55 protein-coding genes (1 of these 55 only partly in view) are annotated in these 55,467 nt (G+C 73.8%); 38 read left to right on the top strand and 17 right to left on the bottom strand.

What is annotated here, in order from left to right; genetic code table 11:
• Together ABD254_RS08225 and phnD are read right to left on the bottom strand one after the other, a co-directional pair.
• A protein-coding gene (locus tag ABD254_RS08225) for a phosphonate ABC transporter ATP-binding protein (protein WP_344247429.1) crosses the window boundary here: on the bottom strand, nucleotides 1-370 show its 5' end (the start). Its footprint begins 440 nt before the window's first position; the window shows 370 of its 810 coding nt (coding positions 1-370); it begins with the start codon at nucleotides 368-370; its stop codon lies off the left edge, out of view.
• A 5-nt stretch (nucleotides 371-375) separates the two neighbouring features.
• Nucleotides 376-1,287 carry a phosphate/phosphite/phosphonate ABC transporter substrate-binding protein gene (phnD, locus tag ABD254_RS08220; RefSeq protein ID WP_344247427.1) on the bottom strand — a complete coding sequence of 304 codons (912 nt, stop codon included), beginning with the start codon at nucleotides 1,285-1,287 and terminating at the stop codon, nucleotides 376-378.
• 268 nt (nucleotides 1,288-1,555) lie between these two features.
• Between phnD and ABD254_RS08215 the strand changes: the two genes are divergently transcribed.
• Nucleotides 1,556-2,179, top strand: a complete 624-nt coding sequence (locus ABD254_RS08215; RefSeq protein ID WP_344247425.1) for a nucleoside/nucleotide kinase family protein — start codon at nucleotides 1,556-1,558, stop codon at nucleotides 2,177-2,179.
• A gap of 49 nt (nucleotides 2,180-2,228) precedes the next feature.
• On the opposite strand, the gene ABD254_RS08210 is transcribed toward ABD254_RS08215, so the two are convergent.
• Genes ABD254_RS08210 through ABD254_RS08200 form a run of 3 tightly spaced genes read right to left on the bottom strand, consistent with a single transcriptional unit; the run spans nucleotide 2,229 to nucleotide 4,582 of the window.
• Nucleotides 2,229-3,410: an epoxide hydrolase family protein gene (locus ABD254_RS08210; protein WP_344247423.1), complete on the bottom strand. Its 1,182-nt coding sequence runs from the start codon at nucleotides 3,408-3,410 to the stop codon at nucleotides 2,229-2,231.
• A 6-nt stretch (nucleotides 3,411-3,416) separates the two neighbouring features.
• Nucleotides 3,417-4,160, bottom strand: coding sequence for a VOC family protein (locus ABD254_RS08205; protein ID WP_344247421.1), 744 nt, complete (start codon nucleotides 4,158-4,160; stop codon nucleotides 3,417-3,419).
• A complete protein-coding gene (locus ABD254_RS08200; RefSeq protein ID WP_344247419.1) occupies nucleotides 4,157-4,582 on the bottom strand; it encodes a VOC family protein in 426 nt (141 codons plus the stop codon). Before ABD254_RS08200 ends, ABD254_RS08205 begins: the two co-directional genes overlap by 4 nt.
• 150 nt (nucleotides 4,583-4,732) lie before the next feature.
• On the opposite strand from ABD254_RS08200, the gene ABD254_RS08195 reads away from it, so the two are divergent.
• The 8 genes from ABD254_RS08195 to ABD254_RS08160 all read left to right on the top strand — a co-directional run bounded on the left by ABD254_RS08195 (nucleotide 4,733) and on the right by ABD254_RS08160 (nucleotide 12,220).
• Nucleotides 4,733-6,130 (top strand): class-II fumarase/aspartase family protein, encoded by a 1,398-nt coding sequence (locus ABD254_RS08195; RefSeq protein WP_344247417.1) that lies wholly within the window; start codon nucleotides 4,733-4,735, stop codon nucleotides 6,128-6,130.
• A 124-nt stretch (nucleotides 6,131-6,254) separates the two neighbouring features.
• Nucleotides 6,255-7,271, top strand: coding sequence for a LacI family DNA-binding transcriptional regulator (locus tag ABD254_RS08190; protein WP_344247415.1), 1,017 nt, complete (start codon nucleotides 6,255-6,257; stop codon nucleotides 7,269-7,271).
• A 46-nt stretch (nucleotides 7,272-7,317) separates the two neighbouring features.
• On the top strand, nucleotides 7,318-8,601 hold the full coding sequence (locus ABD254_RS08185) for an extracellular solute-binding protein (RefSeq protein WP_344247413.1): 1,284 nt from the start codon (nucleotides 7,318-7,320) through the stop codon (nucleotides 8,599-8,601).
• Nucleotides 8,602-8,603: 2 nt separating this feature from the next.
• Nucleotides 8,604-9,515, top strand: a complete 912-nt coding sequence (locus ABD254_RS08180; protein WP_344247411.1) for a carbohydrate ABC transporter permease — start codon at nucleotides 8,604-8,606, stop codon at nucleotides 9,513-9,515.
• Nucleotide 9,516: 1 nt separating this feature from the next.
• A complete protein-coding gene (locus tag ABD254_RS08175; protein WP_344247409.1) occupies nucleotides 9,517-10,350 on the top strand; it encodes a carbohydrate ABC transporter permease in 834 nt (277 codons plus the stop codon).
• A gap of 33 nt (nucleotides 10,351-10,383) precedes the next feature.
• Nucleotides 10,384-11,373 carry a glycoside hydrolase family 130 protein gene (locus ABD254_RS08170; protein WP_344247407.1) on the top strand — a complete coding sequence of 330 codons (990 nt, stop codon included), beginning with the start codon at nucleotides 10,384-10,386 and terminating at the stop codon, nucleotides 11,371-11,373.
• A gap of 92 nt (nucleotides 11,374-11,465) precedes the next feature.
• Complete coding sequence (locus tag ABD254_RS08165) at nucleotides 11,466-11,777, top strand: hypothetical protein (RefSeq protein WP_344247405.1); 312 nt, start codon at nucleotides 11,466-11,468, stop codon at nucleotides 11,775-11,777.
• Nucleotides 11,778-11,779: 2 nt separating this feature from the next.
• Nucleotides 11,780-12,220 (top strand): PPOX class F420-dependent oxidoreductase, encoded by a 441-nt coding sequence (locus ABD254_RS08160; protein WP_344248521.1) that lies wholly within the window; start codon nucleotides 11,780-11,782, stop codon nucleotides 12,218-12,220.
• 13 nt (nucleotides 12,221-12,233) lie between these two features.
• Here the strand turns inward: ABD254_RS08160 and ABD254_RS08155 are convergent, their stop codons facing one another.
• Nucleotides 12,234-13,541 (bottom strand): APC family permease, encoded by a 1,308-nt coding sequence (locus tag ABD254_RS08155; protein WP_344247403.1) that lies wholly within the window; start codon nucleotides 13,539-13,541, stop codon nucleotides 12,234-12,236.
• 62 nt (nucleotides 13,542-13,603) lie between these two features.
• Between ABD254_RS08155 and ABD254_RS08150 the strand changes: the two genes are divergently transcribed.
• The 4 genes from ABD254_RS08150 to ABD254_RS08135 all read left to right on the top strand — a co-directional run bounded on the left by ABD254_RS08150 (nucleotide 13,604) and on the right by ABD254_RS08135 (nucleotide 18,473).
• Nucleotides 13,604-14,281 carry a TetR/AcrR family transcriptional regulator gene (locus ABD254_RS08150; protein WP_344247401.1) on the top strand — a complete coding sequence of 226 codons (678 nt, stop codon included), beginning with the start codon at nucleotides 13,604-13,606 and terminating at the stop codon, nucleotides 14,279-14,281.
• Nucleotides 14,282-14,302: 21 nt separating this feature from the next.
• Nucleotides 14,303-15,289, top strand: coding sequence for an ABC transporter ATP-binding protein (locus ABD254_RS08145; protein WP_344247399.1), 987 nt, complete (start codon nucleotides 14,303-14,305; stop codon nucleotides 15,287-15,289).
• Nucleotides 15,286-16,974, top strand: coding sequence for an ABC transporter permease (locus tag ABD254_RS08140; protein ID WP_344247397.1), 1,689 nt, complete (start codon nucleotides 15,286-15,288; stop codon nucleotides 16,972-16,974). Before ABD254_RS08145 ends, ABD254_RS08140 begins: the two co-directional genes overlap by 4 nt.
• Before the next feature lie 92 nt (nucleotides 16,975-17,066).
• Nucleotides 17,067-18,473: an amino acid permease gene (locus ABD254_RS08135; protein ID WP_344247395.1), complete on the top strand. Its 1,407-nt coding sequence runs from the start codon at nucleotides 17,067-17,069 to the stop codon at nucleotides 18,471-18,473.
• 6 nt (nucleotides 18,474-18,479) lie between these two features.
• Here the strand turns inward: ABD254_RS08135 and ABD254_RS08130 are convergent, their stop codons facing one another.
• Nucleotides 18,480-19,778 carry an NAD(P)/FAD-dependent oxidoreductase gene (locus tag ABD254_RS08130; protein ID WP_344247393.1) on the bottom strand — a complete coding sequence of 433 codons (1,299 nt, stop codon included), beginning with the start codon at nucleotides 19,776-19,778 and terminating at the stop codon, nucleotides 18,480-18,482.
• 129 nt (nucleotides 19,779-19,907) lie between these two features.
• On the opposite strand from ABD254_RS08130, the gene ABD254_RS08125 reads away from it, so the two are divergent.
• On the top strand, nucleotides 19,908-20,570 hold the full coding sequence (locus ABD254_RS08125; RefSeq protein WP_344247391.1) for an MOSC domain-containing protein: 663 nt from the start codon (nucleotides 19,908-19,910) through the stop codon (nucleotides 20,568-20,570).
• On the opposite strand, the gene ABD254_RS08120 is transcribed toward ABD254_RS08125, so the two are convergent.
• Entirely contained in the window at nucleotides 20,524-21,696 is a 1,173-nt protein-coding gene (locus tag ABD254_RS08120) for a hypothetical protein (protein WP_344247389.1), read from the bottom strand. The two genes, ABD254_RS08125 and ABD254_RS08120, sit on opposite strands and share 47 nt — an antisense overlap.
• 209 nt (nucleotides 21,697-21,905) lie before the next feature.
• Between ABD254_RS08120 and ABD254_RS08115 the strand changes: the two genes are divergently transcribed.
• The 16 genes from ABD254_RS08115 to ABD254_RS08040 all read left to right on the top strand — a co-directional run bounded on the left by ABD254_RS08115 (nucleotide 21,906) and on the right by ABD254_RS08040 (nucleotide 38,448).
• Nucleotides 21,906-22,874 (top strand): ABC transporter substrate-binding protein, encoded by a 969-nt coding sequence (locus ABD254_RS08115; RefSeq protein WP_344247387.1) that lies wholly within the window; start codon nucleotides 21,906-21,908, stop codon nucleotides 22,872-22,874.
• Nucleotides 22,875-22,884: 10 nt separating this feature from the next.
• Nucleotides 22,885-23,691: an ABC transporter permease gene (locus ABD254_RS08110; RefSeq protein WP_344247385.1), complete on the top strand. Its 807-nt coding sequence runs from the start codon at nucleotides 22,885-22,887 to the stop codon at nucleotides 23,689-23,691.
• Complete coding sequence (locus ABD254_RS08105; protein WP_344247383.1) at nucleotides 23,688-24,494, top strand: ABC transporter permease; 807 nt, start codon at nucleotides 23,688-23,690, stop codon at nucleotides 24,492-24,494. Before ABD254_RS08110 ends, ABD254_RS08105 begins: the two co-directional genes overlap by 4 nt.
• Nucleotides 24,495-25,325 carry an ABC transporter ATP-binding protein gene (locus ABD254_RS08100; RefSeq protein WP_344247381.1) on the top strand — a complete coding sequence of 277 codons (831 nt, stop codon included), beginning with the start codon at nucleotides 24,495-24,497 and terminating at the stop codon, nucleotides 25,323-25,325. It abuts the gene before it with no gap.
• On the top strand, nucleotides 25,315-26,103 hold the full coding sequence (locus ABD254_RS08095) for an IclR family transcriptional regulator domain-containing protein (protein ID WP_344247379.1): 789 nt from the start codon (nucleotides 25,315-25,317) through the stop codon (nucleotides 26,101-26,103). The genes ABD254_RS08100 and ABD254_RS08095 overlap by 11 nt, the downstream gene beginning before the upstream one ends.
• Nucleotides 26,104-26,152: 49 nt before the next feature.
• Nucleotides 26,153-27,376 (top strand): thiolase family protein, encoded by a 1,224-nt coding sequence (locus ABD254_RS08090; RefSeq protein ID WP_344248520.1) that lies wholly within the window; start codon nucleotides 26,153-26,155, stop codon nucleotides 27,374-27,376.
• A complete protein-coding gene (locus ABD254_RS08085; protein ID WP_344247377.1) occupies nucleotides 27,373-28,062 on the top strand; it encodes a 3-oxoacid CoA-transferase subunit A in 690 nt (229 codons plus the stop codon). Before ABD254_RS08090 ends, ABD254_RS08085 begins: the two co-directional genes overlap by 4 nt.
• Nucleotides 28,059-28,736: a 3-oxoacid CoA-transferase subunit B gene (locus ABD254_RS08080; protein ID WP_344247375.1), complete on the top strand. Its 678-nt coding sequence runs from the start codon at nucleotides 28,059-28,061 to the stop codon at nucleotides 28,734-28,736. The genes ABD254_RS08085 and ABD254_RS08080 overlap by 4 nt, the downstream gene beginning before the upstream one ends.
• On the top strand, nucleotides 28,733-29,977 hold the full coding sequence (locus tag ABD254_RS08075) for a 4-hydroxybenzoate 3-monooxygenase (protein WP_344247373.1): 1,245 nt from the start codon (nucleotides 28,733-28,735) through the stop codon (nucleotides 29,975-29,977). Before ABD254_RS08080 ends, ABD254_RS08075 begins: the two co-directional genes overlap by 4 nt.
• Nucleotides 29,978-29,979: 2 nt before the next feature.
• A complete protein-coding gene (gene pcaH / locus ABD254_RS08070; RefSeq protein ID WP_425553732.1) occupies nucleotides 29,980-30,804 on the top strand; it encodes a protocatechuate 3,4-dioxygenase subunit beta in 825 nt (274 codons plus the stop codon).
• Entirely contained in the window at nucleotides 30,797-31,591 is a 795-nt protein-coding gene (pcaG, locus tag ABD254_RS08065) for a protocatechuate 3,4-dioxygenase subunit alpha (RefSeq protein WP_344247369.1), read from the top strand. The genes pcaH and pcaG overlap by 8 nt, the downstream gene beginning before the upstream one ends.
• The gene (locus ABD254_RS08060) at nucleotides 31,584-33,200 is read left to right on the top strand and encodes a lyase family protein (RefSeq protein WP_344247367.1); all 1,617 of its coding nucleotides are present in this window, start codon (nucleotides 31,584-31,586) and stop codon (nucleotides 33,198-33,200) included. Before pcaG ends, ABD254_RS08060 begins: the two co-directional genes overlap by 8 nt.
• Nucleotides 33,197-34,012 (top strand): alpha/beta fold hydrolase, encoded by an 816-nt coding sequence (locus ABD254_RS08055; protein WP_344247366.1) that lies wholly within the window; start codon nucleotides 33,197-33,199, stop codon nucleotides 34,010-34,012. The genes ABD254_RS08060 and ABD254_RS08055 overlap by 4 nt, the downstream gene beginning before the upstream one ends.
• Nucleotides 34,013-34,188: 176 nt before the next feature.
• The gene (pcaC, locus tag ABD254_RS08050) at nucleotides 34,189-34,542 is read left to right on the top strand and encodes a 4-carboxymuconolactone decarboxylase (RefSeq protein ID WP_344247364.1); all 354 of its coding nucleotides are present in this window, start codon (nucleotides 34,189-34,191) and stop codon (nucleotides 34,540-34,542) included.
• A gap of 376 nt (nucleotides 34,543-34,918) precedes the next feature.
• Nucleotides 34,919-36,982, top strand: a complete 2,064-nt coding sequence (locus tag ABD254_RS08045) for a DUF222 domain-containing protein (protein ID WP_344247362.1) — start codon at nucleotides 34,919-34,921, stop codon at nucleotides 36,980-36,982.
• Nucleotides 36,983-37,161: 179 nt separating this feature from the next.
• On the top strand, nucleotides 37,162-38,448 hold the full coding sequence (locus tag ABD254_RS08040; RefSeq protein WP_344247360.1) for a metallophosphoesterase family protein: 1,287 nt from the start codon (nucleotides 37,162-37,164) through the stop codon (nucleotides 38,446-38,448).
• Nucleotides 38,449-38,466: 18 nt separating this feature from the next.
• On the opposite strand, the gene ABD254_RS08035 is transcribed toward ABD254_RS08040, so the two are convergent.
• Nucleotides 38,467-39,000 (bottom strand): PH domain-containing protein, encoded by a 534-nt coding sequence (locus tag ABD254_RS08035; RefSeq protein WP_344247358.1) that lies wholly within the window; start codon nucleotides 38,998-39,000, stop codon nucleotides 38,467-38,469.
• A 54-nt stretch (nucleotides 39,001-39,054) separates the two neighbouring features.
• A complete protein-coding gene (locus ABD254_RS08030) occupies nucleotides 39,055-39,693 on the bottom strand; it encodes a histidine phosphatase family protein (protein ID WP_344247356.1) in 639 nt (212 codons plus the stop codon).
• A gap of 209 nt (nucleotides 39,694-39,902) precedes the next feature.
• Between ABD254_RS08030 and ABD254_RS08025 the strand changes: the two genes are divergently transcribed.
• Both ABD254_RS08025 and ABD254_RS08020 read left to right on the top strand, forming a co-directional pair.
• A complete protein-coding gene (locus ABD254_RS08025) occupies nucleotides 39,903-40,595 on the top strand; it encodes a DsbA family oxidoreductase (RefSeq protein ID WP_344247354.1) in 693 nt (230 codons plus the stop codon).
• Nucleotides 40,596-40,692: 97 nt separating this feature from the next.
• The gene (locus ABD254_RS08020) at nucleotides 40,693-40,896 is read left to right on the top strand and encodes a hypothetical protein (RefSeq protein ID WP_344247352.1); all 204 of its coding nucleotides are present in this window, start codon (nucleotides 40,693-40,695) and stop codon (nucleotides 40,894-40,896) included.
• Between the two features lies 1 nt (nucleotide 40,897).
• Here ABD254_RS08020 and ABD254_RS08015 read toward each other — a convergent pair whose 3' ends face one another.
• Together ABD254_RS08015 and ABD254_RS08010 are read right to left on the bottom strand one after the other, a co-directional pair.
• Nucleotides 40,898-41,824, bottom strand: a complete 927-nt coding sequence (locus ABD254_RS08015; RefSeq protein ID WP_344247350.1) for a DNA-3-methyladenine glycosylase family protein — start codon at nucleotides 41,822-41,824, stop codon at nucleotides 40,898-40,900.
• Nucleotide 41,825: 1 nt separating this feature from the next.
• A complete protein-coding gene (locus ABD254_RS08010) occupies nucleotides 41,826-42,398 on the bottom strand; it encodes a ribonuclease H family protein (protein ID WP_344247349.1) in 573 nt (190 codons plus the stop codon).
• Nucleotides 42,399-42,554: 156 nt separating this feature from the next.
• Between ABD254_RS08010 and ABD254_RS08005 the strand changes: the two genes are divergently transcribed.
• The 3 genes from ABD254_RS08005 to ABD254_RS07995 are packed head-to-tail and all read left to right on the top strand — an operon-like array spanning nucleotide 42,555 to nucleotide 45,957.
• On the top strand, nucleotides 42,555-43,664 hold the full coding sequence (locus ABD254_RS08005) for a VIT1/CCC1 transporter family protein (protein ID WP_344247347.1): 1,110 nt from the start codon (nucleotides 42,555-42,557) through the stop codon (nucleotides 43,662-43,664).
• A gap of 1 nt (nucleotide 43,665) precedes the next feature.
• Nucleotides 43,666-44,973 carry an MFS transporter gene (locus ABD254_RS08000; RefSeq protein WP_344247345.1) on the top strand — a complete coding sequence of 436 codons (1,308 nt, stop codon included), beginning with the start codon at nucleotides 43,666-43,668 and terminating at the stop codon, nucleotides 44,971-44,973.
• A 15-nt stretch (nucleotides 44,974-44,988) separates the two neighbouring features.
• Nucleotides 44,989-45,957 carry an NAD(P)-dependent alcohol dehydrogenase gene (locus ABD254_RS07995; protein ID WP_344247343.1) on the top strand — a complete coding sequence of 323 codons (969 nt, stop codon included), beginning with the start codon at nucleotides 44,989-44,991 and terminating at the stop codon, nucleotides 45,955-45,957.
• 3 nt (nucleotides 45,958-45,960) lie between these two features.
• Here ABD254_RS07995 and ABD254_RS07990 read toward each other — a convergent pair whose 3' ends face one another.
• Nucleotides 45,961-47,220, bottom strand: a complete 1,260-nt coding sequence (locus tag ABD254_RS07990; protein WP_344247341.1) for an MFS transporter — start codon at nucleotides 47,218-47,220, stop codon at nucleotides 45,961-45,963.
• 58 nt (nucleotides 47,221-47,278) lie between these two features.
• On the opposite strand from ABD254_RS07990, the gene ABD254_RS07985 reads away from it, so the two are divergent.
• Nucleotides 47,279-47,587, top strand: a complete 309-nt coding sequence (locus ABD254_RS07985; protein ID WP_344247339.1) for a GNAT family N-acetyltransferase — start codon at nucleotides 47,279-47,281, stop codon at nucleotides 47,585-47,587.
• A gap of 11 nt (nucleotides 47,588-47,598) precedes the next feature.
• On the opposite strand, the gene pgm is transcribed toward ABD254_RS07985, so the two are convergent.
• Together pgm and ABD254_RS07975 are read right to left on the bottom strand one after the other, a co-directional pair.
• Nucleotides 47,599-49,299: a phosphoglucomutase (alpha-D-glucose-1,6-bisphosphate-dependent) gene (pgm, locus tag ABD254_RS07980; protein ID WP_344247337.1), complete on the bottom strand. Its 1,701-nt coding sequence runs from the start codon at nucleotides 49,297-49,299 to the stop codon at nucleotides 47,599-47,601.
• A gap of 50 nt (nucleotides 49,300-49,349) precedes the next feature.
• Nucleotides 49,350-50,714: an acetamidase/formamidase family protein gene (locus ABD254_RS07975; protein WP_344247335.1), complete on the bottom strand. Its 1,365-nt coding sequence runs from the start codon at nucleotides 50,712-50,714 to the stop codon at nucleotides 49,350-49,352.
• A 169-nt stretch (nucleotides 50,715-50,883) separates the two neighbouring features.
• Between ABD254_RS07975 and ABD254_RS07970 the strand changes: the two genes are divergently transcribed.
• Nucleotides 50,884-51,219 (top strand): rhodanese-like domain-containing protein, encoded by a 336-nt coding sequence (locus ABD254_RS07970; protein WP_344247333.1) that lies wholly within the window; start codon nucleotides 50,884-50,886, stop codon nucleotides 51,217-51,219.
• Between the two features lie 228 nt (nucleotides 51,220-51,447).
• Nucleotides 51,448-53,340, top strand: a complete 1,893-nt coding sequence (locus ABD254_RS07965; protein ID WP_344247331.1) for a calcineurin-like phosphoesterase C-terminal domain-containing protein — start codon at nucleotides 51,448-51,450, stop codon at nucleotides 53,338-53,340.
• A 97-nt stretch (nucleotides 53,341-53,437) separates the two neighbouring features.
• Here the strand turns inward: ABD254_RS07965 and ABD254_RS07960 are convergent, their stop codons facing one another.
• On the bottom strand, nucleotides 53,438-53,638 hold the full coding sequence (locus ABD254_RS07960; protein WP_344247329.1) for a hypothetical protein: 201 nt from the start codon (nucleotides 53,636-53,638) through the stop codon (nucleotides 53,438-53,440).
• 83 nt (nucleotides 53,639-53,721) lie between these two features.
• Nucleotides 53,722-55,350 (bottom strand): glycoside hydrolase family 10-like protein, encoded by a 1,629-nt coding sequence (locus tag ABD254_RS07955; protein ID WP_344247327.1) that lies wholly within the window; start codon nucleotides 55,348-55,350, stop codon nucleotides 53,722-53,724.
• Between the last annotated feature and the right edge of the window lie 117 nt (nucleotides 55,351-55,467).

Raw genomic sequence — 55,467 nt, 5'->3', positions numbered from 1 at the left:
TCGGCCCGGCGTCGTGCAGCGCGCCGGTGAGCACGTTCGTCAGCACGCTGAGGCGACCGACGAGGTTGAACTGCTGGAAGATCTGCCCGACGGAGGCGCGGAGGCTGCGCACCTGTCCGTGGCGCAGGTTGGTCAGGTCGTAGCCGGCGACGCGCACCGAGCCGTCGTTCACCGGGGCGAAGCCCGTGAGGCTCTTCATGAGCGTCGACTTGCCGGACCCGGACGAGCCGAGCAGCGCGACGAGCTCGCCGGGGAACAGGTCGAGGTCGACGCCGTCGAGCACGAGCGGCCCGTCGCCGTAGGCGACCCGCAGGCCCCGCACGGTCGCGAGCGGCAGTCCCGTGCTGGTCGAGGTGGTGGTCGCGGTCATCGTGCTCACGACCCGCTCAGGTCCGAGATGTCGACGTCGGCGATGGCGGCGATGTCGACGAAGGGCTGGAAGATCTCGGCGTCGGGCTCGAGGATCGGCTCGGTGCCCTGCATCGCCTCCATCATCGCGCCCAGCTGCTCGGCGTTCTCCTCGGTGAACACGTTCGGGAGCGCCTCGAGCAGCAGCTCGCGCTTGTCGTCCGCGAGCTCCTGGTCGGACAGCACGGTCACGGCGACCGGCATGGAGGCGCTCTCGCCGATCGAGCGCGTCTCCCCCTTCTCGAACGGGAACATCGGGTCGCCGGACCCCGCCATCGTCGGGAAGATCGTCGACGTGCAGGCGACGTCGGCCTGGCCCTCCTTGAGCGCGGTGAAGCTCATGTCGTGGCCGCCGGAGAACAGCGCCTGGTAGTCGGCGTCCTTCTCCAGGCCGGCGTCGTGCAGCATCGCCACGGGCATGAAGTAGCCGGAGCTGGACGCCGGGTCGGCGAAGGCGACGACCGTCTCGGGCGTGACGTCCTCGAGCGACTGCAGCGGCGAGTCGTCGAGCACGAGGCAGGTGGAGACCGGGGAGTCGTCGCCGGGCCACGCGACGAGGGAGTCGACCTCGCCCGTGTTGACCGCGAGCGCGGACGGGAAGCCGCTCATGAAGCCGATGTCGACGTGGTGGTTGCGGAGGGCCTCGACGACGGCCGTGTAGTCGGGCACGTCGACGATCTCGACCTCGCGGCCGGTCTCCGCCTCGACGAGGGAGGCGAAGGCGTCGATCGGGTTCTCCGCGGTCGGGTCGTCTCCGAGCGGCGTGGTCGCGAACGTGATGGGGGCGTTCGCGTCGGCGGCGGCGGCTTCCGGCGTGCCGGAGCTCGAGCAACCGCCGAGGACGAGCAGGCCCAGAGCGGGGAGGGCGCGGGCGCGCATGGGCGTTCCTTTCGGGGTGGTCCGTGGACCGACGGATATCGCGACTGGCGATACCGGAATGACACCCCGTCAAGGTGACGGGGAATTACGAGACCGCCGGACCTGAAACCGAAGACTCGGTGAACAAACGGGTGCCCGCCCGAGTGCCCGCCCGAGTGCCCGCCCGAGTGCCCGCCCGAGTGTTGTGAGCATGAATTTGGCCCAGTTTCGCGAGCGAAACAGGGCCAAATTCATGCTCACAACACTCGGCGGGTGGCAGCATGTCCCGGTGCGCGTGGAGCCCGTGACCCCCGACGGCGTGGTCGGCCACGTCGTGGCGCGGGTGCTCGCCCGCGACGGGGCGACGCCGGTGCGCGTGCTGGTCGACGGGCATCCGTCGACCCGGCCCGACGAGCTCGCCGACGCGCTGGTCGAGCCGCTCCGGGCCGCGGGCCGACCGGTCGCCCGGGTCCGGGTGCGCGACTTCCTGCGGCCCGCGTCGCTGCGGCTGGAGCGCGGCCGCCGCGACCCGGACGCGCTGCTCGACGAGTGGATCGACGTGGGCGGCCTCAACCGGGAGGTTCTCACCGGCGTCGTCCGGCGGGGCCGATGGCTGCCGACCCTGCGCGATCCCCAGACCGATCGAGCGACCCGCGCCGCCTACGTCGACGCCGCGCCCGGGGTCGTCGTCGTGCTCGACGGCTCGCTCGCCCTCGGCCGCGGGCTCGACGTCGACCTCGGCGTGCACCTCGCCCTACGGGCGGCGACGGAGACGCGCAACACCCCGCTCGACGACGCGTGGACCCTCGCCGCGTACGGTCGCTACCGCCGCGAGGTCGCGCCCGAGCGGCGGGCGGACGTCGTCGTGCGCGTGGACCACCCCGACCGGCCCGCGCTGGTGCTGCGCGACTGAGCCGGGGCGGGAGCCTCGCACGCCTACGGGCCTGGCGTCGACGACGTCATCACCGACGACCGCCGGCGGCAAGCACGGCCGCGAGGCCCTCTTGCAGGTCCTCGACGAAGTACTCGGGAACCTCCAGCGCCGGGAAGTGGCCCCCGGCCTCGGGCGTCGTCCATCGGACGATCCGTCGGTACCGCTCCTGTGCCCAGGGGCGCGGGCACTTCTCGATGTCCCGGGGATACATGGTGATGGCCGACGGGACGTCGACCCGGAGCCCGGGGTCCATCGAGCTGTGGCTCTCGTAGTAGATGCGGGCCGCCGACGCGCCGGTCCGCGTCAGCCAGTAGAGCGTGACGTCGTCGAGGACGCGGTCCCTGGGGATCATCTCGAACGGGCCGTCCTCGGTGTCCGACCATTCGGCGAACTTGTCGAGGATCCAGGCGAGGAGCCCGACCGGCGAGTCGACGAGCGAGTACCCGATGGTCTGCGGGCGGGTCGCCTGCTGCTTCGCGTACGCCCCGCGGGGGCCCTCGTAGAACTCGCGGGTCTGCTCGGCCCAGGCGCGCTCGGCCACCGTCAGCCCGTCCGTGGGCAACCCGGGCGGGGCGTCCGCGAACGTGGTGTGGATGCCGAGGACGTGCTGCGGGAACCTGCCGGCGAGGACCGTGGTGATGTTGCCGCCCCAGTCGCCGCCGTGGGCGAGGAACCTGTCGTAGCCGAGCCTCCCCATCAGCTCCACCCAGGCGGCCGCGATCTTCTCGGTGCCCCACCCGGTGGTGGCCGGCCTGTCGCTGTAGCCGAAGCCCGGCAGCGACGGGGCCACGACGTGGAACGCCGGCGCGCCTGCGTCCTCCGGGTCCGTCAGCTCGTCGATGACGTGGGTGAACTCGGCGACGCTGCCCGGCCACCCGTGCGTCATGACCAGCGGGGTGGCGTCAGCGCGGGCGGATCGGCGGTGCAGGAAGTGGATCCCCAGGCCGTCGATGGCCGTGCGGAACTGGCCGATCCGGTCGAGGCGCGCCTCGAACGACCGCCAGTCGTACCCGGTGCGCCAGTAGTCCACGACGTCCACGAGGTCGGCGAGCGGAACCCCCTGCTCCCACCGGCGAGGCCCGGGCGCGGCACGGTCGACGGTCTCGGCCTCCGGCAGCCGTGCGGCGGCCAGCCGCGCGCGCAGGTCGTCGAGGTCGGCGTCGGTCGCGCGGGCCTCGAACGCGAGCACGTCGCTGGTCGGGTGGTCCATGAGCCTCTAGCCGCAGAGGCAGAACGGGTGCCCGGCCGGGTCGGCGAACACCCGGAAGGTCTTGCCCTCGCCCGGCAGCCGCGTGGCCCCGGCGGCGAGCGCGGCCGCCTCCGCCTCGTCGAGGCCCGGCGGGCCGACCGACAGGTCGAGGTGCAGCTGCTGGGGGTAGGCGGGGTCGGGCCAGCGGGGGGCGCTGTACCCCTCGACCTGCTGGAACAGGACGGACCTCTCGCCGCCCAGCATCGCCATCCCCTCGGCGTCGTACACCACCGGGTCGCCGAGCAGCCGCGACCAGAACGCCGCCGCCGCCGACGCGTCCGGCACGTCGAAGGTCACGCCCATGACGGTGAGCCCGTCGTTGTCGGGCGCGTGGCACAGGTCGAACGGGTGCCCGGCCGGGTCGGCCAGCGTGGTCCACTCCTCGTTCTCGCGCAGCACGGTGGCGCCGAGCCCGACGGCGCGGGCGACCTCCGCGGCGACGTCCGGCACGCGCAGGTCGAGGTGCAGCTGCTGCGGGCGGTCCTGCCCCGGCCACGCGGGCGGCACGAGGCCGGGGGCGGGCTGGAAGGCGAGCGACCACCCGTCGGGGGTGTTCAGGGTGATCCAGTCGTCGCCGTCCTGGGCCTGCTCCACCTCGGCCCCCGTCAGCGACCGCCAGAAGTCGGCCGAGGCCCGCGTGTCCGGGGCGTCGAAGACGACCGCGTCCAGGACGGCGATCGTGGACGACGGGGCTGTGGTGCTCTCGCTCATGCTGGGGCTCCTTCTCGGGAGGGTTCGTCGTCGGTCGGCCCGTCCTGGATGACGAGCAGCATGGTGCCCTCGGGGTCGCTCACGTAGGCCACCCGCTCGCCCCACGGCATGTCGGCGGGCGGGACGACGACCGCCCCGCCCGCGGCGGGGGTGGCCGCGACGACGGCGTCCAGGTCGGGGACGTACACGCAGACGTCGACGGCGTGCCCGGTCGCGGGCAGGGGGATCTCGCCGTACAGGGCGGGCGCGGTGCCGACGCCGAGCGCGACCTGCCCGGTGCCGACGCGCAGCGTCACGTACACCGGGTCGCCCTCGGGCGGGAACTGGTACGCCTGCTCCGCGCCGAACGCGCGCACCCAGAACTGCCGCGCCGTCGCCAGGTCGCGACAGTTGACGATGGGGAACACCTCTCCGCGTGCCATCCCGCCAGTGTGATCCACGCCACCGACAGCCGCCGGTCCGGCGGGTGTACGACGCCGCCCGAAGGGACGATCATGCTGCCCACCGCCGTCGTGAGCACAGTGTCGTGAGCACCGCCGTCGTGAGCACCCGTCGAGGACCCAGGGGGACGCATGATCGTCGCACCGTTCGGCCGGTTCACCGAGGGGCGCGTGCCGGACCCGGGCGTCGCGCGCCTGTTCACGCGCGAGAACCGCTGGCAGGCGCGGCTCGACGTCGAGGCGGCGCTCGCGCTCGCCGAGGCGGACGCGGGCCTCATCCCGAAGGAGTCGGCCCGCGCCATCGCCCTCACCGCGCGCATCGAGAAGCTCGACATCAAGCGCGTCCTGGCCGCCACGGCCGAGGCGAGCCACCCGCTCGTCCCGCTCATCGAGGAGTTCGCGCGGGCCGTCGGGTCCAAGCACGGCGGCTGGGTGCACTGGGGCGCCACGACGCAGAACATCACGCAGACCGCGGACGTGCTGGTGCTGCGCGACGCGCACCGGGCGATCCTGGGCCAGCTCGGGCGCGTGCTGCGCTCCGCCGCGGCGCTCGCGGAGTCGTCCGCCACGATGCCGATGGCCGGGCGCACGCACAGCCAGCACGCGGTACCCGTGACGTTCGGGTTCAAGGTCGCGGTGTGGATCGACCAGCTCGCGGCGCACACCGAGCGGCTGGAGCGGCTCGACGACCGGCTGTTCTGCGTGCTCATGGGCGGGGCGGCGGGGACGTTCGCGTCGTTCGGGGGCGCGGGCCGGGCGATCGAGGCGGGGGTCGCCCGGCGGCTCGGGCTGCACCCGATGCGGGTGCCGTCACGGGCGGTGAACGACGGCATCGTGGAGCTCGTCCTCGTGCTCGCCCAGCTCGCGGGCACGATCGGCAAGATCGGCAAGGACGTGTACGCGCTGATGCAGCCGGAGTTCGCGGAGGCGGCCGAGCCCGTGCCGGAGGGCACGGTCGGCAGCTCGACGATGCCGCACAAGCGCAACCCGCAGCTCGCGCTGGACATGCTGACGATGTCGGCGGAGCTGCGTGCGCTCGCGGCCCCGGCGCTCGAGTCGATGCTGCACGACCAGGAGGCCAACGGGGCGATGACGGCCCTGCTGGAGGACGTGGCGGCGTCGGCGGCGGTGCTCGCCGGGGACATGCTGGCGCGGCTCGAGGTGGTGGTGGGCGGACTCGAGCTCGACCCGGAGCGGATGCGCGCCAACATGCGGCTGTCGGAGGGCATGATCGGCTCGGAGTCCCTCATGCTCGCCCTCGGGGAGAAGATCGGCCGGCAGCGCGCGCACGACGTCGTGTACGACGTCGCGCAGGCGGCTGCCACCGGGGGGCGGCCGTTCGTCGAGCTGCTCCGCGAGGACCCGCTCGTCGGCGCGACGTTCTCGGGCGACGAGCTGCGCGTCCTCCTCGACCCCGCCGGCTACCTCGGCCTGAGCGCCGAGACCGCACGGGACCTCGCCGGCTGCGCGCGGTCCGTGGCCGACCGGCTCGACGCCCTGCCCGCCCGGGTGGAGCTCGCCACGAGGTAGCGCGCGCCGGTCGTCATGTCCCGGCCGTCCGGGCCCACGCTTGACGCTTGCGATCAAACCGGTTTAACTGTGGATCGTTAAACCGGTTTGATTCGAGTGCGGTGACGCGGTGAGGGGTGACGGGGTGGTCACGATCGAAGACGTCGCGCGTGCCGCGGGGGTCAGCAAGGGGACCGTCTCCCTCGTCTACAGCGGCAAGCGTCCGATCTCGCCGGCGACCCGGGCCCGCGTCCTCGACGCCGCGGCCGAGCTCGACTGGGTCCCCAGCTCCCGGGCGCGGGCGCTCGCGACGCGACGCAGCCAGACCATCGGCCTGGTCCTGGCGCGCGACCCGGAGATCATCGCCACCGACAGCTTCTTCGCTCGCTTCGTCGCGGGCGCCGAGTCCGTGCTCGCGACCCGCTCGATGGGCCTGCTGCTGCAGGTCGTCTCGACCCCCGAGCAGGAGCGCGACGCCTACCGCAGCCTCGCCCGCGGCCGCGCGGACGCGGTGATCCTCACCGACCTGCTCGTCGACGACCCCCGCCCCGCTCTGCTCGCCGACCTGCGCCTGCCCGCCGTCGTCGTCGGCGCGTCACCGGACCCCGCGCCGCACCCGCGCGTCCTCAGCGACGACCGCGCGGCCGTCCGCGACGTCGTCGACCACCTCGTGGGGCTCGGTCACGAGCGCATCGCGCACGTGAGCGGGCCCGCCGGCTACGTGCACGGGCACGACCGGCGGGCGGCGTTCGTCGACGCGATGGCCGCGCACGGCCTCGACCCCGCGCTGGTCGTCGAGGGCGACTTCAGCGCGCAGTCGGGCCGCGAGGCGACCGCCCGCCTGCTCGACGCCGACGACCGGCCCAGCGCGATCGTCTACGCGAACGACGTCATGGCGATCGCCGGCCTGAACCACGCGCAGTCCCGCGGGGTTCGTGTCCCCGACGACCTCGCGATCACCGGCTTCGACGACATCGAGCTCGCCGCGCACCTGACGCCGTCGCTCACCACCGTGCAGACGGACGTCGTGAGCTGGGGGCGCCGCGCCGCCGAGGTCCTGCTGCGCCACCTCGACGGTGCCGTGCCCGAGGACGCCTGGATCGCACCGTCGCGCCTCGTGGTGCGCGAGAGCACCGCCGGCGCGCCGGCCGCCCGCACCTGAGCGCGGACCGAACGTGACCACCGCACGACACTCGACGAGGAGGAACATGTCGCACCGCCGCCGCGCCGCCGCGGCCTCAGTCGCCGTCGCCGGAGCACTCGCGCTGGCCGGCTGCGCGAGCCCGCCGGCCGCGCCCGATCTCGACGCCACGGGGGACATCACCATCTGGTTGTCCAACAACGAGTTCGAGCTCGCCTGGGGCAACGGGATGGTCGAGCGCTGGAACGCCGAGCACCCCGACGAGCAGGTCACGGTCCAGGAGATCCCGGCCGGGTCGACGTCCGAGGAGGCGATCACGGCTGCGGTCACGGCCGGCACGGCCCCGTGCCTCGTCTACAACGTCTCCCCGGCCGCGGCTCCGCAGTGGCAGGAGCAGGGCGGCCTCGTCGACCTCACCCGGTTCGACGGGGGCGAGCAGTACGTCACGGACCGCACCGGCGAGGCCGCGGAGCAGTACCGGGCCGCCGACGGCGGGATGTACCAGCTCCCGTGGAAGTCCAACCCGGTGATGGTGATGTACAACCGGGCGATGTTCGAGCAGGCCGGGCTCGACCCGGACGACCCGGGCATGACGACCTTCGACGGGTTCCTCGAGGGCTCCCGCACGCTGGTGGAGTCCGGCGCCGCGCCCTCCGCGATCTGGCCGGCGCCCACGAGCGAGTTCTTCCAGTCGTGGTTCGACTTCTACCCGCTCTACCTCGCGACCAGCGGGGGCACGAGCCTGGTGGAGGACGGCGCCGCCACGTTCGACGACGAGAACGGCCGCGCCGTGTGGGAGATGTGGCGCGCCATGTACGCGGAAGGTCTCGCGCCGCGCGAGAGCGCCACGGACGACGCGATGCTCACGGGCGCGACCGCCATGCAGCTCGCGGGCCCCTGGGCGGTGGCCGCCTACGAGGGGACGGTCGACTACGGCTTCTTCCCCGTGCCGACGGCGCACGGCGTGCCGGCCTCCGAGACGTCGACGTTCGCCGACGCGAAGAACGTCTCGATGTTCACCAGCTGCCAGAACCCCGGCACCGCCTGGGAGTTCCTCAGGTTCACGACGAGCGTCGAGGCGGACGGCGCGCTGCTGGAGGCGAGCGGCCAGATGCCGATGCGCACCGACCTCGTGGGGCGGTACCCGGCCTTCTTCGCCGAGAACCCCGGCTACGTCGACTTCGCGGACGCGGCCGAGCGGGACGTCGACGTCCCCGTCATCCCCAACTCCGTCGAGGCCTGGCAGAAGGTGCGCGACGAGTACACCCGGGCGGTCGTGTACGGCGAGGGCGACGTCGACGAAGCCCTCGCCGACGCCGCCGACGCCGTCGACCGACTGATGGAGGAGTGAGCATGGCCTCGACCTCGCCGCGCACCGGACGCACCTGGTGGCAGCGCATCCTCGGCCGGCACCCCGCGGGGACGGCGTTCACCCTGCCCTACGTGGTGTTCCTGGTCGTCGTGTTCGCCTACCCGCTCGTGCTGGCGGTGTGGATGTCGTTCCACGACTACATCTTCACCGCCCCCGGCGTCACGGTGGACGCCCCGTTCGTGGGGCTGGCGAACTACGCGACGGCGCTCACCGACCCGCAGGTGCTCCGCTCGTTCCTCAACACCGCGATCTTCCTGGTGATCAACGTCCCGCTGACGGTGGTGCTGTCGATGGTGATCGCCACCGGCCTCAACGGCATCGTCCGGTGGGCGACGACGTTTCGGGTGGCGTTCTACCTGCCCTACGTCACCGCCAGCGTCTCGCTGATCGGCGTCTGGATGATGATGTTCTCCCAGGACGGCCTGGTGAACACGCTGCTGGGCCCCCTGGCCCCGGATCCCTCCTGGCTGGTGAACCCGCACCTGGCCATGCCGTCGATCGCGCTGTACGTGACCTGGAAGCAGCTCGGCTTCTACATCCTGCTGTACCTGGCGGCGCTCCAGGCGGTGCCCCGCGAGCTCTACGAGTCGGCCTCGCTGGACGGCGCCGGCGCGGTGCGACGGTTCCGCAGCATCACCGTGCCGGGCGTGCGCAACGCGACGACGCTCGTGCTCATCCTCGCGATCATCACCGGCGCGAACCTGTTCACCGAGCCCTACCTGCTCACGAACGGCGGCGGCCCGTACGGGACGTCCGCCACTCCCGTGCTGCTCATCTACCAGCGCGGCCTGCAGCAGACCAACCCGGACGTCGCCTCGGCGATCGGGGTGCTCCTCGTGATCGGCGTGGGCCTGCTCTCGATGATGGCCAACCGGGCCGGGAAGGAGGACTGAGATGTCCCGCGGACTGCGACGAACGAGCCTGTACGCCCTGCTGGGGGTGGCGGGGCTGGCGTTCGTCTTCCCCTTCTACTACATGGTCCTCGGGGCGTTCCAGGAGGCGCCCACCAACGACCCGTCCCAGCTGGTGCCGGACGGCGGCTGGACCCTGCAGAACTTCGCCCTGATCAACGAGCGCGTCGACCTCGCCGGGTCGCTGCTGAACTCCGGGATCTTCACCGTGGGCGTCCTGCTGGGGACGGTGACCTTCGGGCTGCTCGCCGGGTACGCGTCGGCACGCCTCAGGTTCCGCGGCCGCGGCGCCGTGTTCGCGATGATGCTGCTCGTCCAGATGGTGCCGTTCCAGCTGCTCATGGTCCCGCTGTACGTGCAGCTGACCCGCAACTACGGGCTGGGGGACACCCACCTGGGTGTGATCCTGCCCTTCCTCATCAACACGACCGCGGTGTTCATCTTCCGCCAGTTCTTCCGGCAGCTGCCGGAGGCGATCTTCGAGGCGGCCCGGATCGACGGCGCGTCGGAGCTGCGCATCCTGTGGTCCGTCGCGCTGCCGATGGTGCGGCCGGCCTTCATCACCGTCGTCCTCGTGACCTTCATCGGGCCGTGGAACGAGTTCCTCTGGCCGTTCCTCATCACCAAGGACGCGACGATGCAGCCGCTGGCCGTCGCGCTGGCGAACTACATCAGCAACGTGGCCCAGTCGACGGCCAACCCCAACGGGGCGATCCTCGCGGGCGCGTGCGTGCTCGCCTTCCCCGTGATCGTCCTCTTCTGCCTGTTCCAGCGGTACTTCACGTCCACCGACGTCGGCGCCGGCGTCAAGGGCTGACCCCCTCACCACACACCACGAAGGAGCAATCCCGTGTCGACCGTCTCCATCTTCGACGATGCACGATTCCCGCTCGGCCCGTTCGTCCCCTACGAGGGGAACCCGATCATGCGGCCGCGCGGCAACTCGTGGGAGTCGAGCAACCTGTACAACCCGGCTGCGCTGGTCGTCGACGACGAGGTGGTGCTCCTGTACCGCGCCCACGCGGAGGACATCGTGTCCCACGTCGGTCTGGCGCGCAGCACCGACGGTTTCCACTTCGAGCGCGAGCCGGAGCCGATCCTGTCCCCGGAGCACGACTACGAGCGCTTCGGCTGCGAGGACCCTCGCATCGCGTTCATCGACGGGACCTACTACCTGACGTACACCGGGTGGGACCGCACGTCGGCCCAGCTGTGCCTCGCCACGTCCACCGACCTGCACACGTGGACCAAGCACGGCCCCCTGTTCGAGGACTTCGACACGTTCGCGACCGTGGACCCGCGCGGCCACGCGTGGAGCAAGGCGGGCGTCATCGTGCCGTTCCGCATCCAGGGCAAGTGGTGGATGTACTTCGGCGAGGGCGCGATCTACTGGGCCACGAGCGACGACCTCATCAGCTGGACCCCCGGCACCTCGCAGGACGAGCCGATGTACGAGCCCACCCCCGGCTCGTTCGACCGTGACCTGGTGGAGATCGGCACGTCGCCGGTGCTCACCGACAACGGGCTCCTGCTCATGCTGACGAACGGCGCGGTCCGCCACGTGTACGACGACCACGTCGACGTCGACTACCGCTGCGGGCAGGTCGTCATCGACCCGGCGGAGCCCACCAAGGTGCTCGCACGGACCCAGGAGCCCTGGCTGGCGCCGCAGACGTACGAGGACACCCACGGCCTGGTCTCCAACGTGACGTTCGTCGAGGGACTGGTGAAGTTCCGCGGCAGGTGGCTGGCGTACTACGGCCAGAGCGACACGACGCTGGCGGTGGCCGTCCACGACCCGGCCAGCCCGTGGGGCGCCCCCTCGGCCCTGGCTGACTGACCGGCTCGCCCCGCCCCGCCAGCCCGCCCCGCCCGCCCGTCCTGCAGCCGGCGTGACGGGCAGGGCGGGGCGGCCGGTGCCACAGTGGTGCCATGACCCGGAGCGCGGCACGTCGCACGGCCACGGTGGTCGCCGTCGTCGTCCTGCTCGCCGTCTCCGCGTGCGCGGCCGGGCCCAACCCCGGCGTGGACACCTCCACCATCGGCGGCGCCGGGCCGTACGGGTTCTGGTGGGGGCTGTGGCAGGGGATGATCCTGCCGGTCACGTTCGTCGTGTCGCTGTTCACCGACTCCGTGTCGGTCTACGAGGTCCACAACACCGGCAACTGGTACGACTTCGGGTTCGTCCTGGGCATCTCGATGGTCTTCGGCGGCCCGTTCGGCGCGAGCCGCGCCCGTCGGTGACGATGACGGCGGCGGCGGGGGGCACCTTCGACGACGACGAGGTCGCGTTCCTGCGCTCGCAGCCGCTCGCGCGCCTCGCGACGCTGGGCGCCGGCGACCAGCCCGACGTGGTGCCCGTCGCCTACGAGTACGACGGCACCTGCTTCTGGGTGGGCGGCGGCACGACCGTGCTGCGCACGCGCAAGGTGCGCAACGTGACGGCCGGGCGCCGCAGGGTCGCGCTGGTCGTCGACGACCTGCCGTCCTTCGACCCGTTCGTGGCCCGCGGGATCCGGGTGTACGGCGTCGCGGACGGGCCCCTCGAGCGCACGGGCATGACCGGCCCCGGGTCGTTCCTGCGCGTCGTGCCCACGGAGTCGTGGAGCTGGAACCTCGCCGGCGAGCCGGTGGGCGACGACTGGTTCCCCGCCACGTACCGCCGGCACCGGCCCGCGGGCGACTGACCGGGCCGCACCGCTAGGTCCGCGGGCGCAGCCTGACCAGCCGCACCAGCAGCCCGACGGCGAACACGCCGAGCCCGGTGAGCACCGCCCCCGGCGGGAGCGTCACGACCAGCACCGCGCAGCCGGCGAGCCCGAGCGCCTGCAGCCACCGCGGGTAGCGCCGGTGCTCGCCGGTCTGCGTCCACGCGGACGCGTTCGCCACCGCGTAGTAGACGAGCACCCCGAACGACGAGAACGCGATCGCGCCGCGCAGGTCGACGGTCAGGACCAGCGCGACGACGACGGCCGCCACCGCGACCTCCGCCCGGTGCGGCACGAGGAACCGCGGGTGCACGGCGGACAGCCACCGCGGCAGGTCGCCCTCCCGCGCCATCGCGAGCGTCGTCCGGCCGACCCCCGCGACCAGCGCGAGCAGCGCCCCGAGCGATGCGGCCGCGGCGCCCACCCGCACCACGACGCCCGCCCATGGCGAGCCGTCGACGGCGTCGGCGAGCGGCGTCGTCGTGGCGGCCGTGCCGTCGAGGCCGAGCGCGGCGAGCAGCGTCACCGCGACCACCGCGTAGACGACGACGGCGCCGCCCAGCGCGCCGACGATCGCCCGCGGGATGGCGCGCCGCGGGTCGCGCACCTCCTCGCCGAGCGTCGCGACGCGCGCGTACCCCGCGAAGGCGAAGAACAGCAGGCCCGCCGCCTGCAGCACGCTGTAGACCACCTCGCCGGTTGAGCCTGCGCCGCCCTGAGCCGGTCGAAGGGTCGAAACCCCGTTCGTGGTCTCGACGGGCTCGACCGACGTGGCGACAGGCTCGACCGACGATCCGCCCCACGCGACCGCCGTCCACACCGCGAGCGCCAGCAGCACCAGCGCGACGACCCAGCGTGCCAGCCGCGCCGTGCGGGTCACGCCGCGGTAGTTCACGGCGGCGAGCGCGACGACGGCGAGCGCCGCCACGGCGCGCTCCCAGCCGGCGGGCGCGGCGTAGGCCGCGAACGTCAGCGCCATCGCCGCGCAGCTCGCCGTCTTGCCCACGACGAAGCCCCATCCGGCCATGTAGCCCCACCAGGGGCCGAGGCGCTCGCGCCCGTACACGTACGTGCCGCCCGACGTCGGGTACTGGGCGGCCAGCTGCGCCGACGACGTCGCGTTGCCGTACGCGACGACGGCCGCGACGGCGAGCGCCAGCAGCAGCGCGGCGCCCGTCCCGGTGGGCAGCACCGCGCGCGCGGCGGGCGCGAACGCCGCGAAGACGCCCGCGCCGATCATCGAGGCCAGCCCGACGACGACGGCGTCGGCGGTGGTGAGACGGCGCGCGAGTTCGGTCACCTCGCGATCATCCCCGACCCAGGTCTTGCGCCCCGGCTGAACGCCTGTTTAGGGTATTGAACATGCGTTCAGCCGAGGCAGGCGACACCAGCGCCCGGGCGAGGATCCTCGACGCCGCGGTGCTGCGCTTCGCACGCTCGGGCTTCCGCGCGTCGGTCCGCACGATCGCGGCCGACGCCGACGTCAGCCCGGCGCTCGTCATCCACCACTTCGGTTCCAAGGACAAGCTGCACGCCGCGTGCGACGAGCAGGTGCTCGCGTGGATCGCGGAGTCGAAGCGGCGGAACATGGGCCCGGCCACGTCCGGCCGGCTCCTCGAGGTGCTCGCCCAGACCGACGAGCTCGCCCCCCTGGTGGGCTACGTGCTGCGCTCGCTGCAGGCGGGCGGGCCCGTGGGCAAGGCGTTCGTCGAGCACATGATCGACGACGCCGAGAAGTACACCGCCGAGGCCGTCGAGCAGGGCATGGCCAGGCCGAGCCGGGACGAGCGGGCGCGGGTGCGCTACCTCGTGTACTCCTCGCTGGGGTCGTTGCTGCTGTCCGTCACGATGAACCCGCCGAAGGACCCGGAGGACGTGAACGCCGCCGTCCGCGCCTTCATGGACGACCTCTACCTGCCGATGCTCGAGCTCTTCACCGAGGGCTTCCTCACCACCCGTCGCATGCTCGACGACTACCTCCTGTACGTGTCGGACCCGCCCCGTGAGGACGACGACCTCACGACCAGCGGCATCCGTTGACACCCACGACGAAGAGGAACCATGACCACCCAGAGCACGGCGGGCGCGCCCGCCATCGAGATCCACGACCTGCACAAGTCGTTCGGCACCGTCAAGGCCCTGGACGGCCTGGAACTGACCGTCACCCACGGCCAGGTGGCCGGCTTCCTCGGTCCGAACGGCGCCGGCAAGTCCACCACCATCCGCGTCCTGCTCGGCCTGCTCCGCAAGGACTCCGGGAACGTCCGCCTGCTCGGCGGCGACCCGTGGCGCGACGCCGTCGGCCTGCACCGCCGTCTGGCGTACGTGCCCGGCGACGTGTCCTTGTGGCCGAACCTGTCCGGCGGCGAGGCGATCGACTACCTCACCCGCCTGCGGGGCAAGGTCGACAAGAGGCGCAAGGCCGAGCTGCTGGAGCGGTTCGAGCTCGACCCCACGAAGAAGGCGCGCACCTACTCCAAGGGCAACCGGCAGAAGGTCGCGCTGGTCGCGGCGTTCATGACCGACGTGGACCTGCTCGTCCTCGACGAGCCGACGTCCGGCCTCGACCCGCTCATGGAGTCCGTCTTCATGGACTTCGTGCGCGGGGCGAAGGACCGGGGCACCTCCGTGCTGCTGTCGAGCCACATCCTGTCCGAGGTCGAGAAGGTGTGCGACACCGTGACGATCATCCGGGCGGGCCGCTCCGTGGAGTCGGGCACGCTCGACCAGCTGCGCCACCTCACCCGGTCGACGGTCACGACGGTCGTGACGGGCGACCCGGCCGGCCTGTCCGTGCTCCCAGGTGTGCACGACGTGCAGACGACGGCCGTCGAAGAGGGCACCCGCGTCACCTTCGACGTGGACAACGCCCAGATCGGCGGGCTCCTGACCGCGCTGAGCGGCATGGGCGTGCACAGCTTTACCGCGGCCCCGCCGTCGCTGGAGGAGCTGTTCATGCGCCACTACGGCGACGAGCTCGCCCAGGAGGCGGCCGCCGCGAAGCACACGGCCGAGGCCGGCGAGCGCAGCAAGGCAGGTGCGCGATGACCACCACGCTGGAACGGACCGCGCCGGCGGCGCCGTCCGCGTCCGCGGCCCGCGGCGGGTCCAACCTCGCGGGCACCTTGCGGCTGATCCGCTTCATCCTGCGCCGCGACCGGGTGCGGCTCGCCGTGTGGACCGGGTCGCTCGTGGCGTTCTACGCCTACTTCACCTACGCCCTCGGCCTGATGTCCGAGACCCAGGGGGCGCTGCAGGCGCGCGCCGTCATCATGGAGACGCCGTCCGGCGTGGTCATGGGCGGTCCCGGGTACGGCGTCGACAACTACACGGTCGGCGCGGCGATGGCGAACGAGGGCACCACCTGGGTGGTGCTCGCGCTGGCCCTCATGAGCATCATGCACGTGGTGCGGCACACCCGTGCCGAGGAGGAGTCGAGCCGCTCCGAGCTGGTGCGGGCCGCCGTCGTCGGACGACACGCCCCCGCGGTCGCCGCGGTCGTCACGCTGCTGGTCGTCAACGCGGTCATTGCCGTCGTCTCGGCGGTCGTGATGACCGGGGTCGGGGGAGCAGACGAGCTGCCCCTCGCCGACTCGTTCGGCATGACGGTGGCGTGCGCGCTGAGCGCCATGGTCTTCGGGGCCGTCGCGTTGGTCGTGTGCCAGCTCACGGAGCACAGCCGCGGCGCCACCGGCCTCAGCCTCGCCGTCTTCGGCCTGGCGTTCATGATCGAGGTCGCGGGCAACCTGCGCGAGATCCCGGGCGGCACCACGCTGTCCTGGTTCTCTCCGATCGCGTGGGCACAGCAGGCGCGGGCCTTCGTGGACCTGCGGTGGTGGCCGGCGGCGCTCAGCGTCGTCGCGATCGTCCTGCTGCTCTGGTTCGCCTCGGTGCTCGCGTCGCGTCGCGACTTCGGCGGCGGAATGATCGCGAGCCGCAAGGGGCGTGCCGATGCGAAGGCGTCGCTGCGCGGTCCGCTCGTCCTGGCGTGGGTGCAGCAGCGGATGGCGCTGATGTGGAGCTGCATCGGCCTTGGCCTGATGTGGATGGCGACCGGCACGATGCTGCCGGACATCGGCACGATGGTCGGCGACCTCGTCGGCGACAACCCGACGCTGGGCGCCCTCTTCGGGGACGACCCGGGCCAGTTCGAGTCCGCCTTCCTCGGCGTCATGGTGCTGTACGGCGCCCTGTGCTGCGCGGCGTACGCCATCGTCATGGGGCTGCGTCCCAAGGCGGAGGAGACGACCGGCCGGGCGGAGGTGGCGCTGTCCACCCCCGTCGCGCGCGGACGCTGGTTCGGCGCCCAGCTCCTGGTCGCCGGGATCGGCACGGTGGTGCTGCTCGCGGTGAGCGTCTACGCCATGTGGGTGGGTGCGGTCTCCGTAGGGGCCACGGACCCAGGCCTCGACGTCTACTCCGAGGTCTTCGTCAGCTACCTCCCGGCGGTGCTCGTGTACCTGGGGCTCACGGCGGCGCTGTACGCCTGGGTACCTAGGGCCACCGCGGCCGGCTGGGCGCTGCTCGCCTACACGTTCGTCATCGGTATGTTCGGCCCTCTCGTCGAGGACATGCCGGAGGAGGCGAACTGGCTCTCGCCGTTCCACTGGGTGCCCGAGCCCTTCGTCGAGAGCTTCGACGCGACGCAGTTCCTGTGGCTGACGGGCGCGGCGGTGGTCCTGTTCGTCCTGGCCTTCGCCGGTTTCCGGCGCCGGGACGTCGTGGCGAGCTGACGTCGGCGCGGCCCCGCACGACGCAGCCGCACCGGTCTCACTGACCGGTGCGGCTCCGTCGTCTCGCGGCCCAGGTATTACGGTGGTTCGCCGTGACTACCACCGACCAGCAGGACGCCCCGACGCCCGGGTCGCCGTCCGAGGCCCACCTCGCCCACGGACTGCGCACGCGGCACCTGACGATGATGGGCCTCGGCTCCGCGATCGGGGCCGGCCTGTTCCTCGGCTCGGGCGTGGGCATCGCGACGGCGGGGCCCGCTGTCCTGGTCAGCTATGCCATCGCGGGCGCGCTGGTCGTGCTGGTGATGCGGATGCTCGCGGAGATGGCGTCAGCGCTGCCCGCGTCCGGCTCGTTCTCCGTCTACGCGGAGGCCGCCCTCGGGCGCTGGGCCGGGTTCCTGCTGGGCTGGCTGTACTGGTTCATGCTCATCATGGTGCTCGGCGTCGAGGTCACGGGCGTCGCGGGGATCGTCAGCGGCTGGTGGCCGGACGTGCCGCAGTGGGCGGTCGCGGCCGTCGTCGTCGCCGTGCTGGGCGGCATCAACCTCGTCGGCGTGCGGCAGTTCGGCGAGGCCGAGTTCTGGTTCGCCCTCATCAAGGTCGCGGCGATCATCGGCTTCCTCGTGGTCGGCGTGCTCATCGTCGTGGGCGTGATCCCGGTGTCCGGCAGCGTGCTCGGCGACTGGGCCGCGCACGGCGGCTTCGCGCCGGCCGGCTGGGCCGGCATCGCGGCCGGACTGCTCACCGTGGTCTTCGCCTTCGGCGGTATCGAGATCGTCGCGATCGCGTCGGCCGAGGCCCGCGACCCGCGCACGGCCGTCGCCCGCGCCACGCGCACGATCGTGTGGCGCATCCTGCTGTTCTACGTCGGCTCCGTCGCGATCATGGTGACGCTCATCCCCTGGGACGACGCCGCCGCCCTGGAGTCCCCGTTCGTTTCCGTGCTGCAGATGGCCGGGTTCGACGGCGCGGCGCGGCTCATGGAGGTCGTCGTGGTGCTGGCGCTGCTGAGCGCCTTCAACGCCAACGTGTACGGCACGTCGCGGATGCTGTTCTCGCTCGGCCAGCGCGACGACGCCCCGTCGGCGGTCACGAAGGTGTCGCGCCGTGAGGTGCCGTGGGTGGCGGTGCTCGTGTCGGTGTTCTTCGGCGTCGTCGCGGTGCTGCTGAACTACCTGCTGCCGGAGTCGATCCTGTCGATCCTGCTGAACGCCGTCGGGTCGGCGCTGTTCGTCGTGTGGCTGCTCATCACGATCTCGCAGCTGCGCCTGCGGCCGCGGCTCGAGGCCGACGCCGAGCGGGCCGGCGAGCCCATGCGGCTCAAGATGTGGGGCTTCCCGTGGCTCAGCTGGGTCACCCTGGCCGCGCTGGTGGCGCTCGCCGGGCTGATGCTGTCCGACCCCGCCGCGCGCACGCAGCTCGCCGCGACGGCCGGGCTGGTCGTGGTGATCCTCGGCGTCTACGCCCTCACCCGCGGCGTCCGGCGCGCCCGCGCCTGACCGGCGTCACCCGGACTTGTCCGGCCGGACCGTCGGCACGTCGCCGACGATGGGGATGGGCCGGCGGTGGAACGGGAAGCCGTAGCGGGTCACCAGCCCGGCGAGGGTCGTGACGCGGTTGCGGGGCCCCACCAGCGACATCACGTGCACGAACAGCCACACCAGCCAGGCCGCGCCGCGGGTGAGCCGCAGCGGCGACGCCAGACCCGGTGCGGTGATCTCGGCGACGGCCGCGCGCCGCCCGATGACCGCCATCGTGCCCTTGTCGTGGTACCGCAGCGGCTCGGTGGGCCGCCCCTCGAGGAGCGCGAGGACGTTGTGGGCGGCCCGCTGCCCGCCCTGGATCGCGGGCTGCGCGAGCTGGGGCAGCCAGTCGGGGGTCTCGGCGATGTCGCCGATGGCGAAGACGCCCGGGCGCCCCTCGACCTGCAGGTCCGGGCCGACGGCGATCCGGCCGCCCTTGCGGCGCGGCAGGTCCCAGTCGTCCACCTCAGGGTGCGGGCCCACTCCCGCGGACCACACCGTGAGGTCGGAGCGGAGGCGCGTGCCGTCGGTGAGAACGACGGCGTCGGGCAGCACCTCGGCGACCCCGGCGCCAAGCCGCAGCCGGACGCCGCGCCGCTCGAGCTCGCGCGCGGCGTACGAGCGCAGGCCCGGGTGGAAGGACTTCAGCAGGTCGGGCCCGCGCTGCACGATCGTGATCTCGAACGCCTCGCCGTGGATCTCCGGGTACGCGGGCTCGAGCCCGGCGGTGCGCAGCTCCGCGAGCGCGCCCGCCACCTCGACCCCGGTCGCGCCGCCGCCCACGACGACCACGCGCAGCCCGTCGTCCGACCCCGGCGTGAAGGCCGACCGCTCCAGCCGGACGAAGAGCTGGTCGCGGATCTTCAGCGCCTGCGACCGCGAGTACATGCCGAACGCGTGCTCCTTGGCGCCGGGCGTGCCGAAGTAGTTCACGGTCACGCCGTTCGCGAGCACGAGGAAGTCGAACGCGATCTTCTCGTCGTTCGCCAGCAGGATCGTGCGCGCGTCGTGGTCGACGCCGACCAGGTGCTCGTGCAGCACGCGCACGTTCTTCTGCGCCAGGCGCAGGCCCCGCAGCCAGTACGTGACGTCGCCCGGGCTCAGCCCGCCGGTCGCGACCTGGTACAGCAGCGGCTGGAACGTGTTGTAGACGCGGCGCTCGACGAGCGTGACCCGCACGGGGGCGCCGGCGAGAGCCTTGACGACGGCGAGCCCGCCGAAGCCTCCTCCCACGACGACGACGTGGGGCAGGTCGGGGCGCTGGTCGTGGGGCACCGTCACATGCACCACCGTAAGTGGCCGCGCGGCGGTTGAGCCTGTCGAGACCGCGCCGAGGTCTCGACCCGCCGACACGTTCAGGGCGGCGCAGGCTCCTCCGACGGAATGCTCGACGGGCGGCAGAATGGGGCCGTGCCCGAGCTCCTCGCCGTCTGCCGCGTCCACGCCCTGCTGCCCGACGCCGGGACGGTCGGCGTGACCGCGATCGACAAGCGCCCGGTGGACGGGCGGGTCAAGGCCCGCCGGTTCGGGCTCTACGCCGACGTGCAGGCCGACCGCGAGAACCACGGCGGCCCCGACCAGGCCGTGTACGCCTACTCCCAGGAGGACGCCGAGGCCTGGGGTGCCGAGCTCGGGTACGAGGTGACGCCGGGCCTGTTCGGCGAGAACCTGCGCACGCGCGGGCTGGCGGTGAGCGACGCCGTCATCGGCGAGCGCTGGCGGGTCGGGACCGCGCTGCTGGAGGTGACGCAGCCGCGCACGCCGTGCCAGACGTTCGCCCGGCGCCTGGGCTCGCCGCCCCGCTGGGTGCGGCGGTTCACCCAGGCCAACCGGACCGGGGCCTACCTGCGGGTGGTCGAGAACGGCGACCTCGGCGCGGGCGACGCCGTCGAGGTGGTGCACCGGCCCACCCACGGCGTCACCGCCGCGGACTGGTTCGGGGCGTGGAACCGCCTCGACGGCGCGCCCGACGCCGCCGACGCCGCCAAGGCGCTGCTCGTCGCCCATGACGACGGCGACGTGCGCCTCAGCGACGAGCTGCGGGAGCGGGCGGGGCGGGCGCTCCGGCGTTGACGTCTCCGGCGCCGACCTCGGGGGCGCCGGCCTCGGGGGCGCCGACGCCGGCGCGGTGCCCGGCATAGCCCCAGACCGCCAGGGCGAGCGTCGGGCCCCAGAACCACGCAGGGAAGTACACGGCGCCGAGCCAGCCCATCATGAGGAGCATCGGGATCGCGGCGCCGCACAGCATGACGGCCACGATCCCGCCGGGGACGATCGCCGCGGCGGGCGGCACGGGCTGCCCCGCGCGGCGCGGGAACCAGCGGGGGAACCGTTCGCCCCACGGCAGGATCAGGCCGAGCGTGAGGATGATGCCCGCCCAGGCTCCGGACGAGAGCGCCAGACCCTGGATCTTGGTGGCGAGCGTGAGCAGCTCGGCGTCGCCGAGCTGCGGCCACGGGGTCAGCCACGTGAGGCGGGCGAGGGCGTAGGGCAGCGGGCCGAGCGCCGCGAGGATCGTGAAGAGCCGCCGGTGGCGCGTCACCCAGGTGGTGGCGCGTCGGAGCGAGCCGCGGCGCCAGGCGCGCACGAGCGCGAGCCCTGCCCACGCCGCCGCCGTCGCGAGCGGGAGCAGCACGGCGAGGATCCCCCAGCGCTCGCGCGCGAACCCGCTCGCGACGCGGCCGAGCCAGATGGCGAAGTCGTGGCGGGCGACGACGATCCCGACGACGGCGGCCACGCCCGCCAGCGCGAGCGGGATCCGCCACGGGGGCCGGGTCCGGAACACCTGCGCCCCTGCCCACACGGCGAGGACCGGCACCGTCAGCGCGACGATGTAGCCGGCCACGCTCAGCGTCCCGAAGCCCTGGGCGAGGAACCCGAAGGCGACCACCTGGAGGACGGCGACGGGCGCGACGACGCCCTCGGCTGCTCGGGCGGTGCCGCGGGCCAGCGCCGCCGCCGCGGTCGCCACGCCGAGGAGCGCCGTCGCGAGGAGGATCGCCGTGAGGAGCGGGCCCGGCAGGAGTGTCCGTCCGAGCGTGTTGTCGACCTCGAGGAACGGGTTGACGTCGGGCCGTGCGGCGAAGAACGCGACGAGGGCCGCCGTCGCGGCCGACGTGGCGAGCGCGACGGCGGCGAGCCGCCGGCCGGGTCCGGCGGCGCGGGCCAGGGGGTGGTGCGGGACGAACGGGGCGGTCATCGTGGTGCCTCTCGTCGGGGGACTGCGTGGTTCCACGCTCCCGCCGCCGACCGCGCGGGTCCTCCCCTTGGCGGGGGAGACGGGTCCCCCGACGTCGGGAACCGTTGACCGGTGTGATCGCCGCCACTATGTTCACTCTCAGCACACTCGTTCGGAGAACGGACCAGTTCCTGGTCCACTCCGTGCCGGAACGTTCAAGGGAGAACACCGTGCGCCGCATCGTGGAGACCGCCGCCGTCGCGGCGGCAGCCCTGGCCCTCGCCGCCTGCGGCGGCTCGTCCGAGGAGCCCGACCCCGCGGCGTCGGGAGACGGCGGGCTCACGCCCGTCACCGTGGGCGTCATCCCCATCGTGGACGTGGCCCCCATCTACCTGGGGGTGGAGCAGGGGTTCTTCGAAGAGGAGGGGCTCGACGTCACGCTCGAGCTGGCGCAGGGCGGCGCCGCCATCGTGCCCGCCGTCGTCAGCGGCGAGTACCAGTTCGGGTTCAGCAACGTCACGTCGCTCCTGCTCGCCTCCCAGGAGAACCTGCCCCTGAAGATCGTGGCGCCCGGCAACATCTCGACCGGCGAGGTCGGCGCCGACTTCGGGGCCGTCGTCACGATGCCGGACACGGGCATCGCGACCGCCGCCGACCTCGCGGGCCGCACGGTCGCCGTCAACACGCTCAACAACATCGGCGACACCACGATCCGCAAGGTCGTGGACGACGACGGCGGCGACCCGTCGGCCGTGGAGTTCGTCGAGATGGGCTTCCCCGACATGCCCGCGGCCGTCACGTCCGGCCAGGTGGACGCGGCGTGGATCCTCGAGCCGCACCTGACGATGGCGATGCAGGACGGCGCCGTGCCGGTCACCTGGAACTACGCCGAGGTGGATCCGGACCTGCTCATCGCCACCTACTTCACGTCGGACCAGCAGATCACGGAGGATCCCGACACCGTCGACGCCTTCACCGCCGCGATGGAGCGGTCCCTCGCCTACGCCGAGGAGAACCCCGACGAGACGCGGGCGGTCCTCGACAGCTACACCGAGATCGCCCCGGAGGTGAAGGAGGCGATGGTCATGCCCCGGTTCACGCCGGAGCTCGACCAGGCGCAGCTGCAGCTCCACGCCGACCTGGGCCTGGAGTACGGCGTCTTCTCCGAGCCCGTCGACGTGTCGGCGCTCCTCCCATGACGGCGCTCCCATGACGGCGCGCGCCGCCCCGCGCGGCCGCCGGGCCGGCATGCCCTCCTGGGCGCTGGGCGCGGCGGGCGTCGTCACGCTGATGCTGGTCGTGGAGGTCGTGCCCCGCACGGGCCTGGTGAACCCCGACTACCTGCCCCCGACGTCGGTCATCCTCCAGGCGCTGGCCGAGCGGCTGCAGACGCCGGAGTTCTGGGTGGCCCTCGGCGACACCCTCGTCACCTGGATCACCGGGCTGGCGATCTCGGTGGCCGCGGGCGTCGTGCTCGGCGTGATCATCGGCATGGTCCCGTTCCTGCGGGCCGCCACCGCGTCGACGATCGAGTTCCTGCGCCCGGTGCCGTCGGTCGCGCTCATCCCGATCGCCGTGCTGCTGTGGGGCAACGGGATGGAGGCGACGCTCCTCCTGGTGGTGTACGCGTCGTTCTGGCAGGTGCTCATCCAGGTGCTGGCGGGCGTGCGCGACGTCGACCCGGTCGCGAGCGACACGGCCCGGTCGTACCGGTTCTCCGTGCGCGCCCGCGTGCGCACCCTCGTCTGGCCCACCGCGCTGCCGTACGTCATGACCGGCGTGCGGCTCGGCGCGGCGGTCGCGCTGATCCTCACGGTCACGGGCGAGATGCTCATCGGCACCCCCGGCATCGGCAACCTGCTCGCGACGGCCCGCGAGTCGGGCGCGGTCCCGTCGATGTACGCGCTGGTGGTCGTGGCGGGCCTGCTCGGCGTCGTGATCAACCTGCTCGCCCGCGCGCTCGAGCGGCGCACGCTGTTCTGGCACCCGTCCGTGCGCGGGGAGGTACCGGCATGAGCGCCACCTGGAGCGTCGTGCGGTCCGTGCTCTACGTCGTCGGGCTGCCGCTGATCCTGCTCGCCGCGTGGTGGTTCGCGACGGCGGACAGCGTCTCGCCCTACAACCCGCCGCTGTCGGAGATCGTCGCCACGATCGGACCCACCTGGTTCTCGGGCGACACGTTCGCCGACACCCGGTTCGTCCAGGACATCCTGCCGAGCGTCGGGCGGCTCCTCATGGGGTACGCCGTCGCGCTCGTCGTCGGCATCGCGCTCGGCGCGCTCATCGGCGCCATCAAGCCGCTGCGCGACTTCGCCGAGCCGGTGCTGGAGTTCTTCCGCGCCATCCCGCCGCCCGTCATGGTGCCGGTGCTCATGCTCTTCTTCGGCATCGGCACCACGATGCGCGTGTTCGTCATCGCGACCGGCGCCCTGTGGCCGATCCTGCTCAACACGGTCGAGGGCGTCCGAGGCCTCGACCCGGTGCTCAAGGACACGGCGCGCGCCTACCGCCTCGGGGCCTGGTCCCGGGCGCGGCGCCTCATGCTGCCGGGCGCGGGCCCGCAGATCGTCACGGGCGCGCGGCAGGCGCTGTCGATCGCGATCATCCTCATGGTCATCAGCGAGATGTTCGCGGCCCGCGACGGCCTCGGCTTCTCGGTGGTCCAGTTCCAGCGCAGCTTCGCCATCCCCGAGATGTGGAGCGGCGTCATCATCCTGGGGCTGCTCGGCGTCGTGCTGTCCCTCGTCTTCCGGGTCGTGACCGACGCGATCCTCGCCTGGTACCACGGGTACCTGCGGTCCCAGCGCGGAGGTGCCTAGATGCCCACCGACCAGCCCGGCTCGATGCTCGAGGTCCGCGGCCTGAACAAGGTCTACGCCGGCCGCGGCGAGCCGGTCGAGGCGATCGCCGACCTGTCGTTCCGGGTCGCTCCCGGTGAGCTGGTGTGCGTCGTCGGCCCGTCCGGCGCGGGCAAGACGACGTTGCTGCGCTGCCTGGCCGGGCTGCTGCCGGCGACCGCGGGCGACATCGAGCTCGCGGGCAGCCCGGTGACCGAGCCGCCACCCGGCATGGCCGTCGTCCTGCAGGAGTACGGGCGCTCGCTGTTTCCGTGGATGACGGTCGAGCAGAACGTGCGACTCCCCCTTGCGGAGAAGGGCGTGCCCAAGGCCGAGCGCACGCGGCTCGTCGCCGAGGCGCTCGAGGCGGTGGGGCTCGCCGACGTGCCACGGTCGTACCCGTGGCAGCTGTCCGGCGGTATGCAGCAGCGCGTGGCCATCGCCCGGGCCGCCGCGTACGAGCCGCAGGTGCTGCTCATGGACGAGCCGTTCGCGGCCGTCGACGCGCAGACCCGGTTCGAGCTCGAGGACCTGGTCCGCGCGCTGTGGACGCGGCTCGGCGTGACCGTCGTGTTCGTGACGCACGACATCGACGAGGCGATCTACCTCGGCGAGCGGGTGCTGGTCCTCTCCGCCCGCCCGACGGTGCTGCTCGAGGACGTGCGGGTCGACCTCGGGCCGGTGCGCGACCAGCTCGAGACCCGTGGGGCGCCCGAGTTCGCCCGGCTGCGCACGCACGTCTACGAGCTGGTGCAGCAGGCGAAGAAGGGCGTGCGCTCCCTGGCCGACGCACGGCTGACCCATGCCGGCTGAGGCGGAGGGCCCGGCCCGCTCGGGCGAGTTCGTGCAGTCGCTCGACCGCGGCCTCGCGGTGATCCGCGCGTTCGGCGCGCGCCGGCCGTCCCTGACGCTGAGCGACGTCGCGCGCGAGACCGGGCTCAGCCGCGCGTCCGCGCGCCGGTTCCTGCACACGCTGGTCGAGCTGGGGTACGTGCGCTTCGACGGCCGCGAGTTCGCCCTGCGGCCCGCCGTGCTCGACCTCGGCTACGCCTACCTGTCGAGCCTCTCGCTGCCGGACGTCGCCGCACCGCACCTGGAGCGGCTGTCCGACCAGGTGGGCGAGTCGTCGTCGGTCGCGGTGCTCGACGGCACCGACATCGTCTACGTGGCGCGCGTCGCGACGCACCGCATCATGTCCGCCGCGATCCGCGTCGGCACGCGGTTCCCCGCGTTCGCGACGTCGATGGGCCGGGCGATCCTCGCGAACCTGCCCGAGGACGAGCGGGAGGCGTTCCTCGCGTCCGCCGAGCTGCCCGCGCTCACCGCGCACACCGTGACGTCGGCGGGAAAGCTGCGCGCCGCCCTGGACCGGGTGCGGGAGGCGGGGTGGGCGCTCGTCGACCAGGAGCTGGAGGAGGGGCTGCGGTCCGCGGCCGCGCCCCTCCGGGACGCGCGGGGCGCGGTCGTGGCCGCCGTCAACGTGTCCGCCCCGGTGCGGCGCGGCGACGTCGCCGAGATCACCGACGACATCCTGCCGCCGCTGCTGTCCGCGGCGAAGCAGATCGAGGCCGACCTGGCGCGCATCAGGTGAGGAGCGGAGCGCGATGCCGAGAACCATGCCGCGAACCAGGCCCGGCGACGTGACCGACGCCTACGTGTACGACGCGGTCCGCACGCCGTTCGGCCGGTACGGCGGCGCGCTCGCGGGCGTGCGGCCGGACGACCTCGCCGCGTTCGTCGTCGGCGAGCAGGTGCGGCGCGCGCCCGGCCTCGACCCGGCCGCGGTCGACGACGTGATCCTCGGCAACGCGAACGGTGCGGGGGAGGAGAACCGCGACGTCGCGCGCATGGCCGTGCTGCTCGCCGGGCTGCCGCTGTCCGTGCCCGGCGCCACGGTGAACCGGCTGTGCGGGTCGTCGCTGGAGGCGGTGGTCCAGGCGGCGCGGGCGGTCGAGACCGGCGACGCCGACGTCGTCGTCTCCGGCGGCGTCGAGTCGATGTCGCGGGCGCCGTGGGTGCTGCCCAAGCCGGGGCGGCCGTTCCCGGCCGGCGACGCGGCGCTCGTCTCCACGACGCTCGGCTGGCGGCTGGTCAACCCTCGGATGGAGCCCGACTGGACGGTGTCGCTGGGCGAGGCGACGGAGCGGCTCCGGGAGAAGCACGGCGTCTCGCGCGAGCGGCAGGACGCGTTCGCGCTGCGCAGCCACACCCTCGCCGCACGCGCGTGGGAGGCCGGGCGCTACGACGACCTGGTCGCCCCGGTGCCCGGCACCGACCTGCGTCGTGACGAGGCGATCCGGCCGGACACGTCGCTCGGGAAGCTGGCCGCGCTGGCGCCGTCGTTCCGCGACGACGGCACCGTCACCGCCGGCAACGCCTCCCCGCTGTCGGACGGTGCGTCGGCGGCGCTGATCGGGTCGGCCCGCGCGGCGGGGCTCACGGGACTGGACCCGCTCGCGCGGATCGCGGGCCGGGCCACGGTGGCGGGCGAGCCGCAGTACTTCGGCGCCGCGCCGGTCGAGGCCGTGAACCGCGCGATCGAGCGGTCCGGCATCACCTGGGACGACGTCGGCGCCGTCGAGCTGAACGAGGCCTTCGCCGCGCAGGCGCTCGCGTGCACGGACGCGTGGGAGGTGGACGTGGACCTCGTCAACGCCTGGGGCGGCGCCGTCGCCCTCGGCCACCCGCTGGGCGCGTCGGGCACACGGGTTCTCGGCACGCTGGCCCGCCGCCTGCAGGCGTCGGGCGCGCGGTGGGGCGTCGCGGCGCTGTGCATCGGCGTCGGGCAGGGCACCGCCGTCGTGCTGGAGAACGTCAGCGGCCCCGGGAACGGCGGGCGGCAGCACGGGACGGGGGACGCATGACCCGGGTCGCGGCGTCGGCGCTCGAGGCGCTGGGGGAGGTGCCGGACGGCGCGACCGTGATGATCGGCGGGTTCGGCCCCGCCGGACAGCCGGTCGAGCTGGTCGAGGCGTTGCTGGCCCACGGCGCCACCGGGCTCGTGGTCGTCAGCAACAACGCCGGCAACGGCGACGACGCGCTCGCGCGGCTGGTGCGTGACGGCCGGGTGCGGCGCATCGTCTGCTCGTTCCCCCGGCAGGTGGACTCGTGGCACTTCGACGCCGCGTACCGGGCCGGGCGCATCGAGCTCGAGCTGGTGCCGCAGGGCAACCTCGCCGAGCGCATCCGTGCCGCGGGCGCGGGCATCGGCGCGTTCTTCACGCCCACCGGCTACGGCACGCCGTTGGCCGAGGGCAAGGAGACGCGCGTGCTCGACGGCGTCCCCATGGTCCTGGAGACGCCGATCCGCGCCGACGTCGCGCTGGTCAAGGCGCACCGCGCCGACGCCGCGGGCAACCTCGTCTACCGCCGCACGGCGCGCAACTTCGGGCCGGTGATGGCCACGGCCGCCCGGCGCACGGTGGCGCAGGTGCGCGAGGTCGTGCCCGCGGGGGCGCTCGACCCGGAGGCCGTCGTGACGCCCGGCATCTACGTCGAGGCCGTCGTGGCCCTCGACGGCGGGACGGCGATCGCGGGGGTGGGCGCATGACGGGCACGACCACGCCGGCGGGCGCGACGCTCACGAAGGACCAGATGGCGGCGCGCGTCGCCGCGGACATCCCTGCCGGCGCGTACGTCAACCTCGGCATCGGCCTGCCGACGCTCGTCGGCGACCACCTGCCGCCCGGCTCCGGCGTCACGCTGCACACGGAGAACGGGATGCTCGGCATGGGGCCGCGGCCGGCTCCGGACGACGTCGACCCGGAACTGATCAACGCCGGCAAGGTGCCGGTCACCGAGCTGCCCGGGGCGTCGTACTTCCACCAGGCCGACTCGTTCGCGATGATGCGCGGCGGGCACATCGACGTGTGCGTGCTCGGCGCGTTCCAGGTCTCCGTGCGCGGCGACCTGGCCAACTGGTCCACCGGCGCGCCCGACGCGATCCCCGCCGTCGGCGGGGCCATGGACCTCGCCGTGGGGGCTCGCCGCACGGTCGTGATGATGTCGCTGCTCACCAAGGAGGGCGGGCCCAAGCTGGTGGGCGACTGCACGCTGCCCCTCACCGGGCTGGCGTGCGTGTCGCGCGTGTACACGGACCGGGCGGTGCTCGACGTCGGGCCCGGCTGCGACCCGGACGGGAGGGCGGTCGTGGTCGAGCGCTTCGGCGTCTCGCACGCCGAGCTGGAGGAGCTGCTCGGCCTCGCGCTGGGGGGTGCGTCATGACGGGCTCGACGCCCGGAACCGTCGAGCACACGCCGGTCGCGATCGTGGGCGGCGGCCCCGCGGGCCTGCTGCTGTCGCACCTGCTGCACACGTCCGGCATCGAGCACGTGGTGTTGGAGTCGCGCACGCGCGACGAGATCTACCGCACCACCCGGGCCGGCATCCTCGAGGCCAGCTCGGTGTCGACGCTGGTGGACGCCGGCCTGGACCGCGTGCTGCGCGAGGGCGACCGGCACGACGGCATCGCGCTGCGGTTCGACGGCGAGAGCCACCGCATCGACCTGCACGGCCTCACCGGCCGCGCTGTCTGGCTGTACCCGCAGACGGAGGTCTTCACGGACCTCGCCGACCGCCGCGCGGCCGACGGCGGCGACGTGCGCTGGCAGGCCGAGGTCACCGAGGTCCTCGACCTGGGGACCGACCATCCCGGGGTGCGGTGGACGGACGCCGGCGGCGCTGCCGGCGGGACCGAGCGCGAGCTGCGCTGCGACGTCCTCGTCGGCGCGGACGGCTCGCACTCGACGTGCCGGCACACCCTGCCCGAGTCCCTGCGCCGGCACTACGTGCACGAGTACCCGTACGCCTGGTTCGGCGTCATCGTCGAGGCGCCGCGCAGCGCCCCGGAGCTCGTCTACACCGCCTCCGAGCACGGCTTCGCGCTGATCAGCCAGCGCACCGAGACCCACCAGCGGCTCTACTTCCAGTGCGACCCCGACGAGGACCCCTCCGGCTGGGACGACGAGCGGATCTGGGGCGAGCTGCAGCGGCGCGTCGCGGGCGGCGACGGGTTCCGGCTCGTCGAGGGGCCCGTCGAGGAGCGGTCGGTGCTGCGGTTCCGGTCGTCCGTCGTCGAGCCGGTGCGGCACGGACGCATGCTGCTCGCGGGCGACGCCGCGCACACCGTCCCGCCCACGGGCGCGAAGGGGCTCAACCTGGCGCTCGCCGACGTCGTCGTGCTGCACGACGTGCTGACCACCTGGTTCGCGAGGGGCGGGAACGGGCGCGCCGACGACGACCTGCTCGACGAGTACGGCCGCCGCGTCTCGGAGCGGGTGTGGCGGGCGCAGCACTTCTCCGCGTGGATGAGCCGGATGCTGCACTCGCACCCGGCGGAGTCCGGGTTCGAGGCCAGGCGGCGCGTGGCGGAGCTGCGCACGCTCGTCGACTCCGAGGCCGGGCGCCGGTTCCTCGCGGAGGGCTACACGGGCTGGGGCCCGATCATCACGGAAGGAGCGATGTGAGCATCCACGACCCGCAGGCGCCGCCCGAGGTGCGGCTCGACGCGGAGACCGAGAGCCAGGCCGACCTGACGAAGGAGATCCGCGCGATCCACCGGGCCTACCGGGACGCCCGCACCGGAGACGTCGACGCGGCGGGCCCGGAGGAGACCGGCCCCGTGCGTGACTTCGCGCCGTACCGCAGCTCGCTGCTGCGGCACCCCACGAAGGATCTGCACCACGCTGACCCGGAGACCATCGAGCTGTTCTCGCCCGTCTTCGGCGAGCGGGACATCGGCCCGCTCGAGGCGGACCTCACCGTCCAGCACGGCGGCGAGCCGATCGGGGAGCGCATCGTCGTCGCGGGCCGCGTCGTCGACGGCGCCGGCCGGCCGGTGCGCGGACAGCTCGTCGAGGTGTGGCAGGCGAACGCCGGCGGGCGCTACCTCCACAAGCGCGACCAGCACCCCGCCCCGATCGACCCGAACTTCACCGGGGTGGGCCGCGTCCTCACCGACGACGACGGCTGGTACCGCTTCACCACCATCAAGCCCGGCCCGTACCCGTGGAAGAACCACGTCAACGCGTGGCGGCCGGCGCACATCCACTTCTCCCTGTTCGGCACGGACTTCACGCAGCGGACCGTGACGCAGATGTACTTCCCCGGCGACCCGCTGTTCGCCCTCGACCCCATCTACCAGTCGATCCGCGACCCGCGGGCACGCGACCGGCTCGTCGCCGTCTACGACCACGCCCTGACGACGCACGAGTGGGCCACCGGCTACCGCTGGGACATCGTGCTGTCGGGGTCGAGCCGCACGTGGACCGAGCCGGAGGACGGCGATGAGTGACGCGATGCTGCGCCCCACCCCCGGGCAGACCGTCGGCCCGTTCTTCGGGTACGCGCTGCCGTACGAGCGGGGCAACGAGCTGGTCGAGCCCGGCACGCCGGGGGCCGTGCGGCTGCACGGGCGGGTGCTCGACGGCGCCGGCCGCCCTGTGCCCGACGCGATGCTCGAGCTGTGGCAGGCAGACCCGTCCGGCGCCGTCGTGCAGCGCTCCGGCGCGATCTGGCGCGACGGCACGTTCACCGGCTGGGGGCGCGCCGCGACCGACCGCGAGGGCGGCTGGTGGTTCCGCACCCTCGAGCCCGGTCCGACGACGCCGTCCCCTTCCGGGCCACGCCGGCCGGCGATGTTCGCCGTCGCCGTCTTCGCTCGCGGGCTGACGGACCGGCTGTTCACGCGGATCTACCTGCCCGACGACGGCGGCCCGGACCGGGCGGCGGCGCTCGCCGCCGACCCGCTCCTCGCCGCGCTCGAGCCCGAGCGGCGTGCGACCCTCATGGCAACGCGTGAGCCCGACGGGTCTCTCGGGTTCGACGTCCGGCTGCAGGGGGAAGGCGAGACCGTGTTCCTCGACCTCGGCAAGGGCACGCCCGGGCACGCGGTGCCCGACCCGCTGTCGGACTCGGCGCACGGGATCGTGCGGGGCTCGGCCGCCGGCCCGCCGTCCGACCCGCTCGAGCTGGCCGACCCGAGTGGTGCCGTCGTCACCCCGCCGGTCGAGCCTGTCGAGACCACTCCGCCGGTCGCTCTTCGACAGGCTCAGGACCCGCTTGGCGAGACCCGTGCCTGACGTCGGCCTGCTCACGCCGGGCGCGGATCTCGCGCCGGGGTCGCCGGCGGGGGTCACCGACGACGTGGCCGTCCTGCGGGCGCTGCTCGCCGCCGAGGCCGCGTGGGTGCGCGCGCAGGCCCGCTGCGGCGTCGTCGGGCCGGAGGTCGCGGCGCTGGTGGACGACGCGGCGCGGCGGCTCGCGGACGACGACACGGCGGCCCTCGCGCTCGCGACCGACGTGGCGCGCGTGGCCGCAGGCGGCGGCAACCCCGTCATCCCGCTGCTCGCGCGCCTGCGCGCCGAAGTGCAGACCGCCGCACGTGCGCCCGGTCCCGGCGGCACGGTGGCGGCTGACGGGGGGTCGGCTGACGGCGGGTCGGCTGACGGCGGGTCGGCTGACGGCGGGTCGGCGGACGGCGGGTCGGCGGACGGCGAGGCCGCGCCTGTCGCGACGGCGGACGGCGGTCCGGGCGGTACGGACGCGGCCGGCCGCGAGGCGGCGGCCGCGCGGGTCGTGGGGGCCGTGCACGCGGGCCTGACGTCGCAGGACGTGCTCGACACCGCGCTCGTCCTGGTGCTGCGCGACGCCGCCCGGGTGTCGGATGCCGCGCTGGGGCGGGCCGTGGCCGCGACCGCGGCGCTGGCCCGGCGCTACCGCGAGGTGCCCGCCCTGGGCCGGACCCTCACCCAGCCCGCGGTGCCGACCACCCTCGGCGCCCGGTGCGCGGGGTGGCTGCAGGCGGTGGCGGAGTCGCGCGCGGCGCTCGACCGGGCTGCGGCCGAGCTCCCGCTCGCCTACGGCGGGGCGGCCGGCACGCTCGCAGGAACCCTGGCGCTGGGAGCACCGTTCGAGCCTGGTTCGTCGGGCGAGCCTGGTTCGTCGGTCGAGCCTGTCGAGACCGCGCCGGTCCCGCCGCCGGTCGAGCCTGTCGAGAACGCGCCGCCCGGTGCCACCGGCCTCGTCGACGCCTGGGCGGCGGAGCTGGGGCTCCCGGTGACGGCGGGGCCGTGGCACGTCACGCGGTTCCCGGTCCTGCGCGCGGCCGCGGCGCTCGCGGAGACGTGCGCCGCCCTGGGGACGGTGGCGGCCGACGTCCTGGTCGGCGCCCGCGCGGAGGTGGGCGAGCTGCGGGAGCCGGCGGCGCCCGGTCGTGGCGCGTCGTCGGCGATGGCGCACAAGCGGAACCCGGTGCTGTCGGTGCTGGTGCGCCGGTCGGCGTTGGCGGCGCCGGCGCTGCTGGCCCAGGTTGCGGCGAGCGCCGGGCAGGCGGTGGACGAGCGGCCCGACGGCGCCTGGCACGCCGAGTGGGCCGCGCTGCAGCAGCTCGCCCGGCACGCCGTCGCGGCGTCGCACGCCGCTGCCGAGCTGCTCGAGGGCCTCGAGGTCGTCGCCGACGCCGTCGCCGGGAACCTGCGTCAGCAGCTCGGGCTCGGGCCGGGCTCGGCTGGCGCAGACGAGGAGGAGCCCGGCGACGAGGCGCCCGGAGACGAGGAGGCCGGAGGTGCGCGGGCCGGCGCTGACGGCGTCGTCGACGTCGGGGCCGCGACCGCCGTCGTCGACCGCGTGCTCAGCCGGTACGCGCCGGCAACCGGCCCGTCCGGCGAGCGCGCCGGGGGTGCGTGGTGACCGCGCCGGAGCTCGGCGCGGTCGCCTTCGCCGTGCGAGACGCGTCGCGCCCGCTGGTGGTGCTGGGTCCGTCGCTGGGGACGTCGGTGACCGCGGTGTGGCACGACGTCGTGCCCCTCCTGTCCGACGAGCTGGACCTGCTCGGCTGGGACCTGCCGGGGCACGGGACGGCGCCGGCCGTCGCGCCCGGGTCGCTCGACGCGCTGACGGTCGAGAACCTGGCGACGGCGGTGCTCGGGCTCGTGGACCGCGCCCAGGACGAGCGCGGCGACCCGGGCGCGCCGTTCTGGTACGCGGGGGTCTCGGTGGGCGGCGCGGTCGGGCAGCAGTTGCTGCTCGACGTCCCCGACCGGGCGCGCGGCGCGCTCCTGTGCTGCACGGCGGCGCGCTTCGGCGAGCCGGGGGCGTGGCACGAGCGGGCGGAGCTGGTCGCGTCGGCGGGCACGCCCACGCAGGTGACGGCGGCCGCGGCGCGCTGGTTCGCGCCCGGCTTCCTCGAGCGGGCGCCGGACGTCGGGACGCGGCTGCTCGCCTCGCTCCAGGCCGCCGACCGGTTCGGGTACGCCGCCGTCTGCGGGGCCGTGTCCAGGTTCGACGTCCGGGCGCGGCTCGGCGAGATCGGAGCGCCCGTGATCGCCGTCGCGGGCGGCCACGACCCGGCCACGCCACCCGACGTCGTCGGGGAGTTGGCCCACGGCGTCCGGCACGGACGGCTGGTCGTCATCGATGCCGCGGCGCACCTCGCGCCCGCGGAGTGGCCTGGGCGCACGGCGGGTCTGCTGGGCGACCTGGTCGGCGAGAGGATCGGATGATGACGACGCGCGACGACGCAGACGAGCCCGGCGCGGAGTCTGCCGGGCCGGAGTCTGCCGGGCCGGAGTCTGCCGGGCCGGATTCTGTCGGGACCGGTCCTGCCGGTCCGGGTCCTGTCGGATCCGGCCGCGAACGGGCGACCGGGCGAGGCGCCGGGGCGCGATGGGCCGACGGGATGGCCGTGCGTCGTGAGGTGCTCGGCGACGGGCACGTGGACCGTGCGGTGGCGGGCACGTCGTCGTTCACGGCCGACTTCCAGGACCTCGTCACCCGCTACGCGTGGGGAGAGATCTGGACGCGACCGGGACTCGACCGCCGCAGCCGGTCGATGATCACGCTCACCGCGCTGGTGGCCGGCGGCCACTGGGAGGAGCTCGCCATGCACGTGCGGGCCGCCGTCCGCAACGGGCTGACCGTGGACGAGATCCGCGAGGTGCTGCTCCAGACTGCCGTCTACTGCTCCGTGCCCAGTGCGAACCACGCGTTCGCCGTCGCGCAGCGCGTGCTGCGCGAGGACGGGCTCCTGTAGTCCGACTGGGTGCCGTCGTCGGCACGGGCGGGAGACTCGCTGCCTGGCTGCTGTGCCTCGCTGCTGTGCCTCGCTGCTGCCCTCCACCTGACCCGACGGCCGGATGGCGGGGGCACAGATCGGGTGTCCAGAGGTCTTGCGATGGCGGGGCGGGATCCGTATAGTCGAACACATGTTCGAAGATGACTCGAGGGAGCCGGCCGATCTGGCCGCCGTCACCGAGCATCGTCGGACGCCCGGCTCCGGAACGGCCAGTGCCCCGGTCGTTCCGGAGCCGGGCCTTGTGGCGACTGGCGCCGCCCCGACGAGATCGCGGGTCGAGGAGGCGCTCGGTCGCCTGTTTCACGTGGGCGACTCCGCCCGGAGGTTGATTGCCGTGCCCGTCGTCGTGCACGCCGTCGCGCCCGTCCGCGTCGGGGTCGCGGCCGGCGTGGTGCGCCATGGTCCGAGCGGTTCGCCCGCCGATCTCGTCGACGGCCTCGAGCGTCGCGACCCCGTCGATGGCCTGGACCGTCGCGACCCCGTCGGTGGCCTCGACCGTCTCGACCGCGTCGGAGGCGCCGTTCCCACAGGTCGAGCTGATCCTGCTGATCCTGCTGATCCTGCTGATCCTGCTGATCCTGCTGATCCTGCTGATCCTGTCGATCCTGTCGGTGCTGCTGCCACCGCTCCCGCCGCGGCTGCTCCCGAGCTCGCACCCGGCGCTGTCGGTACTGCGGAGGCTCGAGCCACGCTCGCGGCCCAGCTCGATGCCGCACCCGGTGTCGGGCTTGCGCAGCGGTTGGCGTCGCTCGAGCTCGCGGACCTGGACGACCACACGCTGGTCGAGGCGCTGGCGGCGTGGGAACGGGTCGCGTCGTGGGCACAGGCCGGCTCGGCACGCGCCCTCGCGGAGCTGCTGGAACGCACCCGGGACACCTCGGGACACGAGTTCGTCACCGACGGCGTCGCGGCTCGCCTCGGCCTGACCCGCAGAGCCGCCGAGCAGCACGTCACGGTGGCGCACGGCACCGCGCGCCTGCCCGAGGTCGCCGACGCGCTCGCCGGCGGGCTCGTGGACCGGCGCAAGGCGGAGGTCCTCATCTCCACGGGGCGGCTGCCCGACGACCGCCGCCGGCAGGCCGTGCGCGATCTGCTCCCGGACGTCGAGCACCTGACGAGCCCGCAGATCCGCGCCCGGCTGAAGCGTGCGGAGATCGAGGTCGACCCCGACGGCGCCGAGGAACGCCACCAGGCCGCGCGCCGGGACCGGTACGTGCGGCTCCAGCCCGTCGACGACGCGATGGCCTACCTCACGGCCTACCTCCCCGCCGACGACGCGGTCCGGGCGTTCGGGGCCCTCGACGAGGCCGCGTTCGCGATGCGGCGCAGCCCCGGAGAACAGCGCAGGCTGGACGAGTGCCGCGCCGATGCCCTCACCGGGCTGCTCAGCGGAATCCTGAGCGCCGGACCACCCGCCAAGCCGTACAGCCCCGACGGGTCCTGCACCGACCCGGCGGGCCCGGACGACGGGCCAGGAAACGCCCCAGATGGCGGGGCCGTGCATGCCCGTCGCGCCGACCCCGTGACCCGCGAGAAGGGCGAGGGTCGTCGATCCGTGGCCCGGCCGTTGGTAGCGGAGGGCTCTGTGATCGGTAGTGGCACGGCAGGCGCGACGCCGTCCCGGCGCGGGGCGAACCACCGGGCGGGTGTGCACGTGAGCGTCGCGGCCTCGACACTCCTCGGCGCGGACGACCTGCCCGCAACCCTCGCACGCTACGGACCCATCCCCGCCGGCATGGCCCGCGCACTCGCCAGCGACCCGGACGCCGTCTGGCAACGCATCTTCACCGACCCCGGCACCGGGGCCCTCGTCGACACCTCCGCACGCACCTACCGGCCGAGCCCCAGCCTGCGCGCCGCGGTCATCGCGCGCGATATCACCTGCACGTTCCCCGGCTGCCGCGTCCCCGCCACCGGCTGCGACCTCGACCACATCGCCCCGTACGACCCCACCACCGACGGACCCCAGACCCACGGCGACAACCTGCACGCCCTGTGCCGCACCCACCACCGCGCCAAGACCACCGGCGGATGGCATGTCACCCGCGACCCCAAAACCGGCATCACCCACTGGACCACCCCCACCGGCCACCAGCACCAACGCCCACCCGAGGCGCACGGCCCGCCCGAGGAGCGCGGACACCTCGAGGCGGACCGGCAGCGACCGGGATCGCGCGGAACACCGACGGGTAACGGTCGCGGTACACCGACGGGCGATGGCCGCGGAACACCGACGGGCGACGGCCGAGTACCGAGAGTGACGGACGACGCAGCTCCCAGGCGGGCGGGCGACGGGGCACCGCACAGGAACGACGCCTCGCCGACCCGCGACGAGCTGGCACGCGACGACGCGTCGACACCGACATGGCCCGACGACCAGAGCCCCCCGCCCTTCTGACGGCCTCCGCGGCGCCCAGGCGCCCAGGCGCCCCGGCGAACCGGGGACGAGTGCCCGGCGACCGTGCCGTCGGTGGACCTGTCCCCGTCGCCCCTCGAGGCCGGGAGTTCGGGTACTCGTCACGGGAGGTTCACGACAGGGCGGTCAGACGTTCGAGGGTGACACCTACGGTCCGGAGCATGACTCAGCAGAGTGGCGAGAACGCCCCGGCCGACGTGCCCAGCTCCGGCGAGACCAGCACCAGCACCAGCACGACGAGCACGACGAGCACGACGCGCACCGATGACCCGCGCGGCGTGGGTCGGCGCACGTTCATGACGCTGTCCGGGGTCGGCGCGGCCGGGCTCGTCGCCACAGGCGCTGAATCCGCCGCCGCGGCACCGGCCGCGGCGGCGGTGGGAGCGTCGGGCCGGCGCGAACCGAAGCTGCGCTTCCGCGCCGACGGCACGTACACGATCGTGCAGTTCAACGACACGCAGGACGACGAGAAGATCGACCGCCGCACGGTCGAGCTCATGCGCGCGGTGCTGGACGACGAGCACCCCGACCTCGTGATCCTCAACGGCGACAACATCACGGGCGGCTGCGACACCCCGCTCGAGATGCAGCAGGCCATGAACAACGTGGCGCAGCCGATGGAGGAGCGGCGCATCCCCTGGGCGGTCACGTTCGGCAACCACGACGAGGACTCGACCCCGAGCAGCGGTGTCGACGAGGAGCAGATGCTCGCGTTCTACCGCTCGTACCGCTACAACGTGAACGGTCCGACCGCTCGCGGCGTCACCGGCCAGGGCAACTCGCACCTGCTCATCGACGGGACGAACGGCAGGCCGGCGTTCAACGTCTGGTTGCTCGACTCCGGCCGGTACGCGCCGGGCACGATCGCCGGCCAGAACCTCAACGGCTACCCGACGTGGGACTGGCTGCGCATGGACCAGGTGGACTGGTACTACCGCACGTCGACGGAGCTGGAGCGCCGCTACGACCGCAAGATCCCGTCGCTGATGTTCATCCACATCCCGCTGTGGGAGTACCGGTTCATGTGGTTCGGCTCGGTGGACGGGCGCACCGCCGCCGACCACGAGCGCGGCAAGGCCCGGCACGGGATCGTCGGGGAGCGCAACGAGGAGGAGTGCCCCGGGCCGTTCAACTCCGGGCTGTTCTCGGCCGTGCAGCACCGCGGCGACGTCAAGGGCATCTTCTGCGGCCACGACCACGTCAACACGTACACCGGCGACTACTACGGGGTGCTGCTGGGCTACGCGGGCAACACGGGCTTCGGCACGTACGGGCTGAGCGGGTCGGAGCGCAACCGCCTGCGTGGCGCCCGCGTGTACCGCCTCGACGAGGCGGTCGACGGCGTGCTCACGGAGACGACGATGCGGTTCGCGTCGGAGTTCGGCATCGACCTCACCGCGGACGACCAGTGGATGGAACCGCTGCCGCTGCCGCGCGACAAGGACTGACGGCTCGGCGCTCGCGGCTCAGCGACGACGACGGCGAGACGGTTCGGACGGCGGCCACTCGCCGTCGTCCGAGCCGTCGTCCCTCGCGTGGAGGAGCTCCTGGAGCCGCACGTGGACCTCGTCGACGCGCGGCACGTCGCGCAGCACCATGCCGGCCTTCTCCGTGGCGTCGGAGACCTGCAGCGTGCCGCAGCCGAGCAGCCGGTCCACGAGGTCCTTCTCGAGCGCGATGTCGTTGATCCGGTAGAGCGGGATGTCACGCCCCACCCGGGTCACGATCCCCGAGCGCTCGGCGATGCGCTGCGTCGTCACCGTGTACGACGTGGTGCGCCACCTCAGCCACGGCACCACCACCCAGATCACCGCGACGACGGCGAGCACGCCGAGGAGGATCCAGCGTGCGATGTCGTCGATCGTCACGACGAACGACGCGATCGCGGCGACGAAGAGCACGATCAGCAGCAGGAACGGCCAGATGACGGCCTTGGCGTGCTCGCGCAGCTCCATGACCACGCGCTCGCCGTCGATCAGGTTGTCCTCGCTCAGCGCCATGGCGGACATGCTGCCAGATCGGCCGCTTCGTCCGGTGGCATCGCCCGGCCGCGTTCAGAGCGTCGGGGGCAGGTTCCAGCCCTCGATGGTCCGCAGCTCGTGGCCGTAGCCGAGGAGGCAGATCGCGGCGGTGCCGAGCTCGAGCCGGGCGCCGTAGCTCGGGTCGACACCGAGCCACGCCGTCGCAAGCACGCGCAGCAGGTGCCCGTGCGCGACGGCGAGCACGTTGCCGCCGTCCTGCAGGGTGGCGTCCGCCCGTTCGACGAACCTCCGGGCTCGCACGGCGACGTCGTCCAGCAGCTCGCCGGACCGTCCGTCGGCGTGCGCGGGGTCCGGCGGCAGCACCCGCACGCCGTCGTCGAAGATCTGGAACTCGTGCCCCAGGATCTCCCCGACCTCGGCCGACGTCCGCCCGTCCACGGGCCCGTAGTCCCACTCGGCCAGGTCCTCGTCGACGACGGCACCGGGGAACCCGGCGAGGTCGGCGGTGCGCCGGGCCCGGTCCAGGGGTGAGGTGTAGACGGCGGCGAAGCTGAGGTCGGCCAGCGCGCGCCCGGCGGTGCGGGCGTGGCCCTCCCCGGCCTCCGTGAGGGGGATGTCGGTGCGGCCCGTGTGCTGGCCGCTGCGGCTCCACTCGGTCTCGCCGTGGCGCAGCAACACGAGCTGGGGGTCCTTGCTCGGCGCGAGAGGCATGTCTCGAGCATCGCGCAGGCGGCCACGTGGGGCACGCCGGACGGCGCCTGCGGTCTCGCTCGAGTGTGCCCGCCGACGAGGGCGTGCGCCGCGCGGCGCAGCTCTTCCTGTCGCAGCCGCAGGTGCTCACCCGAGCCGAGCCGAGCCGTGCGACGCACGCCACGCCCCGCCGCGGGAATCGACGTCCGCGGCGGGGCGTTCGCGTCGTCGTGACCACTCTGAAGATCGACGTCTGGTCGGACGTCGCGTGCCCCTGGTGCTACATCGGCAAGCGCCGCTTCTCCTCCGCGCTGGACCGGATCGCGGAGCGCGACGGCTCCGCGCCGGAGGTCGAGATCGAGTATCACTCCTTCGAGCTCTCGCCTGACACCCCCGTCGACTTCGAGGGCACGGCGACGGAGTTCCTGGCCGACCACAAGGGCATCCCGCTCGAGACCGCCCGGCAGATGCAGGACCAGGTCACCCAGCTCGCCGCCGCCGAGGGGCTGACCTACCGGATGGACCAGGTCCGGCACACCAAGACCCTCAAGGCGCACGAGCTGCTGCACCTCGCGAAGGCGTTCGGCAAGCAGCCGGAGATGAAGGAGCGGCTGCTGCGCGCCTACTTCACCGAGGGTCGGCACGTCGGCCGGGTCGAGGACCTCGCCGACCTCGCGGCCGAGGTCGGGCTCGAGCGAGAGGCCGTGGTCGTGGCGCTCGAGGCGGGCACGTTCGCCGAGGCAGTCGCGGACGACGTCGCGCGGGCACGTGCCTTCGGCATCAACGGGGTGCCGTTCTTCGTGCTCGACGGGAAGTACGGCGTGTCCGGCGCGCAGGACCCGGACGTCTTCGTGCAGGTGCTGGACCGGGTGCTCGCGGAGCGTGCGGCATCTCACACGGGCGAGGCGTCGCGGCGGGACTGAGTATCGCGCAAGATGGAGACCCCGTCCCGCAACGTCGCGGCGGACCGTCACAGGACACACGAGCACCGGCGCCGTGCGCCCCCCGTGGAGGAGGACCATGAACCAGACCGAGATCGCGTACCACTCGATCGCCAACCCCCGTCGCACCACCCTCGTGGGGCGCAGCGCGGCTGAGGCCGCGGCCCCGCACGCGGGCACCGACGAGGAGCACGGCCTGCAGATGCTGGGCTCGACCCTTCGACAGGCTCAGGACGGCGCGGGCGGCGTGTGCGCCGACGGCAGCTGCGCCCTGCCGGAGTGACTCAGAACCGCCGATAGTCGGGGATCGGCAGCCGCGGCCCGCGTCGCGGCGCCTGCGCGCGGGCGCCGAGGAAGAGCAGCCGCACCACGCGGTGCCGGTGCGGCGCGTACGGCGCGAGCAGGCGCAGCATCCCGGCATCGTCGGTGCGCTCGCCCGTCAGGGCCCAGCCGACGGCGGCGGCGAGATGGAAGTCGCCGACGGAGACCGCGTCCGCGTCTCCGAGCGCCCGCTGCGCGACCTCGGCGGACGTCCACACCCCGATCCCGGCGACCGCCTCGAGCCTGGCCCGCGCCTCGGCGCCGGCCAGGCTCGTCGCCTCCTCGAGGCGGGCGGCGACCCGGGCGCAGCGCGCGACCGTCTGCGCGCGCCGCGGGTCCACGCCCGCGCGGTGCCACTCCCACACGGGGAGCGACGCCCAGGTGCGGGCGTCCGGCACGACCCGCATGCCGTCGGGCGCCGGCCCGGGCGCGGGCGTGCCGCGCCGGGCGAGCAGCCACCGCCACGCCTGGTGCGCGGTGACGACCTGCACCTTCTGCTCGAGCACGGCCGGGACGAGCGCCTCCATGACCCGGCCGCTGCGGGGGATCCGCAGGCCCGCGGCGCGGCGCGTCGCGGCGCGCGCCTGCGGCGGTGGGACGAACCCGGTGGCGTCGTCCGCCTCGCCGAGAAGGTCGGGCACGCGTGCGGCGGCCTCGCGCGCCCCCGGACCCCACAGCCGCACGACGGCGGAGCGCTCGCCGGTCGCGACGAAGCGCTGGGTGACGGGGCCCGAGCGGCCGAGCGACGTGCGCCAGATCGCGCCGTCCGGCGTGCGGCGGAACGTCGGGTCGCCGGCCCCGTGCCGCAGCGGCGCGAGGGTGAGCGCCAGGTCGAGGGGTCGGTCGGAGGCGTGCTCGACGGTGGCGTCGGCGGTGTCGGCGTCCGGCACGTCAGTCGAACAGCGTGCCGAGCTCCCAGCCCTGGTCGGGGCGGGCCCCGACGGGTTCGGGGGCAGGGTGGCGAACGGGACGGGACGACCCGGCCTCGGCGTCCTCGGAGGAGACGAGCAGCTCGTCGACGCTGCCGCGCCCGGCCGCCCAGTCCTGGGCGGCGAGCCCCGCGAGCTGGTCGGCGCGCTCGTTGAACGGGTTGCCCACGTGCCCGCGGACCCAGCGGAAGCGGACGGGCCCCGGGCGTGCGGAGATCGCGCGGTCGATCGACTGGATGAGCTCGAGGTTCTTCACCGGCCCGCCCGAGGCGGTGCGCCACGCCTTGCGCTTCCAGCCGTGGATCCACTCGGACGCGCACCGGATGGCGTACTGCGAGTCGGACTCGATGAGGAGCGGCTCGTCGCCGGGGTGGGCCTCGATGGCGCGCAGGAGCGCGGTGAGCTCCGCGACCTGGTTGGTGCCGGATGCGGCGCCGCCGGAGTCGAACCGGCCTCCCTCGTGGGCGATCCACGCCCACCCGATCGCGCCGCCGGGGTTGCGCAGGCACGAGCCGTCGGTGCTGACAATGATCACGCCGGTGTCCCTCAGTGTCCCGATGTGTGCACCCGGAGCGCCCCGGGCGTCGGGCCCTATTGTGCCCCGAGCCGGTGACACGGAGTGCGGGCGCCCGAATCCGGTGCCGGGAACGGCCGGAAACCGCGCCGGAAGGATCGCGGCGATCATGGCCGCATGGAAGCACGCACCCCTGCCGACGTACGCCGCTGGCGCCGATACCTCGCCGACGAGCGCGCGGAGGCGGCCGTCTACCGGGACCTGGCCAGCCGCCGGACGGGGGAGGAGCGGGAGATCCTGCTCGCCCTCGCCGAGGCGGAGAAGCGGCACGAGCAGCACTGGCTCGCCCTGCTGGGCGACGACGTCGGCCGGCCCGTGCCCGGTGACGTGCGGACGCGGATGCTGGGCTTCCTCGCCCGGCGCTTCGGCGGCGTCTTCGTGCTCGCGCTCGCGCAACGGGCCGAGGCCCGCTCGACCTACGACCGCGAGGCTTTCGCCACCCCCACGATGGCCGCGGACGAGCAGATCCACGAGGAGGTCGTGCGAGGGCTCGCGACGCGCGGGCGCAACCGGATGTCGGGCACCTTCCGCGCCGCCGTCTTCGGCGCCAACGACGGCCTCGTGTCGAACCTCGCGCTGGTCCTCGGCATCGGCGCGTCGGGCGTCTCCTCGCAGACGGTGCTCGTCACGGGCGTCGCCGGGCTCCTGGCGGGCGCGCTGTCGATGGGGGCGGGCGAGTTCGTGTCCGTGCGCTCCCAGCGCGAGCTCCTGGAGGCGTCCACGCCGGACCCGCGCAGCGCCCACGCCCTGCCGCACCTCGACGTCGACGCCAACGAGCTCGCGCTGGTGTACCGGGCGCGGGGCATGGCGCCCGGCGACGCGCAGGAGCGGGCGGACCGCGTGCTGGCGTCCCTGGCGGCGTCGGGCGCGGCCGGGCCCGGCACGCTCGCTCACGACGAGCCGGAGCCGGGCAGCGACGGGGGTGAGCTCGACGACGACCACGAGACGCACGGCACCGCCTGGGGCGCCGCGATCTCCAGCTTCTGCTTCTTCGCGTCGGGCGCGCTGATCCCCGTGCTGCCGTACCTGCTCGGCCTCACGGGCGGGCGGGCGGTGCTCGTCGCCTGCCTCCTCGTGGGCGTGTCTCTGCTGGTCACGGGCGCGATCACCGGGCTGCTCTCCGGGACGTCCCCGCTCACCCGCGGGCTGCGCCAGCTCGGGATCGGCCTCGCCGCCGCTGGCGCCACCTACCTCCTCGGGCTGGCGTTCGGCACTACCGTCGGGTGACGTGCCCCGACTGATCGCCGACCTCACCCCGCTGCGCGTCTCGCCGGCGTACCGGCGGCTGTGGTGGGGCCTCGGGGTGTCGAACGTCGGCACCCAGCTGACGGTGGTCGCGGTCGGGCTGCAGGTGTACGCCCTCACCTCCTCGACGCTCGCGGTGGGCACGCTCGGCATCGCCGCGCTGGTGCCGCTGGTGGCGCTCGGCCTGTACGGGGGCGCCCTGGTCGACCACTACGACCGGCGCACGGTGTCCCTCCTGGCCTCGGCGGTGCTGTGGCTCGTCACGGCGGGCATCGCGGCCCAGGCGTGGCTCGACGTCGGGTCGGTCAACCTGCTGTACGCGCTGGTCGCGGTGCAGTCGGCGGCGTTCGCCATCAACAACCCGGCGCGGTCGGCGATCGTCCCGCGCCTGCTCGACGCGCAGCTCATGCCCGCGGCCAACGCGCTGCAGACGCTGTCGCTGAACGTCGCGCTCACGGGCGGGCCGCTGCTGGGCGCCCTCCTCGTGGCGCAGTTCGACTACGCCGTCGCGTACACGCTCGACGCGCTCCTGTTCACCGCGGCGCTGTGGGCGGTGTGGCGCCTGCCCCCGGTGCCGCCCGAGACCGCGGGGGACGCCGGCGGCGACGCGGGCGCGCCGGCCCGCCGCCGCGTCGGGCTCTCCTCCGTGCTCGACGGCCTGCGCTACCTCGCGACCCGCCCCAACGTGCGCACCACCTTCGTCGTCGACCTCGCTGCGATGGTGCTCGCGTTCCCGCGCGTGCTGTGGCCGGCGGCGGGCGCGCTGTACCTGGGCGGCGGGGAGACGACGACGGGCGTCCTCGCCGCCGGGTTCGCCGTCGGCGGCATCCTCGCCAGCGTGTTCTCCGGGGGCCTCGTGCGGGTGCGGTGGCAGGGGCGCATCATCGTGTGGGCGATCACCTCCTGGGGCGTGTGCGTGGCGGCGTTCGGGGCGGTGCTCGTCGTGGTGGGGCCGGGCTCGCCGGACGTCGTCCTGTGGGGCGCGCTGGTCGTGGCCGGGCTGGCACTGCTCGCGGCGGGCGCGTCGGACGCGATCTCGTCCGTCTTCCGGCAGTCGATCCTGCAGACCGCCACCCCGGACCACCTGCGGGGCCGGCTGCAGGGCGTGTTCATCGTCGTCGTCGCGGGCGGCCCGCGGCTCGGGGAGATGGTGCTCGGCGCCGAGGCCACGTGGTTCGGGGAGGGGTGGGCCGCCGTCGTCGGCGGCGTCGCGTGCATCCTGGTGCTGTGGATCGTCGTGCGGCTGCAGCCGCGGTTCTGGCGGTACGACGCGCTGCACCCGGAGCCGTAGAGGTCGGGAGGGGCGATGAGGGCGATCGTGCAGGACCGGTACGGCACCGCGGAGGTGCTGCGGCTGGACGAGGTCGACCCGCCCGAGCCGGGCCCCGGCGAGGTCCGCGTCCGGGTCCGGGCCGCCGCGCTCGACGCGGGCGTCTGGTACCTCACGACCGGGCGGCCGCCGGTGGCGCAGCTTGCCTTCGGCCTGCGGCGGCCGAAGAACCGCGTGGCCGGCCAGGAGCTGGCCGGCACCGTGGACGCTGTCGGCGCCGGGGTGCGGCGGTTCGCGGTGGGGGACGAGGTGTTCGGCACCGGGCGGGGCGCCTTCGCCGAGGTGGCGGTGGCGCGCGAGAACCGGCTCGCGCACCGGCCGCCCCAGGTCGCGCCCGAGGTCGCCGCCGCGCTGGGCGTGTCCGGCACGACGGCGCTGCAGGCCGTGCGGGACATCGGCGAGGTCGGCGCCGGGCAGCGGGTGCTCGTGACCGGAGCGGGCGGCGGGGTCGGGACGTTCGTCGTCGCGCTGTCGGTGGCGCGCGGCGCCCGGGTGACGGCGGTCGCGGGCCCCGACAAGGCGGACCTGGTGGCGCGCCTCGGCGCCGAGCGGCACGTCGACTACACACGTGAGCCGATCACCGCCGCCGGGACGCACGACGTCGTCGTCGACGTCGCGGGCAACCGGCCGCTGCGCGAGCTGCGGCGCGTGCTCGACCCGCGGGGCACGCTCGTGCTGCTGGGCGCCGGCGTGACCACGAGCGGGTTCCTCGGCGGGGCGGAGCGGCAGGTGCGTGCGGCGCTGTGGTCGCCGTTCCTGCGCCAGCGGATGCGCGGCTTCATCGGGATCGCCCAGGCGGACGACCTGGCGACGCTCGCGGGGATGTGCGTCGACGGCCGGCTGACGCCCGCGGTCGAGGCCGTCCGGCCCCTCGCCGAGGCGCCCGACGCCGTCCGCGAGCTCGGGGCGGGGCACGCGAGGGGGAAGACGGTCCTGGTCCCGTGAGGCTCAGTGCGTCGTCGCCGCGTAGGGCCGCCGATTCCGCATGCCGGGCAGGGCGGCCAGCGCCAGGATGGCGCACAGCCACCCGCCCGACATCGTCACGAGGAAGCCGGCGTGGGCGCTCGCCGCGTCGACGGCGACCCCCGCGAGCCACGAGCCGAGCGAGACGCCCACCCCGAGCGACGTGCCCACCCAGGTGAGCCCCTCGGTGAGCTGGTGCGGGGCGACCAGCGCCTGGACCAGCGCGTTCCCGTTGATGAGCGTGGGGGCGATCGCGAACCCGGCCACGAACATCACCGCGGCCAGCACCGCCATGTGGCTCACGAGGAAGAAGAGCGACACGCCCACCGCGATCCCGCAGGCCCCGATCGTGAACCGCGTGGACAGGGGCGAGACCCAGTGGCGGGCGCCGTACCCGAGCCCGGAGATCATCGACCCCAGCGCGAAGCAGGCGAGCACCAGGCCCGCGAGTCCCTTGACGCCCTGCTCCTCGGCGAACGCGACCGTGGCGACGTCGCTCGAGCCGAACATGACGCCCATCGCGACGAACACGACGGCCAGCACCGGCATCCCCGGCATGCGGATCGCGGACCGGTTCCGCACGGCGAGCGCGTCCGGGTGGGGCACGGTGCCGACGTGCTCGCCGTCGGGCGGCACCGCCACCCGGCCGGCCGGTGGCTCCGTGCGCCGCTGGGTGAGGAACCACGCGGCCCCGCCGCCGCCCACCACCGCCGCGACGAGCAGGCCGCCCGCCGGGGCGACCGTCGTCGCGAGGGTCGTGGCGACCACCGGGCCCACGATGAAGACCAGCTCGTCGAGCGCAGCCTCCAGCGAGTAGGCGGTGTGCAGGCGCGTGGCGTCGCCGAGCTGGTACGACCAGCGCGCCCGGACGAGCGACCCGTAGGAGCCCTGCGTCGCGCCGCCCACGGCGGCGAGCACCCACAGCACCCACTCCGGTGCGCCCGCGACCGCCGCGGCCACCAGGCCGAGCAGGCCGACGGTCGTCCCCACGAGGAGGGGCGTCATGACCCGCGCCTGCCCGATCCGGTCGACGACGCGCGCGATCTGCGGCGAGACCAGCGCCTGCGCCACGACCAGCACCGCCGAGACGCGGCCCGCCATCGCGTACGACCCGTACAGGGTCTGCACCATCAGCACCGTGCTGATCCCGACCATCGACATCGGCAGGCGGGCGATCACGCCCGCGGCGGAGAACTGTGCGGCGCCGGGGACGCGCAGGACGTCGAGGTAGGGGTTACGAGGCACGCCCGGATTCTCGCAGCGGGGCGCGACAGTCGCGCCCCGGCGGGCGAGACTTGCGGGCATGGCTGACACCACCGACCACGTCACCGTCGTCGACGACCCCGAGCAGCACGTGTTCCTCGCCCGCCTGGAGGACGGCACGACCGCCGGCGGCGCCTACTACCGGCGTGCCGGCGGCGTCGTGACGTTCACGCACACCGAGGTCGACCCGGCCTACGAGGGCCGGGGGATCGGGTCACAGCTCGCGGCCGGCGCGCTCGGGCTCGTGCGCGAAGCCGGGGAGAGGATCGTCCCGCTGTGCCCGTTCATCAAGGCGTACGTCCAGCGGCACCCGGAGCACGCCGACCTGGTCGCGCACCCGTCCCGGTGACCGTCAGGGCGTCAGCCATCGCCCGACAGCGCGCCGTCGACCAGCTCCTTGGCGGCGGCCTGCACCTCCGCGAGGTGCTCGGCCGAGACGAACGACTCGGCGTAGATCTTGTACACGTCCTCCGTGCCGGACGGGCGGGCGGCGAACCACGCGTCGTCGGTGGTCACCTTGAGTCCGCCGATCTTCGCGCCGTTGCCGGGCGCCTCGGTGAGGGTCGCGGTGATGTCCTGGCCGGCGAGCGTCGTCGAGGTGACCTGCTCGGGGGACAGCGCCGCCAGCCTCGACTTCTGCTCGCGCGTCGCGGGCGCGTCGACGCGGGCGTACCAGGACTCGCCGTGCTGCGCGACGAGCTCGCGGTGGTGCTCCGACGGGCTCCTGCCCGTGGTGGCGAGGATCTCGGAGGCGAGCAGCGCCAGCAGGAGGCCGTCCTTGTCGGTGGACCACACGCGCCCGTCGCGGCGCAGGAACGACGCGCCCGCCGACTCCTCGCCGCCGAACCCGACCTCGCCGCCCAGCAGGCCGGGCACGAACCACTTGAAGCCCACCGGCACCTCGACGAGCTGCCGGCCCAGGCCCGCGGCGACGCGGTCGATCAGCGCGGAGGACACGAGGGTCTTGCCGATCGCCGCGCCCTCCGGCCAGCCGGGACGTGCGCCCCCGTACAGGTAGCGGATCGCGACCGCGAGGAAGTGGTTGGGGTTCATCAGGCCCGCGTCGGGGGTGACGATGCCGTGCCGGTCGGAGTCGGCGTCGTTGCCGGTGGCGAGGTCGTACGGCGCGCTCTCGCCGGTCGAGCCTGTCGAGACCATGCGCTCCACGAGCGACGCCATGGCGTACGGCGAGCTGCAGTCCATGCGGATCTTGCCGTCCCAGTCGAGCGTCATGAACGACCACCGCGGGTCGACCTGCGGGTTCACCACCGTGAGGTCGAGGTCGTACCGCTCGCCGATGGCGCCCCAGTACTCGACGGACGCGCCGCCCAGCGGGTCGGCGCCGATGCGCACCCCGGCCGTGCGGATCGCCTCGAGGTCGATGACGTTCGGCAGGTCGTCGACGTACGTCGTGAGGAAGTCGTGCCGGTGGGTGGTCTCGGCGTCGAGGGCGTCGTCGAGCGAGACGCGCCGCACCGACGCCAGCCCGCCCGTGCGCAGGATCTCGTTGGCGCGGTCGGCGATCCAGCCGGTGGCCTCCGACCCGGCGGGCCCGCCGTGCGGCGGGTTGTACTTGAAGCCGCCGTCACGCGGCGGGTTGTGCGACGGCGTGACGACGATGCCGTCCGCGAGCCCCGGCCCGCGCGTGCGCACTCCCTCGTCGGTGGCCGCGCCGTTGTGGATGAGGATCGACTGCGACACCGCCGGCGTGGGCGTGAACGAGTCGCGGGCGTCGACCATGACGGTGACCCCGGCGGCGGCGAGCACCTCGAGCGCCGTCTGCCACGCGGGCAGCGACAGGGCGTGCGTGTCGCGGCCGATGAACAGCGGTCCGTCGGTGCCCTGCGACGCCCGGTACTCGACGATCGCCTGGGTGATCGCGGCGATGTGCGCCTCGTTGAACGCGGAGTCGAGGCTGGACCCCCGGTGGCCGGACGTGCCGAACACCACCTGCTGGGCCGGGTCGTGGGCGTCGGGCGTGAGGTCGTAGTACGCCCCCACCACCTTGTCGACGTCGATGAGGTCGGTGTCCTGGGCCGGCTGTCCCGCGCGCTCGTGCATGGGGTCGATCCTGCCAGCGACGAGCGACGAGCGGGAGCCCGACCGTCACCTCACCCGGCGAAGTCCGCCTTGCGCAGCAGCCCGTGCACGCCCACCGTCCGGTCCACGACCTGCGAGATCGCGAAGTCGGCCGCCGCGGACAGGTAGGCGTACGCGATTGCCCGGTCCATGCCGCGGTCATGCTCGAGGAAGTCGAGCGCGTTGACGACGGCGCGCCGCATCGCGACGTCGAGGTCGCCGTTCTGCCCGCCCACGGAGCCGTCCGGGTCGGACAGGCCGATCGGGATCCACGCCTCGCCCGTCTCGGCGAACGGGTAGGAGTAGGCGATCGACGGCGCGTCACCCGAGCCCTTCTTGCACACGGAGAGCCGGAACGTACCGCGCAGCGACCCCTCCATCGCGGTGAGAGCCACCTCGCCGTCGCCCATCGCCATGTGCGGGTCGCCCACGTAGAACAGAGCGCCCTCGGCGCGCACCGGCAGGTAGAAGGTCGAGCCGGCACCCAGGTGGCTGATGTCGATGTTGCCGCCGCCGAGCGTCGGAGGGATCGAGTTGGCCTCCGGTGCCGTCAGCCCGCCGCTCTCCGAGAACGCGACCCCCATCGTGCCGAAGAAGCAGCGCAGCGGGAACCGCACCCGCGAGCGCCCGTGGCCGATGGCGGCCTTGTCCCCGTCGATCTCTGCGAAGACGGAGACGTTGCCGTAGTCGGTCGGGATGCCGGAGCTGCGCCCGTCCGTCGCGACCGGCGGCATGACCTCGTCGAGCGTGATGCCTGCGGGCGCGCCGCTGGCGGTGCGGGCCAGCGCCCCCTTGCCGTGCCGCGACGAGATGACGCCGTAGGGCACGCGGGGCGTCGCCTCGAGCGTCTCGATCTTGAGCACGTCGCCGGGCTGGGCGCCCTCGACGAACACGGGGCCGGTGATGACGTGCGGGCCGTCGGTGTCGAAGTCGCGCTCGGTCCGGTCGTAGCCGGACGCGATGGCGACGGCGTCGTCCAGTACCTCGCGGCGGCGCACACCGTGCCCGGCGAAGTACGCCACCGGGTCGCGCCCCTGGTCCTCCAGGATGCCCTCGTGCGACACGGAGTCGATGGTGATGGTGCGGCCGGAGCGGACGCGCGTCACCGGGTCGGCGTGGACGGATGGCACGTAGCCCCACAGGACGTCGTCGACGTCGGAGCGCAGGTAGTGGTCGCCGCGGATGCGGCCCCGGCCGGGCTGGAGGACCCCGGTGAACGGGCTGGGTCGGCCCCTGCCTGCCGTGCCCGTCGCCGTCCCGGCGGGGGCCGCGGCCGCTGCCGTCGCGGTGCCCAGGCTCAGCGCGGTGCCCGCGCCGACGCCGGCGGCGGCCTGCAGGAAGCGGCGGCGCCCCAGCGCTGCCGCGAGCGTCTGTGCGGCGTCCTGTCCTTCGTGCATGAGTGCAGCTCCCGTCCCGTGCCCGTGGCTGGTCGCGCCGCAGCGCGGCGCCCCGACCGATGACCGCACCGACGCTAGGGAGGCCGTGTTGCGGGCAGGTCAGGGCCATGTGTCCGGGAGGTGAGGCCGGAGATGAGTCCTGGCCCGGGGGGCGCCTAGCCTGGTGGGCATGTTCCCCGATATGCAGCCCGACGTCCCGACCCTCGACGTGCTCGACCTCGATCCCGCCGCCCCGCTGCCGGACGGCGCCACGCTGCTGGACGTGCGCGAGCAGGACGAGTGGGACGCGGGGCACGCGCCGGGCGCGGTGCACATCCCGCTGGGGGAGCTGTCCGTGCGGTACGGCGAGCTCGACGCCGGTGCGCCGGTCTTCGTCGTCTGCCGCACCGGCGGGCGCTCGGCCCAGGCCACACGGTTCCTCGTCGAGGGCGTCGGGTACGACGCGGTCAACCTCGACGGCGGCATGGTGGCCTGGGCGCGCCGGGGCCTGCCGGTCGAGGCCTGAGGCCCGACCGGGCACGAGCGGTAGCCGCCGGCCGGAGCTGCTGCAACCGCAGAGCCGCGTGCCGGACAGTGTTCGCTGAGAGTTCGCCGGGGCAACCCTGACGTTCGGCTGCCCGGCCACCGGACGTCACCGGGTGGTTGCCGGGGCTCACTACCGTCGAGATCGGCATGCCGGAGCGCCCTGACGAGGGCGTGTACTCCATCCGCTCACCGATCTCGGAGGAAGTACATGAGCCCCCGCAGCACACGTCTGACCTGCGCCGTCGCAGGGCTGGCCCCGATCGCCGGGCTGTTCCTGCTGGCGCCGTCCGCCGGCGCCGCACCGTCGTCCGACCTCTACACCGGGCACGTCGAGGTGGTCCGCGGCGCGGCCGCCGACCCCGAGGTGCTCACCGGCACCGTGTTCCACGACAGGGACGAGGACTCGACCCAGGACAAGAGGGAGAAGGGCATCGCCGGCGTGACGGTGTCCAACGGCCGCGACGTCGTCACGACCGACGGCAAGGGCCGCTACAGCGTCCCGGCGTTCGACGACATGACCGTCTTCGTCACCCAGCCCGCGGGCTACCAGGTGCCCGTGGACGAGCACAGGATCGCGCAGTTCAGCTACAACCACTCGCCCGAGGGGTCGCCGGAGCTGAAGTTCGGCGGCATCCCGGCCACCGGCCCGCTGCCGAAGGCGGTCAACTTCCCGCTGGCGAAGGACAAGGCCACGGCGAAGCCGGGCCAGAGCTGCCCGATCGCCGCCGACACGCAGACGTACACCATGCAGCAGGTCGGGTGGGCCCGGGACGGCGCCGTGGCGGACCTCATGGCCCGTGACGACTACGCGAGCTGCGGCATCCTGCTGCTCGGTGACAACGTGGGCGACGACCTGAGCCTCTACCCGGCGCTCAAGGACATCTACTCGGGCGCGAACGGGCCGATCCGCATGGCGCCCGGCAACCACGACATGGACTACGACGCGGCCGACGACGCCCACGCCCTCGACACGTTCCGCGACGAGGTCGGCCCGGGCTACTTCTCCTACGACGTCGGCCAGGCGCACGTCGTCGTGCTGGACAACATCGTCTACAACGGCGCCAAGGAGGGCGGGAAGAACGGCGGCTACGCCGAGGCCGTCGACGCCCAGCAGCTCGCGTGGCTCGAGGCCGACCTCGCCGAGGTCCCGAGGAGCAGGCTCGTCGTCGTCGCGGCGCACGCGCCGATCGTCGACCACCGCATGGTCGTCACCGACAACGCCTCCGCGCTGTACGACGTCCTGCGCGGGCGCAACGCCGTCACCGTGGGCGGGCACACGCACATGCTGGAGAACCTGCTCCCCGGCGACACCCGCGAGGAGTGGGCGGCCGGTGGCGTCCCCGAGCTCGAGCACACCCAGCTCGTGGCCGGCGCCGTGTCGGGCAACTGGTACTCCGGCGGCCTCGACGAGCAGGGCCTGCCGTACGCGTTCATGACCGACGGGGCCCGCCCCGGCGTGCTCACGCTGGAGCTGGACGGGAACGAGTTCTCCGAGCGGTACACGATCCGCGGGGAGTCCGACGACCTGCAGCTCGCCCTCGGGGTGAACGCGCCCCATTGGCGCGACTGGGCGGCGAAGCAGCTCGAGTGGCGCGACGGCGGCAAGGTGGGAACGGCGCCGGCGCTCGGCGACGAGAGGCTCGTCTCGGCCGAGGACCTGGCCGGCGACAGCTGGCTGACCGCCAACTTCTACGCCGGCTCCTCGGGCTCCCGGGTCGAGGTGTCGATCGACGGCGGCGCCGCGGCCGAGGCCGAGCACACGCAGCCCATGGCAGGTGAGGCGATCGCCGACGGGTGGGAGTACTCCGACCCGTTCGCCGCCACGCGCAACCTGCTGACCAGTGGCGGCGTCACGCGGTCCAACGCGCACCTGTGGCGGCTGCCGATCCCGGCCGACCTCGACGCGGGCACGCACACCGCCGAGGTCACCGCGACGGACCACCACGGCCGGGAGTTCACCGAGACCCTGCGGTTCACGGTGACGGACGAGCGGTCCGCCGCGCGGGCGACCGTGCTGCGGGGCGACGTGCCGAGCAAGAACGCCCCGGCGCAGCCGCTGCCGAGCGGCCCCGCCGACCCGGCGGAGCGCGCGGCGCAGTGACCCGCTGAGACGCGCCGGACAGGCGGTCGCGCTCGGGGCCCCGCGGGAACCCGAGTGCAACCGCCTGTTCGTCATGCGGGGGTCGTGCGGCGGCGGGTCAGCCGGCGTCGAACCGCTCTTCCTCGTCGCCGCCCGCCGCCTTGTCGGCCTGGTCGGACCTGTCGGCGCCGCCGGCTCGGTCGGCCTCGTCGGGCGGCAGGCTCAGCCGCTGGTCGTCGGTGTTCGGGTCGTTGCGCAGCAGCCGCCGGGCGAAGTCGTTCGGGGTCGGGTGAGCCTGCGCCGTGTCGTCGGTGCTCATGCGGTGCCTCCTCGTCCGGTGGGTCGCGATCCGGTGGTCCTCCCCACGCTAGGCGCCCCGGGGTCCGGTCGCCGTGCGGTGCGTCAGGCGTGCTGAGGGCGGCTCGGGCCCGACTCGTTCCACACCCGGTCCAGCGCCGTCACGACGTACGTGTAACGCTCGCCGGGCGCGGCGGTCGCGTCCGTGAAGTCCTGCAGCACACGCCCCGTCGAGCGGACCGTGGCGAGCAGGTGCGCCGCGTCGTCGACGTCGACCCTGCCGTGGCGCCCGGGGGCGCGGTAGACGGCGAACGACGTCGCGCGGTGCCGGTGCGGCGCGGGGTCGAGCCAGTGCAGCTCGACCCCGCCCTCCTCCGGGTGGGCGTGCGTGAGGATCGGCGGCCGCACGGGCGTCCTCGGCAGGTGCGGCATGGCCGGGACGATCGCCGGGCGGGTGTAGTGGTCGGCGCGCACGCGCGACATCGAGCCCTGCGGGTCCTGCGGCACGTGTACCGCCGAGAAGTACACGTTGCCGTGCACGGGCGTGCCCCGGCCCGTGACCTCGGCGCAGTACGTGAGGTGGTTGCTCAGCTCGGCCGGGTCGGTGAACGCCCCCGACGTCACCTTGTACAGGGCCTCGCCGACGTACAGGTGCGTGCCGGACTGCGCGGCGACGTCGGCCCACCACGGCACGAGCTTGAGGTAGTCGGCGACGGCGAGGCCGAACTGCCAGTAGATCTGCGGGTTGATGTAGTCCAGCCAGCCCTCCAGCACCCACCTACGGGTGTCGGCGAACTGCCCGTCGTAGGACTGCGAGCCGCCGGTGTCCGACCCGCGCGGGTCCGTGGCCTTGTTGCGCCAGATGCCGAACGGGCTGATGCCGAACTTGACCCACGGCTTGAGCGCCTTGATCCGCTCGGAGATCTCGCGGACGAACTCGTCCACGTTGTTCCGCCGCCACGACTCGATCGTGTCGAAGCCGGCCCCGTGGGTCGCGTACGTCCCGGCGTCGGGCAGGGTCTGGCCGGCGACCGGGTACGGGTAGAAGTAGTCGTCGAAGTGCACCCCGTCGACGTCGTAGTGCTCGACGCTGTGCAGGATGGCGCGGTAGATGTGCTCGCGCGCCTCCGGCAGGCCCGGGTCGAAGTACAGCTTGCCGGCGAACGGCCACACCCAGTCCGGGTGCTGCCGGGCGGGGTGCTCGGGGAGCAGCTTGGCGGGGTCCGCCTGCATGGACACCCGGTACGGGTTGTACCAGGTGTGCAGCTCGAGGTTGCGGGCGTGGGTCTCGGCCACGATGAACTCGAGCGGGTCGAAGCCCGGGTCGCCGCCCTGCGTGCCCGTGAGGTACTGCGACCACGGCTCGTACGGGCTGGGCCAGAAGGCGTCCGCCGTCGGGCGCACCTGGACGAACACGGCGTTGAGGCCCAGCTGCGCGGCCACGTCCAGCCAGTGCAGGTACTCGGCCTTCAGCTCGTCGGCGCTCAGGCCGGTGCGGGACGGCCAGTCGATGTTCACCACCGACGCGATCCACATGGCACGCAGCTCGCGCTTGCGCGACGACGTCGCGACGCCCGCGGTCGTCCCGGTCGGCAGCGTGGCGCCCTGGGCCGGCGTCATCGAGCCGATCGTCACGGACAGGGCCGATCCCGCGACTCCGGCGGTGGCCAGGGTGAGGAAGCCGCGCCGGTCGAGCGCGCGGGCCTGGAGGTCAGGAGCGGTGGGTTGCGTCATTGCAGGTCCTCCGTTCGGGTTCCGCGCGCGGGAGCCGCGTGCGGCCGAGCAAGAGAATTTCACACACGGGCTCGCTGCGGAAGATTTGCGACAGCATCCCTGCTATCTCGCGCGCCC

It is taken from the genome of Isoptericola hypogeus (assembly GCF_039531145.1).
GTDB classification, from domain to species: Bacteria; Actinomycetota; Actinomycetes; order Actinomycetales; family Cellulomonadaceae; genus Isoptericola; species Isoptericola hypogeus.
This window is presented reverse-complemented; position numbering and strand designations above follow the sequence as displayed.

Excerpts from the sequence above, each read along its gene's own strand:
- pgm (WP_344247337.1), bottom strand. The coding sequence starts at position 49,299 with ATGCACGAGCGCGCGGGACAGCCGGCCCAGGACACCGACCTCATCGAC.
- ABD254_RS08040 (WP_344247360.1), top strand. The coding sequence starts at position 37,162 with ATGACTCAGCAGAGTGGCGAGAACGCCCCGGCCGACGTGCCCAGCTCC.
- ABD254_RS08205 (WP_344247421.1), bottom strand. The coding sequence starts at position 4,160 with ATGAGCGAGAGCACCACAGCCCCGTCGTCCACGATCGCCGTCCTGGAC.
- ABD254_RS08160 (WP_344248521.1), top strand. The coding sequence starts at position 11,780 with ATGACGGCGGCGGCGGGGGGCACCTTCGACGACGACGAGGTCGCGTTC.
- ABD254_RS08095 (WP_344247379.1), top strand. The coding sequence starts at position 25,315 with ATGCCGGCTGAGGCGGAGGGCCCGGCCCGCTCGGGCGAGTTCGTGCAG.
- ABD254_RS07955 (WP_344247327.1), bottom strand. The coding sequence starts at position 55,350 with ATGACGCAACCCACCGCTCCTGACCTCCAGGCCCGCGCGCTCGACCGG.
- ABD254_RS08080 (WP_344247375.1), top strand. The coding sequence starts at position 28,059 with ATGACGGGCACGACCACGCCGGCGGGCGCGACGCTCACGAAGGACCAG.
- ABD254_RS08105 (WP_344247383.1), top strand. The coding sequence starts at position 23,688 with ATGAGCGCCACCTGGAGCGTCGTGCGGTCCGTGCTCTACGTCGTCGGG.
- ABD254_RS07975 (WP_344247335.1), bottom strand. The coding sequence starts at position 50,714 with ATGCACGAAGGACAGGACGCCGCACAGACGCTCGCGGCAGCGCTGGGG.
- ABD254_RS08085 (WP_344247377.1), top strand. The coding sequence starts at position 27,373 with ATGACCCGGGTCGCGGCGTCGGCGCTCGAGGCGCTGGGGGAGGTGCCG.
- ABD254_RS08075 (WP_344247373.1), top strand. The coding sequence starts at position 28,733 with ATGACGGGCTCGACGCCCGGAACCGTCGAGCACACGCCGGTCGCGATC.
- ABD254_RS08110 (WP_344247385.1), top strand. The coding sequence starts at position 22,885 with ATGACGGCGCGCGCCGCCCCGCGCGGCCGCCGGGCCGGCATGCCCTCC.
- ABD254_RS08175 (WP_344247409.1), top strand. The coding sequence starts at position 9,517 with ATGTCCCGCGGACTGCGACGAACGAGCCTGTACGCCCTGCTGGGGGTG.
- ABD254_RS08195 (WP_344247417.1), top strand. The coding sequence starts at position 4,733 with ATGATCGTCGCACCGTTCGGCCGGTTCACCGAGGGGCGCGTGCCGGAC.
- pcaC (WP_344247364.1), top strand. The coding sequence starts at position 34,189 with ATGGCCGTGCGTCGTGAGGTGCTCGGCGACGGGCACGTGGACCGTGCG.
- ABD254_RS08180 (WP_344247411.1), top strand. The coding sequence starts at position 8,604 with ATGGCCTCGACCTCGCCGCGCACCGGACGCACCTGGTGGCAGCGCATC.
- ABD254_RS08185 (WP_344247413.1), top strand. The coding sequence starts at position 7,318 with ATGTCGCACCGCCGCCGCGCCGCCGCGGCCTCAGTCGCCGTCGCCGGA.
- ABD254_RS08120 (WP_344247389.1), bottom strand. The coding sequence starts at position 21,696 with ATGACCGCCCCGTTCGTCCCGCACCACCCCCTGGCCCGCGCCGCCGGA.
- ABD254_RS08035 (WP_344247358.1), bottom strand. The coding sequence starts at position 39,000 with ATGGCGCTGAGCGAGGACAACCTGATCGACGGCGAGCGCGTGGTCATG.
- ABD254_RS08210 (WP_344247423.1), bottom strand. The coding sequence starts at position 3,410 with ATGGACCACCCGACCAGCGACGTGCTCGCGTTCGAGGCCCGCGCGACC.
- phnD (WP_344247427.1), bottom strand. The coding sequence starts at position 1,287 with ATGCGCGCCCGCGCCCTCCCCGCTCTGGGCCTGCTCGTCCTCGGCGGT.
- ABD254_RS08140 (WP_344247397.1), top strand. The coding sequence starts at position 15,286 with ATGACCACCACGCTGGAACGGACCGCGCCGGCGGCGCCGTCCGCGTCC.
- ABD254_RS08100 (WP_344247381.1), top strand. The coding sequence starts at position 24,495 with ATGCCCACCGACCAGCCCGGCTCGATGCTCGAGGTCCGCGGCCTGAAC.
- ABD254_RS08020 (WP_344247352.1), top strand. The coding sequence starts at position 40,693 with ATGAACCAGACCGAGATCGCGTACCACTCGATCGCCAACCCCCGTCGC.
- ABD254_RS08005 (WP_344247347.1), top strand. The coding sequence starts at position 42,555 with ATGGAAGCACGCACCCCTGCCGACGTACGCCGCTGGCGCCGATACCTC.
- ABD254_RS07965 (WP_344247331.1), top strand. The coding sequence starts at position 51,448 with ATGAGCCCCCGCAGCACACGTCTGACCTGCGCCGTCGCAGGGCTGGCC.
- ABD254_RS07970 (WP_344247333.1), top strand. The coding sequence starts at position 50,884 with ATGTTCCCCGATATGCAGCCCGACGTCCCGACCCTCGACGTGCTCGAC.
- ABD254_RS08145 (WP_344247399.1), top strand. The coding sequence starts at position 14,303 with ATGACCACCCAGAGCACGGCGGGCGCGCCCGCCATCGAGATCCACGAC.
- ABD254_RS08030 (WP_344247356.1), bottom strand. The coding sequence starts at position 39,693 with ATGCCTCTCGCGCCGAGCAAGGACCCCCAGCTCGTGTTGCTGCGCCAC.
- pcaG (WP_344247369.1), top strand. The coding sequence starts at position 30,797 with ATGAGTGACGCGATGCTGCGCCCCACCCCCGGGCAGACCGTCGGCCCG.
- ABD254_RS08200 (WP_344247419.1), bottom strand. The coding sequence starts at position 4,582 with ATGGCACGCGGAGAGGTGTTCCCCATCGTCAACTGTCGCGACCTGGCG.
- ABD254_RS07985 (WP_344247339.1), top strand. The coding sequence starts at position 47,279 with ATGGCTGACACCACCGACCACGTCACCGTCGTCGACGACCCCGAGCAG.
- ABD254_RS07995 (WP_344247343.1), top strand. The coding sequence starts at position 44,989 with ATGAGGGCGATCGTGCAGGACCGGTACGGCACCGCGGAGGTGCTGCGG.
- ABD254_RS07960 (WP_344247329.1), bottom strand. The coding sequence starts at position 53,638 with ATGAGCACCGACGACACGGCGCAGGCTCACCCGACCCCGAACGACTTC.
- ABD254_RS08150 (WP_344247401.1), top strand. The coding sequence starts at position 13,604 with ATGCGTTCAGCCGAGGCAGGCGACACCAGCGCCCGGGCGAGGATCCTC.
- ABD254_RS08165 (WP_344247405.1), top strand. The coding sequence starts at position 11,466 with ATGACCCGGAGCGCGGCACGTCGCACGGCCACGGTGGTCGCCGTCGTC.